49 protein-coding genes (2 of these 49 running past the window's edge) are annotated in these 57671 nt (G+C 67.8%); 23 read left to right on the forward strand and 26 right to left on the reverse strand.

All coding sequences use genetic code 11. From position 1 onward, the window contains the following. Together AC57B8_RS11395 and AC57B8_RS11400 are read left to right on the forward strand one after the other, a co-directional pair. On the forward strand, positions 1-1159 hold the 3' portion of the coding sequence (locus AC57B8_RS11395) for a M20 aminoacylase family protein (RefSeq protein WP_496479660.1). The gene continues 44 nt to the left of window position 1, outside the view; only the last 1159 of its 1203 coding nucleotides appear in the window; its start codon lies off the left edge, out of view; the stop codon is at positions 1157-1159. After that, the gene (locus AC57B8_RS11400; protein ID WP_496479661.1) at positions 1156-2256 is read left to right on the forward strand and encodes a M14 family metallopeptidase; all 1101 of its coding nucleotides are present in this window, start codon (positions 1156-1158) and stop codon (positions 2254-2256) included. The genes AC57B8_RS11395 and AC57B8_RS11400 overlap by 4 nt, the downstream gene beginning before the upstream one ends. 15 nt (positions 2257-2271) lie before the next feature. Here AC57B8_RS11400 and AC57B8_RS11405 read toward each other — a convergent pair whose 3' ends face one another. Next, entirely contained in the window at positions 2272-3405 is a 1134-nt protein-coding gene (locus tag AC57B8_RS11405) for an ABC transporter substrate-binding protein (RefSeq protein ID WP_082818036.1), read from the reverse strand. Positions 3406-3463: 58 nt separating this feature from the next. On the opposite strand from AC57B8_RS11405, the gene AC57B8_RS11410 reads away from it, so the two are divergent. The 3 genes from AC57B8_RS11410 to AC57B8_RS11420 are packed head-to-tail and all read left to right on the forward strand — an operon-like array spanning position 3464 to position 6970. Beyond that, positions 3464-5524: a molybdopterin-containing oxidoreductase family protein gene (locus AC57B8_RS11410; protein WP_496479662.1), complete on the forward strand. Its 2061-nt coding sequence runs from the start codon at positions 3464-3466 to the stop codon at positions 5522-5524. Continuing rightward, positions 5524-6663, forward strand: coding sequence for an aminopeptidase (locus AC57B8_RS11415; RefSeq protein WP_496479663.1), 1140 nt, complete (start codon positions 5524-5526; stop codon positions 6661-6663). Before AC57B8_RS11410 ends, AC57B8_RS11415 begins: the two co-directional genes overlap by 1 nt. Next, on the forward strand, positions 6656-6970 hold the full coding sequence (locus tag AC57B8_RS11420; protein ID WP_062476134.1) for a polyhydroxyalkanoic acid system family protein: 315 nt from the start codon (positions 6656-6658) through the stop codon (positions 6968-6970). Before AC57B8_RS11415 ends, AC57B8_RS11420 begins: the two co-directional genes overlap by 8 nt. A gap of 21 nt (positions 6971-6991) precedes the next feature. Here the strand turns inward: AC57B8_RS11420 and AC57B8_RS11425 are convergent, their stop codons facing one another. The 7 genes from AC57B8_RS11425 to AC57B8_RS11455 all read right to left on the reverse strand — a co-directional run bounded on the left by AC57B8_RS11425 (position 6992) and on the right by AC57B8_RS11455 (position 15204). Next, positions 6992-7729, reverse strand: a complete 738-nt coding sequence (locus tag AC57B8_RS11425; protein ID WP_496479664.1) for an SDR family oxidoreductase — start codon at positions 7727-7729, stop codon at positions 6992-6994. 290 nt (positions 7730-8019) lie between these two features. Further along, positions 8020-9546, reverse strand: coding sequence for an FGGY-family carbohydrate kinase (locus tag AC57B8_RS11430; RefSeq protein ID WP_496479665.1), 1527 nt, complete (start codon positions 9544-9546; stop codon positions 8020-8022). After that, on the reverse strand, positions 9543-10688 hold the full coding sequence (locus tag AC57B8_RS11435; protein WP_496479666.1) for an alcohol dehydrogenase catalytic domain-containing protein: 1146 nt from the start codon (positions 10686-10688) through the stop codon (positions 9543-9545). The genes AC57B8_RS11430 and AC57B8_RS11435 overlap by 4 nt, the downstream gene beginning before the upstream one ends. Before the next feature lie 47 nt (positions 10689-10735). Then, positions 10736-11716, reverse strand: a complete 981-nt coding sequence (locus tag AC57B8_RS11440) for an ABC transporter permease subunit (protein ID WP_495273052.1) — start codon at positions 11714-11716, stop codon at positions 10736-10738. Continuing rightward, positions 11713-13230: a sugar ABC transporter ATP-binding protein gene (locus tag AC57B8_RS11445; protein WP_496479861.1), complete on the reverse strand. Its 1518-nt coding sequence runs from the start codon at positions 13228-13230 to the stop codon at positions 11713-11715. Before AC57B8_RS11445 ends, AC57B8_RS11440 begins: the two co-directional genes overlap by 4 nt. Before the next feature lie 49 nt (positions 13231-13279). Next, positions 13280-14191 carry an ABC transporter substrate-binding protein gene (locus AC57B8_RS11450; protein WP_496479667.1) on the reverse strand — a complete coding sequence of 304 codons (912 nt, stop codon included), beginning with the start codon at positions 14189-14191 and terminating at the stop codon, positions 13280-13282. Between the two features lie 119 nt (positions 14192-14310). Next, complete coding sequence (locus tag AC57B8_RS11455; protein WP_493195486.1) at positions 14311-15204, reverse strand: helix-turn-helix domain-containing protein; 894 nt, start codon at positions 15202-15204, stop codon at positions 14311-14313. Positions 15205-15511: 307 nt separating this feature from the next. On the opposite strand from AC57B8_RS11455, the gene AC57B8_RS11460 reads away from it, so the two are divergent. Beyond that, positions 15512-16750 carry a CoA transferase gene (locus AC57B8_RS11460; RefSeq protein WP_492731545.1) on the forward strand — a complete coding sequence of 413 codons (1239 nt, stop codon included), beginning with the start codon at positions 15512-15514 and terminating at the stop codon, positions 16748-16750. 13 nt (positions 16751-16763) lie between these two features. On the opposite strand, the gene AC57B8_RS11465 is transcribed toward AC57B8_RS11460, so the two are convergent. Continuing rightward, on the reverse strand, positions 16764-17021 hold the full coding sequence (locus tag AC57B8_RS11465) for an acyl-CoA-binding protein (protein WP_062476104.1): 258 nt from the start codon (positions 17019-17021) through the stop codon (positions 16764-16766). A 208-nt stretch (positions 17022-17229) separates the two neighbouring features. Between AC57B8_RS11465 and tssI the strand changes: the two genes are divergently transcribed. The 4 genes from tssI (at position 17230) to AC57B8_RS11485 (ending at position 26253) form a co-directional block, all read left to right on the forward strand. After that, positions 17230-20385 carry a type VI secretion system tip protein TssI/VgrG gene (tssI, locus tag AC57B8_RS11470; protein ID WP_496479668.1) on the forward strand — a complete coding sequence of 1052 codons (3156 nt, stop codon included), beginning with the start codon at positions 17230-17232 and terminating at the stop codon, positions 20383-20385. A gap of 80 nt (positions 20386-20465) precedes the next feature. Next, positions 20466-25448, forward strand: coding sequence for an RHS repeat-associated core domain-containing protein (locus tag AC57B8_RS11475; protein WP_496479669.1), 4983 nt, complete (start codon positions 20466-20468; stop codon positions 25446-25448). A 9-nt stretch (positions 25449-25457) separates the two neighbouring features. Beyond that, positions 25458-25760, forward strand: coding sequence for a hypothetical protein (locus AC57B8_RS11480; RefSeq protein ID WP_496479670.1), 303 nt, complete (start codon positions 25458-25460; stop codon positions 25758-25760). 256 nt (positions 25761-26016) lie between these two features. Then, positions 26017-26253, forward strand: coding sequence for a hypothetical protein (locus AC57B8_RS11485; protein WP_496479671.1), 237 nt, complete (start codon positions 26017-26019; stop codon positions 26251-26253). A 286-nt stretch (positions 26254-26539) separates the two neighbouring features. On the opposite strand, the gene AC57B8_RS11490 is transcribed toward AC57B8_RS11485, so the two are convergent. From AC57B8_RS11490 to AC57B8_RS11510, 5 genes are all read right to left on the reverse strand, one after another. Beyond that, on the reverse strand, positions 26540-27388 hold the full coding sequence (locus AC57B8_RS11490; protein WP_172438466.1) for a tetratricopeptide repeat protein: 849 nt from the start codon (positions 27386-27388) through the stop codon (positions 26540-26542). Between the two features lie 7 nt (positions 27389-27395). Then, the gene (locus AC57B8_RS11495) at positions 27396-28103 is read right to left on the reverse strand and encodes a TetR/AcrR family transcriptional regulator (protein WP_496479672.1); all 708 of its coding nucleotides are present in this window, start codon (positions 28101-28103) and stop codon (positions 27396-27398) included. 126 nt (positions 28104-28229) lie between these two features. Continuing rightward, positions 28230-28706 (reverse strand): phasin family protein, encoded by a 477-nt coding sequence (locus AC57B8_RS11500; protein ID WP_159273549.1) that lies wholly within the window; start codon positions 28704-28706, stop codon positions 28230-28232. A gap of 88 nt (positions 28707-28794) precedes the next feature. Next, positions 28795-29244 carry an acyl-CoA thioesterase gene (locus AC57B8_RS11505; RefSeq protein WP_062476095.1) on the reverse strand — a complete coding sequence of 150 codons (450 nt, stop codon included), beginning with the start codon at positions 29242-29244 and terminating at the stop codon, positions 28795-28797. Between the two features lie 74 nt (positions 29245-29318). Next, positions 29319-30215, reverse strand: a complete 897-nt coding sequence (locus tag AC57B8_RS11510) for a LysR family transcriptional regulator (protein WP_062476092.1) — start codon at positions 30213-30215, stop codon at positions 29319-29321. Positions 30216-30346: 131 nt separating this feature from the next. Here AC57B8_RS11510 and gtdA point away from each other — a divergent pair, with 131 nt between their 5' ends. The 12 genes from gtdA (at position 30347) to AC57B8_RS11570 (ending at position 41310) form a co-directional block, all read left to right on the forward strand. Next, positions 30347-31429, forward strand: a complete 1083-nt coding sequence (gene gtdA, locus AC57B8_RS11515) for a gentisate 1,2-dioxygenase (RefSeq protein ID WP_496479673.1) — start codon at positions 30347-30349, stop codon at positions 31427-31429. A 70-nt stretch (positions 31430-31499) separates the two neighbouring features. Continuing rightward, complete coding sequence (locus tag AC57B8_RS11520; RefSeq protein ID WP_307696880.1) at positions 31500-32204, forward strand: fumarylacetoacetate hydrolase family protein; 705 nt, start codon at positions 31500-31502, stop codon at positions 32202-32204. Positions 32205-32220: 16 nt separating this feature from the next. After that, positions 32221-33435 (forward strand): 3-hydroxybenzoate 6-monooxygenase, encoded by a 1215-nt coding sequence (locus tag AC57B8_RS11525; RefSeq protein WP_496479674.1) that lies wholly within the window; start codon positions 32221-32223, stop codon positions 33433-33435. A 55-nt stretch (positions 33436-33490) separates the two neighbouring features. Further along, entirely contained in the window at positions 33491-34471 is a 981-nt protein-coding gene (locus AC57B8_RS11530; protein WP_070063438.1) for a Bug family tripartite tricarboxylate transporter substrate binding protein, read from the forward strand. An 86-nt stretch (positions 34472-34557) separates the two neighbouring features. After that, positions 34558-35535, forward strand: coding sequence for a tripartite tricarboxylate transporter substrate-binding protein (locus tag AC57B8_RS11535; protein WP_493195478.1), 978 nt, complete (start codon positions 34558-34560; stop codon positions 35533-35535). Then, the gene (locus AC57B8_RS11540; protein ID WP_496479675.1) at positions 35535-36896 is read left to right on the forward strand and encodes an FAD-dependent oxidoreductase; all 1362 of its coding nucleotides are present in this window, start codon (positions 35535-35537) and stop codon (positions 36894-36896) included. The genes AC57B8_RS11535 and AC57B8_RS11540 overlap by 1 nt, the downstream gene beginning before the upstream one ends. Positions 36897-36950: 54 nt before the next feature. After that, complete coding sequence (locus tag AC57B8_RS11545) at positions 36951-37646, forward strand: hypothetical protein (RefSeq protein WP_235944206.1); 696 nt, start codon at positions 36951-36953, stop codon at positions 37644-37646. 95 nt (positions 37647-37741) lie between these two features. After that, positions 37742-38656 (forward strand): acyl-CoA thioesterase, encoded by a 915-nt coding sequence (locus AC57B8_RS11550; RefSeq protein ID WP_496479676.1) that lies wholly within the window; start codon positions 37742-37744, stop codon positions 38654-38656. Positions 38657-38695: 39 nt separating this feature from the next. Continuing rightward, positions 38696-39304 carry a glutathione S-transferase N-terminal domain-containing protein gene (locus tag AC57B8_RS11555; protein ID WP_495306128.1) on the forward strand — a complete coding sequence of 203 codons (609 nt, stop codon included), beginning with the start codon at positions 38696-38698 and terminating at the stop codon, positions 39302-39304. A gap of 3 nt (positions 39305-39307) precedes the next feature. Continuing rightward, a complete protein-coding gene (locus tag AC57B8_RS11560; protein WP_496479677.1) occupies positions 39308-39946 on the forward strand; it encodes an SMI1/KNR4 family protein in 639 nt (212 codons plus the stop codon). 33 nt (positions 39947-39979) lie between these two features. Then, positions 39980-40684, forward strand: coding sequence for an SDR family oxidoreductase (locus AC57B8_RS11565; protein ID WP_369645009.1), 705 nt, complete (start codon positions 39980-39982; stop codon positions 40682-40684). 17 nt (positions 40685-40701) lie between these two features. After that, positions 40702-41310 carry a methyltransferase gene (locus AC57B8_RS11570; protein WP_496479678.1) on the forward strand — a complete coding sequence of 203 codons (609 nt, stop codon included), beginning with the start codon at positions 40702-40704 and terminating at the stop codon, positions 41308-41310. Positions 41311-41332: 22 nt separating this feature from the next. Here AC57B8_RS11570 and AC57B8_RS11575 read toward each other — a convergent pair whose 3' ends face one another. From AC57B8_RS11575 to AC57B8_RS11630, 12 genes are all read right to left on the reverse strand, one after another. After that, positions 41333-42061 carry an ABC transporter ATP-binding protein gene (locus AC57B8_RS11575; protein ID WP_062476058.1) on the reverse strand — a complete coding sequence of 243 codons (729 nt, stop codon included), beginning with the start codon at positions 42059-42061 and terminating at the stop codon, positions 41333-41335. Beyond that, positions 42058-42813, reverse strand: a complete 756-nt coding sequence (locus tag AC57B8_RS11580) for an ABC transporter ATP-binding protein (protein WP_159273561.1) — start codon at positions 42811-42813, stop codon at positions 42058-42060. Before AC57B8_RS11580 ends, AC57B8_RS11575 begins: the two co-directional genes overlap by 4 nt. Further along, the gene (locus AC57B8_RS11585; RefSeq protein WP_492733465.1) at positions 42810-43799 is read right to left on the reverse strand and encodes an ABC transporter permease subunit; all 990 of its coding nucleotides are present in this window, start codon (positions 43797-43799) and stop codon (positions 42810-42812) included. The genes AC57B8_RS11580 and AC57B8_RS11585 overlap by 4 nt, the downstream gene beginning before the upstream one ends. After that, the gene (locus tag AC57B8_RS11590) at positions 43796-44716 is read right to left on the reverse strand and encodes a branched-chain amino acid ABC transporter permease (protein WP_062476050.1); all 921 of its coding nucleotides are present in this window, start codon (positions 44714-44716) and stop codon (positions 43796-43798) included. The genes AC57B8_RS11585 and AC57B8_RS11590 overlap by 4 nt, the downstream gene beginning before the upstream one ends. A 16-nt stretch (positions 44717-44732) precedes the next feature. Then, positions 44733-45938 (reverse strand): ABC transporter substrate-binding protein, encoded by a 1206-nt coding sequence (locus AC57B8_RS11595; RefSeq protein WP_493195471.1) that lies wholly within the window; start codon positions 45936-45938, stop codon positions 44733-44735. A gap of 157 nt (positions 45939-46095) precedes the next feature. Continuing rightward, positions 46096-46335, reverse strand: coding sequence for a F0F1 ATP synthase subunit C (gene atpE, locus AC57B8_RS11600; RefSeq protein WP_062476044.1), 240 nt, complete (start codon positions 46333-46335; stop codon positions 46096-46098). A gap of 145 nt (positions 46336-46480) precedes the next feature. Continuing rightward, on the reverse strand, positions 46481-51202 hold the full coding sequence (locus AC57B8_RS11605) for an RICIN domain-containing protein (protein WP_496479679.1): 4722 nt from the start codon (positions 51200-51202) through the stop codon (positions 46481-46483). Between the two features lie 210 nt (positions 51203-51412). Continuing rightward, the gene (locus tag AC57B8_RS11610) at positions 51413-52264 is read right to left on the reverse strand and encodes a class I fructose-bisphosphate aldolase (protein WP_070063426.1); all 852 of its coding nucleotides are present in this window, start codon (positions 52262-52264) and stop codon (positions 51413-51415) included. 50 nt (positions 52265-52314) lie between these two features. Beyond that, positions 52315-53313, reverse strand: a complete 999-nt coding sequence (locus AC57B8_RS11615; protein WP_496479680.1) for an aldo/keto reductase — start codon at positions 53311-53313, stop codon at positions 52315-52317. After that, positions 53310-54350 carry an ABC transporter permease gene (locus AC57B8_RS11620; protein ID WP_070063424.1) on the reverse strand — a complete coding sequence of 347 codons (1041 nt, stop codon included), beginning with the start codon at positions 54348-54350 and terminating at the stop codon, positions 53310-53312. The genes AC57B8_RS11615 and AC57B8_RS11620 overlap by 4 nt, the downstream gene beginning before the upstream one ends. Further along, positions 54347-55882 (reverse strand): sugar ABC transporter ATP-binding protein, encoded by a 1536-nt coding sequence (locus AC57B8_RS11625; protein ID WP_496479681.1) that lies wholly within the window; start codon positions 55880-55882, stop codon positions 54347-54349. Before AC57B8_RS11625 ends, AC57B8_RS11620 begins: the two co-directional genes overlap by 4 nt. Then, entirely contained in the window at positions 55879-56925 is a 1047-nt protein-coding gene (locus tag AC57B8_RS11630; RefSeq protein ID WP_056584185.1) for a substrate-binding domain-containing protein, read from the reverse strand. Before AC57B8_RS11630 ends, AC57B8_RS11625 begins: the two co-directional genes overlap by 4 nt. A 180-nt stretch (positions 56926-57105) precedes the next feature. Between AC57B8_RS11630 and AC57B8_RS11635 the strand changes: the two genes are divergently transcribed. Then, positions 57106-57671, forward strand: partial view of an FGGY family carbohydrate kinase gene (locus AC57B8_RS11635; protein WP_496479682.1) — the start only. 928 nt of this gene lie beyond the right edge of the window; 566 of the gene's 1494 nt are visible here — the first part of the coding sequence; its start codon is at positions 57106-57108; its stop codon lies beyond the right edge, outside the window.

Genomic DNA, 57671 nt, shown 5'->3' on the forward strand with positions numbered 1-57671 from the left:
GGCCGTCCGGCGTGACCTTCATGCCCACCCTGAACTCTGTTTCGAAGAAGTCCGCACCGCCGACGTGGTGGCAGGCAAGCTCACCGAATGGGGCATCCCCATCCACCGCGGCCTGGGCACCACCGGCGTGGTCGGCATCGTCAAGAACGGCACCAGCACCCGCGCCGTCGGCCTGCGCGCCGACATGGACGCACTGCCCGTCACCGAGCTCAACACCTTCGCCCACGCCAGCCAGCACCACGGCAAGATGCACGCCTGCGGCCACGACGGCCACACGGCGATGCTGCTCGCGGCGGCCCAGCACCTGGCCAAGCACCGCAACTTCGACGGCACCGTCTACCTGATCTTCCAGCCGGCCGAAGAGGGCGGCGGCGGCGCGCGCGAGATGATCAAGGAAGGGCTGTTCGAGCAGTTCCCCATGGACGCCGTCTTCGGCATGCACAACTGGCCCGGCATGAAGGCCAGCCAGTTCGCCGTGAGCCCCGGCCCGGTCATGGCCTCGGGCAACAAGTTCCATGTGAACGTGGTCGGCAAGGGCGGCCACGCCGCGCTGCCGCAGACCGGCATCGACCCGGTGCCGATCGCCTGCGAGATCGTGCAGGCCTTCCAGACCATCCTCACGCGCAAGATGAAGCCGACCGATTCGGCGGTGATCTCGGTCACCACCATCCACGCCGGCGAGACCAACAACGTGATCCCCGACAACTGCGAGCTGTCGGGCACCGTGCGCACCTTCTCGCTCGAGGTGCTCGACATGATCGAGGCCAAGATGAAGCAGATCAGCGAGCACATCTGCGCCGCGCACGACGCCACCTGCGAGTTCCGCTTCGAGCGCTACTACCCGCCGACCATCAACACCGAGGCCGAGGCTGACTTCGCGCGCCGCGTGATGGGCGGGATCGTCGGCCCCGAGAACGTGCTCAAGCAGGAGGCCGCCATGACCTCGGAAGACTTCGCCTTCATGCTGCAGGCCAAGCCCGGCGCCTACGCCTTCATCGGCAACGGCGACGGCTCGCACCGCGACGTGCACCACGGCGAAGGCCCGTGCACGCTGCACAACGCCAGCTACGACTTCAACGACGACCTCATTCCGCTGGGCGCCACCTGCTGGGTGCAGATCGCCGAGCAGTTCCTCCAGCCCGGCGGCACCGCAGCATGATCGGCATCGGCGAGGCCTTTTCGCCGCGCTACGCCCAGGCGCGCCAGAAGTTCCTGCAGGGCTGCGTCAGCGCCGGCCTCACGGTCGAGCCGCACGCGCACCCGCTCAAGGGCCGCGACGGCGAAGAGCTGTCGATGGACGTGGCGCTCGACGGCGACGCCAACGCCAACGCCGAGCGGCTGCTTGTCGTCACCAGCGCCTGTCACGGCGTCGAGGGCCACTGCGGCAGCGGCGTGCAGGTGTTCGCGCTGCACGACGCCGAATGGCGCGAGAAGGCCAAGGCACAGGGCGTGGCGGTGCTGTACGTGCATGCGCTGAACCCGCACGGCTTTTCGTACGGCCGCCGCGTGACGCACGAGAACGTCGACCTGAACCGCAACTTCCTCGACTTCTCGAAGCCCGTGCCGGTGAACGAGCCCTACGCGAAGCTGCATCCGCTGCTGCTGCCCGACACCTGGCCGCCGACGCCGGACAACCAGGCCGCGATCGAGAAGTGGATCGACAAGCACGGCGCCACGGCCTACCAGGCGGCGGTGACCAGCGGCCAGTACCAGTTCGACGACGGTCTGTTCTTCGGCGGCAAGGCCCCGACCTGGAGCAACAAGACCATCCGCAGCGTGCTGCGCCGCCATGCAGGCCACGCGAAGCGCCTGGCCTGGATCGACCTGCACACGGGGCTCGGCCCCAACGGCCTGGGCGAACGCATCTTTGCCTGCCGCGACGACAAGGTGGCCTACGCCCGCGCCAACGCGTGGTGGGGCACGCCGGCGGCGCCCGTCACCTCGATCTACGACGGCTCCTCGACCTCGGCGCTGCTGCGCGGGCTGATGTGGGACGCCGTGTACGAAGAGTGCCCGCAGGCCGAGTACACCGGCATCGCGCTCGAATACGGCACGCTGCCGATGCTCGAAGTGACCGGCGCCCTGCGCGCCGACCACTGGCTGCACAAACACCCGGACGCACCGGCCGACCTGGCCGATGGCATCCGCGCGCGCATGGTGGAGGCGTTCTATACGGACTCCGACGCCTGGCGCGGCCAGATCGTGAGCCAGGCGCGGCAGGCGATGTTCCAGGCGGTGGACGGCCTTTCGGCCTGACCGCACCCCGAGAAACTAGGTCCGCACCCGCCCGTCCGCCGTCAGCATCGACAGCTCGACAAACTTCGAAGCCACGTGGCTCTTCGAAGAGAACGACACCTCGAAGCCGCCGAACTGCTGCCGCTCGATGCTTTCCAGCCCCGCGATCAGCCCGTCGCGCGTGCCCTTGCCGCCCGGTGCGCGGCGCAGGCCCTCGGTCAGCACCTTGGCGGCCAGGTAGCCTTCCATGCTCGAGAAATTGGCGCTCGCGCCGCCGCCCGCCTTGCGCACCGCCTCGGTGAACTCGCGCGCCAGCGCATTCGCCTGGTTGTAGGGCGAGGGCACCACCTGCGTGACCATCACGCCCGCGGCTTCCTTGCCCAGCTCGTCCGCCAGCGCCTGCGTGCCCACGAACGAGAGGTTGAAGAACACGCCGCCGTAGCCCGCCTTGCGCATCTCGCGAATGAACGCCGCGCAGGCCTTGTAGGCACCGACCTGCACCACCGCCGCCGGCTGGCTCGCCATGATCGTCTTCACGGCGGCGGCCACGTCGGCCGAGTTGCGCTCCACCGTGGCCAGCGCCACCGGCTTGAGTTCCTGCTGGGCCAGCGCCAGCGTCACGCCGTCGAGGCCGGCCTTGCCGTAGGCGTCGTTCTGGTAGAAGACCGCGATCTTCTTCATGCCCAGGTGGGTGAGCTGTTTCACCATCAATGCCGTCTCGTCGTTGTACGAAGCGCGCAGATGGAACACGTTGCGGTGAAAAGGCTCGCGCAGCGACATCGCGCCCGTGAACGGCGCGATGAACGGCACCTTGTCCTTCACCGCCAGCGGCAGCGCGGCCAGGCTGGTCGGCGTGCCGATGTAGCCGAACAGCGCGAACACGTCCTCGCCGATCAGCTTCTGCGTGTTGGCCGCGCAGCGGTCGGGCTCGTAGCCGTCGTCCAGGTTCTTGATGACCACGTCGCGCTGGCCCGGCTGGGCGTTGTACTGGTCCAGGAACAGCTTGGCGCCCTGGTGGAACTGGATGCCCAGCTGCGCGGCCGGCCCGGTGAATGGCGCCGACTGGCCCAGCACCAGCGGCGTGTCGCCCTGCGCCCGGGCGATGCCGAAGCCGCCCAGCGTGGCGGCGGCCGCCGTGGCGATCGAAAAATGCCTGCGATTCAATTGCATCGTCATGGTGAAATCCTCCCTCTGCCCTGTGTGTTGATACTCAAATTAGACTTGTCTGATGGCCCACGCAACGGATTCCCTCCTCGACACGCCCGACGCCTCCGCACCCTCCACGGTGCTGGGCGCCTGCCCGCACGATTGCCCCGACACCTGTGCGCTCGTCACCACCGTCAAGGACGGCGTGGCGGTGAAGCTGCAAGGCAACCCCGCCCACTCGCACACCGGCGGCGTGCTGTGCACCAAGGTGTCCCGGTACATCGAACGCAATGACCATGCCGAGCGGCTCGTGCAGCCCCTGAAACGCGTCGGTCCCAAGGGCAGCGGCCACTTCGAGCCCGTCTCGTGGGAGACGGCATTGGACGACATCGCCGCGCATCTTCGGGGATTGCAGTCGGAACCGGAAGCAATTCTCCCTTACAGCTATGCGGGCACCATGGGCCTGGTGCAGGGCGAATCAATGGACCGGCGCTTCTTCCACAAGCTGGGCGCCTCGCTGCTGGACCGCACTATCTGCTCGATGGCGGGCGGCGAGGCCATGGTCTACACGCTGGGCGCCAAGGTCGGCATGCGCATCGAGTTCTTTGCCGAAGCCAAGCTGATCCTCATCTGGGGCAGCAACTCCATCGCCAGCAACCTGCATTTCTGGCGCCACGCCCAGGCCGCCAAGCGCGCCGGCGCACGGCTGGTGTGCATCGACCCGCGCAAGACCGAAACCGCCGACAAGTGCGACGAGCACATCGCGCTGCTGCCCGGCACCGACGCCGCGCTGGCGCTGGCGCTCATGCACGAGCTCATCGTGCACGACTGGCTCGACCACGACTACATCGCCAACCACACGCTGGGCTGGGAGCAGCTGCGCGAGCGCGCGCTGCAATGGCCGCCGTCGCGCGCGGCCGAGGTCTGCGGCATTCCCGAGGCACAGATCGTGGCGCTGGCCCAGGCCTACGGCACGACCAAGCCGGCCGCGATCCGCCTGAACTACGGCATGCAGCGCGTGCGCGGCGGCGGCAACGCGGCGCGCGCCATCGCCTGCCTGCCGTCGCTGGTCGGCGCCTGGCGCGACCGCGCGGGCGGCCTGCTGCTCAGCAGCTCGGGCCACTACCCGGTCGACCGCGCCGCGCTGCAGCGCCCCGACCTGCTGGCCGGGCGCAAGCCGCGCACCATCAACATGAGCACCATCGGCGACGCGCTGCTCGACACCGCCAAGCCGGTGAAGGCCGTCGTGGTCTACAACAGCAACCCGGTCGCGGTGGCGCCCGAGTCGGCCAAGGTGGTGGCGGGCTTCGCGCGTGAAGACCTCTTCACCGTGGTGCTCGAGCAGTTCCGCACCGACACCGCCGACTACGCCGATTACCTGCTGCCCGCCACCACGCAGCTCGAGCACTGGGACATCCACTGCAGCTACGGCCACACCGACGTGCTGCTGAACCGCCCGGCCGTGGCGCGGCGCGGCGAGGCCCGCAGCAACGCCTGGGTGTTCCGCGAACTGGCGCGCCGCCTGGGCTTCGACGAGCCCTGCTTTTCGGAGAGCGACGAGTCGCTGTGCCGCACCGCCTTCGCCGAGAAAACGATCGACTTCGAGCAGCTGCGCGCGCAAGGCTTCACCAGCCTGAAGCTGGCCGAGGCGCCGTTCGCCGAAGGCACGTTCCCCACGCCTTCGGGCCGCTGCGAGTTCTTCAGCGAGCGCCTGCAGGCCATGGGCATGGACGGCCTGCCCGACCACGTGCCCAACTGGGAGCCGGCCGGCAGCTCGACCGAATTTCCGCTGGCCATGATCTCGCCGCCGGCGCGCAACTTCCTCAATTCGACCTTCGTCAACGTGACCAGCCTGCGCGCCATCGAGGTCGAGCCGCTGCTCGAGATCCACGCCGACGATGCCGCCGCGCGCGGCATCGAGGACGGCGCCACGGTGCGCGTGTTCAACCAGCGCGGCGAGCACCGCTGCCGCGCCGAGGTGTCGCGCCGCGCGCGCCAGGGCGTGGTGCACGGCATGGGCATCTGGTGGCGCAAGCTCGGCATGGACGGCACCAACGTCAACGAGCTGACCAGCCAGCGCCTGACCGACATCGGCCGGGGCCCGACCTTCTACGACTGCCTGGTGCAGGTCGAAAAGGCGTGATGCGACGGCTGCGCGCGCCCGCGCTGGCATTGGCCGGCGCGCTTTTCCTGACGGGCTGCGCCGACCTCGGCTACTACTGGCAATCGGCCAACGGCCACCTCGACATCCTGCGCGCGGCCAAGCCCGTGCCCGAATGGCTGGCCGATCCGGCCGTGGGCGCGCCGCTCAAGGCCAAGCTTGAGCTTGCCCAGCGCATCCGCCGTTTCGCATCGAGCGAACTCGGCCTGCCCGACAACGCGAGCTACACCTCGTATGCCGACCTGCATCGCCCCGCCGCCGTGTGGAACGTGGTGGCCGCGCCGCCGTACTCGCTCACGCTCAAGAGCTGGTGCTTCCCGGTCGCGGGCTGCGTGGGCTACCGCGGCTACTACGACGAGGCCGCCGCGAAAACCGAGGCCGAGGCGCAGAAGACGAATGGCCTCGAAGTGGCCGTGTACCCCGTGCCGGCCTACTCCACACTGGGCTGGATGAACTGGGCCGGCGGCGATCCGCTGCTGTCCACCTTCATCGGCTACCCCGAGGGCGAGCTGGCGCGCATCGTGTTCCACGAGCTGGCGCACCAGGTGCTCTATGTGCCGGGCGACACCGTGTTCAACGAGTCGTACGCTACGGCCGTCGAGCGCATCGGCGGCGCGATGTGGCTGCAGCGCGAAGCCGGCGAGGCGGCGCGCGCCGAGTACGCGCAGTTCAATGCGCAGCGGCAGGACTTCCGTGCGCTCGCGCTCAACACGCGCCGCGCGCTCACGCAGGTGTACGAATCGCCCGAAGCCAAGGCGAAGGACTGGGCGAAGGTCGAGGCGCAGAAGCAGGCCGCCATGGCCGACTTTCGCGAGCGCTACACCGCGCTGAAGGCCGCATGGACCGGCCCGCGCCAGAACGCCTACGACGGCTGGGTGGCGCGCGCCAACAACGCGGCCTTCGGTGCGCAGGGCGCCTACGACGACCTGGTGCCGGGCTTCGAAGCCCTGTTCGAACGCGAGGGCCGCGACTGGCCGCGCTTTTACACTGCGGTGCGGCGCATTGCCGCGCTGGCCACGACGGAGGAGCGCCGCAGCGCTCTGCAGGCCGTCACGGGTATCCTGCACACCCATGCGCGCCACGGCCGCACACACGACAACAACGGAGACGACGGTGCCTGACATCCAAATCGAACGCAACCACACGCTGGGCATTGCCGGCGCCCGCGAAGTCGCGCGCCAATGGGTGCATCAGGTCGAGCAGGACTACGGTCTGGAATGCACCTACACCGAGGGCACCGACTGCGACCGGGCCCAGTTCAGCCGCGCGGGCATCGACGGCACGGTGGAGGTCACAGCCGACACCTTCCGGCTCGAGGCGACGCTGGGTTTCCTGTTCAGCAGCTTCAGCGACCAGATCGAGCAGAAGATTTCGCGCAACCTCGACGCGCTGCTCGACGCGCCGCAGGGTGGCACCCGCTTCGCCTGAAGCGGAGGTTTTTCTTTTTCTTCAGGCGATGGTGTAGCCGCCATCGACCGGCAGCGCCACGCCGCTGACCATCGCCGCGCCGTCGGACAGCAGGAACAGGATCGGCGCGACCACTTCATCGACCTGCGCGAAACGTCCCAATGGAATGTTCTTGAGCGCCGCCGCGCTCTTGGCCGGGTCGGCCCATGCCTGCTCGGCCATGGGCGTGAGCGTGACGGTCGGGTTCACGCTGTTCACGCGGATGCCGTGCGGCCCGAACTCGAGGCACAGCGCGCGCGTGACGGCGTCCATGGCCGCCTTCGAGGCGCTGTAGCAAAGGTGCGCGTCGAGCGCGACCAGCGAGGCCTGGCTCGACACGTTGACGATGCTGCCGCGCACGCCGGCCGCGATCATGGCCCGGCCGCAGCGCGCGGCCACGAGCGCGGCGGCGCGTGCGTTGACGGCCATCACGGCGTCGAAGCTCCCGGCCTGCAGGTCGATGGCGCGCTCGATGCGCGTGGTGCCGGCGCAGTTCACTACGAGGTCGAAGGCGGGCAGCGGGGCGAGCGCCTCTTCCAATGCGGTGACGTCGGCCACGTCGAGTGCCAAGGGCGAGCAGCCGGACTCGGCCTGCAATGCCTTCAGCGCGTCGGCGTTGCGACCTACGGCTGTGACTTGTGCGCCTGAGTGGGCGAGCTGCGCTGCGACTGCGCGGCCGATGCCGCTGCTGGCGCCGGTCACGAGGGCGCGCTTGCCTGAGAAGTCGTAGGTGGGTGTCATGGTGTTCTGCTCATCAAAGGTTGTGGTTCAGGGCGCGTGCCCAGGCCACCGGGTACTTCCCTCCGCGAATGTCCCCCGGCCTGCGGCCTCCTCCTTGATTTCGCTGCGGGAAGCACCCAGTGTCCTGCGCACGGGACGTGCTGCTGGTGCCCGCCGATCAACAACCGCTGCTGACAACGATCACGCTGATGGGGTGCCTTGCGCAGCGAAATCAAGGAGGAGGGCGAGGCCCGGGGGACATTCGCGGAGCAAGGTGCCCCGTCGGCGGGATCGTGCCCCGGACAGGTGCGTCATCCCAACCGATGCATCGCATCACGCAACGCCGGGTACAGCGAGGTGTAGATCTCGAAGCGCTCCCGGTAGACCGCCTGCGCCGCAGGCTCGGGCCGCGCGCGTTCCACGAGCGTGACCCAGCCGCGTTCGGCGGTGGCCGCATCGACCAGCCCGGCACCGAGCGCTGCGAGCATCGCCGCGCCGAGGGCGGCCTCGACCTCTTCCTCGATCGTGAACACGCGGTAGCCCGTGACGTCCGCCACGATCTGCATCCACAGGTCCGAATGCGCGGCGCCGCCGACCACGATCAGGCGGTCGTCCAGCGGCTGGCCGCTGCGCCGGCCGGCCTCGATGTTGTGCTGCAGCGCGAAGCTCACGCCTTCGAGCACCGCGCGGTACAGGTGCGCGCGGCTGTGGGCGAGCGAGAGGCCGAGGAAGGCGCCCTTGGCCTGCGCGTCCCAGATCGGGCTGCGCTCACCCATCAGGTAGGGCAGGAAGACGAGGCCGTCGGCGCCGGGCGGCACGTCGACCGCGCGGCGTTCGATGAGGGCGTGCGCGTCTTCGCCGGTGCGCGCGGCCTCGGCCACTTCGGCCTGGCAGAAGGCTTCGCGAAACCAGGTGACGGCCGCGCCGGCCGTGATCGCACCGCCGAACACGTAGCTGCGGTCCGCGCCGCGGTACACGTGCGGCATGGTGATGAGCTGGTGGCGCGCGTCCACCGTCGGGCTCACGAAACCCCAGCACATGCTGGTGCCGATCATCGCGACATGGTCGCCGCTGCCGGTGACGCCCGCGCAGAAGGTGGCCACCGCCGCATCGACACCGCCGGCCATCAGTGGCATGCCTTCGCGCAGGCCCAGCTGCGCGGCCCACTCGGCGCTCAGGTGGCCCACCACCTCGCTCGATTCGACGAGCCGCGGCGGCATCATGCGCGCCGGGATGCCGAGCATGTCGAGCGCCTGCGTCGACCAGCGCCGCCGCGCCGCGTCGTACACGCCGCCGATGTTGCCGGCCGAGCTGTGATCGACCGCGAGTTGGCCCGTCAGCCGCCAGTTGATGTAGCTGTTGGGCGGCAGGAAGTGGTGCGTCTTCGCCCACACCTCGGGCCGGTGCTCGCGCAGCCACAGCATCTTCGTGAAGCCGTAGTAGCTGTCGACGCCGTTGCCCGTGATGGCCTGCAGCCGGGCCACGTCGCCCGTCGCGTTCACCGCGTCGACCTCGGCGGTGGCGCGGCGGTCCATCCAGATGAGGCAGGGGTGCAGCGGGCGCATGGCCTCGTCGACCGGGATGCCCGCGCCGCCGTAGAGGCTGCTCACGCACAGCGCGGCGATGTCTGTCGCGGCGATGCCGCTTTGCGCCACGCAGGCGCGCACGCTCTCGCACACGGCGTCGAACCAGACCTCGCAGTCCTGCTGCGCCCACAGCGGCTTCGGCGTCTCGGGCTGGTAGGCCACGCTGGCTTGCGCGTGGACCGTGCCGTCGATGCCGACCAACAGGCACTTGGTGCTTTGCGTGCCGATGTCGACGCCGATCACGTATTTCATGACGCAGCGCCCGGCGTGCGGGGCTCGGGCTTGAGCAGCACCTTGATCGAGTCGAGCGAGTTGGCCAGCGCGAAGGCGTGCTCCCACTCGGTCAGCGGAAAGTCGTGCGTCACGATGCCCTTCGACGTGACGAGCCCGCGTGCCAGCAGGTCGATGGCGACCGGGTAGCAGTACGGGCCCAGGTGCGCGCCGCGCACGTCGAGTTCCTTGCGGTCGCCGATGATCGACCAGTCGGCGCTCGTCTCCGAACCGAACACGCTGAACTCGACGAAGCGGCCGAGCTTGCGGATCATGTCCAGGCCCTGCGTCACGCCGATGGGCGCGCCGGTGGTCTCGATGTACACGTCGCAGCCGTAGCCTTCGGTGAGGCCCTTGACGAGGGCGTCGGCGTTTTCGGTCTTCGGGTTGATGACGACGTCGGCGCCGTACTGCTTCGCGAGTGCCAGGCGCTCGGGCACGAGGTCGATCACGATCAGCTTCTTGGGCGTCTTGAGTGCTGCCACCTGCGTCATCATCAGTCCCAGCGGGCCGGCGCCGGCGATCACCACCACGTCGTCGAGCTGGAGTTCGCCGCGGTTCACCGTGTGGATCGCGCACGCCAGCGGCTCGATGATGGCCGCGTCTTCCAGCGAGATGCCGTCGGGGATCTTGTGCACGCGCGAGGTCGGCGGCAGGCGCATGTAGTCGGCCATGCCGCCATCGGCCACGACGCGCTGGAAGCCGAAGATGTGGTGCACCTCGCACATCCAGTACTTGCCGCTGGTGCAGAAGCGGCACTTGCCGCAGGGCACGATCTGCTCGGCGATCACGCGGTCGCCTTTCTCCACGCCGAAGTGCTCGGCCGCGCCTTCGCCCAGCGCCTCGACGTAGCCGAAGAACTCATGGCCGGGAATGACCGGCGCCTTGACCCACGAGGGCTGGCCGTCGCCGCCCCAGAACATCTTCGCGCCTGAGTGGCACTTGCAGTCGGAGGCGCAGATGCCGCAGGCCGCGATGGAAATGAGCAGTTCGTTCGGGCCGATGACGGGCATCGCGACGGTCTCGAGCCGGTAGTCCTTCGGGCCGTGGCACACGACGGCCTGCATGGCGGCGAGTTCGCCGATGGCGCCCGTGGCGCCGGGTTGGAGCTTTTGATACGACATGGATTCCTTGAGATCAGGAGGGGTGCGAAGAAGCGGAGGAGAAGAGGTCAGCGGCGGGCTTCGCGGCTGATGAAGATCGCAAGGAGCACGATGCCGCCCTTGATGATCAGTTGCAGGTACGGCGAGACGCCGATCATGTTGAGACCGTTGTTGAGCACGGCCAGCAGCAGCGCGCCGACCAGCGTGCCCACGATGGCGCCGCGGCCGCCCGCGATGGACGTGCCGCCCATCACCACCGCCGCGATGGCGTCGAGCTCGAAGCCCACGCCCACGCCGGGCTGGCCGCTGGTGACGCGCGCGGCCTGCACGATGCCTGCGACAGCGGCCGTGAGGCCGCTGAGCACATACACCAGCAGCTTGTAGCGCGACACGCGCACGCCCGACAGCCGCGTGGCTTCCTCGTTGCCGCCGATGGCGTACACGTAGCGGCCGAAGGGCGCCATGTTGAGCAGCACGTAGGCCACGAGGTAGGTGGCCAGCATGATGAGGATCGGCACCTTCAGGCCCGCGAGCGTGCCGCTGCCCAGGAAGGCGAACGACTCGGGCAGCCCGTCGATCGGGTAGCCGCCGGTGTAGATCAGGGCGATGCCGCGCGCGATGCCCATGGTGGCCAGCGTCACGATGATCGGCGGCATGCGCAGGTAGGCCACGCAGTAGCCGTTGAACAGGCCGATCACCGCGCCCACGCCGAGACCGAGCGGCACGGCGAGCACGGGCGGCAGGCCGAAGTGCACCATCAGCCCCGAGGCCAGCGTGCCCGACAGCGCCACCACCGCGCCCACCGAGAGGTCGATGCCGCCCGTGAGGATCGCGGCCGTCATGCCCACCGCGATGATCGCGTTGATGGACGACTGCAGCGCGATGTTCTGCAGGTTGCTCACCGAAAGGAAGTTGTCGGTCGCCACGATCATGAAGACCGAGATGGCGATGAGCCCGACCAGCGGCAGGAAGGCCGTGGAGCGGCGCAGCTGCGTGAAGAACCCGCCCGCGGGCACGGGCGGCGTGGGATGGGTGGCGGTGGCAGTCATGAGGGGCTTCCGGAGGAAGAGGGAAGGGAGGGAGAAGACGACGTCGCGTGGCGCATGATTTCGCCCGCGTTGATCGCGTCGCCCGTGAGCGTGGCCACGATGGCGCCGCCCGAGAAAACGGCGACGCGATCGCACAGGCCGACGATCTCGGGCAGCTCGCTGGAGATCATCAGGATCGACTTTCCCTGGCGCGTGAGTTCGCGCATCAGCTGGTAGATCTCGGCCTTGGCGCCCACGTCGATGCCGCGCGTGGGCTCGTCGAAGATCAGCACATCGCAGTCGTGGCCGAGCCAGCGCGCGATCACCACCTTCTGCTGGTTGCCGCCCGACAGCGTGGCCACGCGGGTGTCGATGCCCGGCGCCTTCACGCCCACGCGGCGCGAGAGTTCATCGGCCGCGCGTTTCTCGGAAGTCGTGTCGACCACGCCCGCGCGGCGGTGTCGCCCGAGGTTGTTCAGCGAGATGTTGAAGCGGATCGTGAAGTCGGTGATCAGCCCTTCGACCTTGCGGCTTTCGGGCAGCAGGCCGATGCCGTGCGCGAGCGCCTGCGTCGGGTCGTCCAGGCGCACGGGCTGGCCGTTGCGCAGCACCGTCTTGCGGTGCGCGCGGTCGGCGCCCATCATGCCCAGCGCGAGTTCGGTGCGTCCCGAGCCCACCAGCCCCGCGAAGCCGAGGATCTCGCCCGCGTGCAGGTCGAAGCGGTTGACCGGGCCGTCCTTCACGAGCTGGATCTCGGGCACCTCAAGCACCTTGCGGCCGTTCGGCGCGGGCTGCGGCTTGGGCGGAAAGCTCTGTTCGATGCGTCGGCCCACCATCATCTCGACCAGCGCGTCCACGGTCGTGGCGGCCACGTCGGCATGCCCGGCGTTGGCGCCGTCGCGCAGCACGCTGATGCGGTCGCAGACCTCGAAGATTTCATCGAGGTGGTGCGAGATGAAGATCATCGCCACGCCCTTGGCGCGCAGCGCGCGCATCACCTTGAACAGGTGCTCCGCCTCATTGGGCGTGAGCGTGGCGGTGGGTTCGTCGAGCACCAGCAGCCGCGCCTTCAACGACAGCGCCTTGCCGATCTCGACGAACTGCTGCTGCGCCACCGAGAGCTGGCAGATCGGCACGCGGAGGTCGATCTGCACGCCCAGCTCGTCGAACACGGCGCGGGCCTCGCGCTGCATCGCCGCCTGGTCCATGAGGCCGAAGCGGTTCGTGAGGTAGCGGCCCAGGAAGATGTTCTCCACCGCGTTCAGGTACGGCACCAGGCTGAACTCCTGGAAGATGATGCCGATGCCCGCCGCGATGGCGTCGCCGTAGCCGGCGAAGTGGCACTCGGTGCCATCGATGACGATGCGGCCTTCGTCGGCCCGGTGGATGCCGCCGAGGATCTTCATCAGCGTCGACTTGCCCGCGCCGTTCTCGCCGAGCAGCGCGTGCACCTCGCCGTGGCGCACCGAGAGGTCGATGTTCGACAGGGCCTTCACGCCCGGAAAGCGCTTGGACACGCCCTCGAGCCGGAGCATCTCCCGGGGTGGTTCGTACGTGACGGTCACGGGCGGCGCGTCCGGCAACTTACCAGCTGAAGGTCTTGGCGCCTTCGGCGTCGATGAGCTTCACGTCGACCGGCACGGCCGCGGGCACGTTGGCGCCCCACTTCTTGGCCAGCGCGATGCCGATGGCCAGGCGGATCTGGTCGCGCGGGTACTGCGCGGTGGTGGCGATGAACTTCGAGCCCGCCTTCTGCATCGCCTTGATGGCTTCGGGCGCGCCGTCGACGCTGGTGAGCTTCACGTCCTTGCCGCTGGCCTCGATGGCGGCGAGCGCGCCCATCGAGCCGCCGTCGTTCACGCTGAACACGCCCTTGAGGTTCTTGTTGGCCTGCAGGATGTTCTCGGTCACGGTGAGCGCGGTGGCGCGCTCCTGCTTGCCGCTCACGACCTTGATGCCGGGGTACTTGGCCAGCGCCTCGCGGCAGCCCTTCACGCGCTCCAGGATCGGCACGACCGGGATGCCGTCGAGGATGGCCACGTCGCCCTTCTCGCCGATGTTCTTCGCCAGGTACTCGCAGGCCAGGCGGCCGGCGTCGAGGTTCTTGGAGCCCACGAACGAATCGACCGGGCCCTGCGCGTTGGCATCGACCGCCACCACGATCACGCCGGCCTTCTTGGCCGAGCGCACCGCCGACTGCACGCCGGCCGAGTCGGTCGGGTTCAGCAGCAGGATGTCGATCTTCTTCTGGATCATGTCTTCCACGTCGCCGATCTGCTTGGCCACGTCGTGGCGCGCATCGGTGGTGACCACGGTGGCGCCGATGCTGGCGGCGGCTTCTTCCAGGGCCTGCTTCATGGTCACGAAGTAGGGGTTGTTCAGTTCCTGGAAAGTCATGCCGATGCGCAGCGGCTGCTTGGGCGCCTGTGCCAGCGCGGCGGTGGTGCCGCAGGCCAGGGCGGCGACGAGGGCGGTGGCTTTGAGAAGGCTCTTCATTGGGTTGTCTCCTTGAGGTTGGTTGTGTGACGGTCTGCAAAAAACGCGGGCAAAGGGGCGCCCTGCGCGGCGCGAAGTGCGCCGCGCCAGGAACGACGCGGGGAACACGGGGCGGCGCGCTACGGCGGGCTGTTGGCGGCGCGCGATGCAGCGAGCTGCATGCGATGGAAATGGCGGAATTTGGTCGGCGGCATGCGCTTGTGCAGCAGGAACTGCCGGTTGAAGTTCGACACGTTGTTGAAGCCCACGTCCATGCAGACGTCGAGCACGGGCTTGTCGCTGTTGGCGAGCAGTTCGCAGGCGCGGCCGATGCGCAGCCGGTTCACGTAGCGCACGAACGACTGCCCCGTGTGCTTGCGAAACGACCGCGAGAACGCGCTCGGGCTCTGGCCCACCAGCTCGGCCAGCATCGGCTCGCGCAGTTCGTCGCCCAGGTTGGCGGCGATGTGGGCCAGCACGTTGTTGATCGCGTGCGACATGAAGGCCTTGGGGTCGGGCGTGAACGCGGGGCTGGCCAGCCGCTGGCGGTCGTCGCTGGTCACCAGCAGCTCGAACAGCGACAGCAGCAGCACCACGCGGCGCAGCCCGCGCGCCTCGAGCAGCGCTTCCATGATCGGCTTGGCCGCGGCGGCGGTGGCGGCCGAGAAGAGCAGGCCCGAGGCCGACTCGGCCAGCAGCGGCTCGATGCGCCGGAACTCGGGGAAGGTGGCCGCCATGTTGCGTACCAGCGCGGCCGGAAACTGGATCACGATGCCGCGGCGCTCGACGCTCTGGCCGGCGGGCACGTCGCTGATCCAGTTGTGCGGCAGGTCGGGGCCCATGAACACGAGGTTGCCCGGCTCGAAGTGGCCGACGTGGTCGCCCACGAAGTACACGCCCTGGGTCTCGACGATCAGCTGGATCTCGTACTCGGGGTGGAAGTGCCAGCGCACCGTGCGATACGGATAGCCGTGCGCCCAGGCGGTGAACGATTCGTCACCTTGGACTTCGACGATTTCCAGATCGGGTTGCATGGCCGGGTGTCTTTCCTCTGTGCGTGGCCCCCGGGTTGGGGGTGAGGCGGACTGTACGAATCGCTCCGGATGCCAACAACCAGCGTTGGTGTTCGCAACTGATACTTTTTTGAGTCTCGGCCCTGCTCGGTGGCGAGGGGTGCGGCGACTCGCTGCGCTGCAGCAAACCCCTTTCTCCTCGGGGCGTGGCGCATGCCGGAGCGCAATTGCTGCGGTGCAAAAGAGCCGCTTCGCGCCGTGTCAAGATTTCATAGGTGTTTTCCCGGCCCGATCCGGCATCCGGGGCGGCACGGCACACTCGCAAGCCATGACGCAAAGCTCTCTTTCCCCTCCGGCCGCGGGTCCGCTGGCCGGCCTCAAGGTCGTCGAACTCGGGCAACTGATCGCCGGCCCGTTCGCGGCGCGCACGCTGGCCGACTTCGGCGCCGACGTGGTCAAGATCGAACCGCCCGGCGCGGGCGACCCGTTGCGCACCTGGCGGCTGCTGAAGGACGGCACCTCCGTCTGGTGGCAGGTGCAGTCGCGCAACAAGCGCTCGCTGGCGCTGGACCTGCGCCAGCCCGAGGCGCAGGCCATCGTGCGCCAGCTCGCGGCCGAGGCCGACGTGCTGGTCGAGAACTTCCGCCCCGGTGCGATGGAAGGCTGGGGCCTGGGGCCCGACGAACTGCTGGCCGCCAACCCCGCACTCGTGATGCTGCGCATCAGCGGCTACGGCCAGACCGGCCCCTATCGCGACCGCCCCGGCTTCGGCGTGGTGGCCGAAGCCATGGGCGGGCTGCGCCACCTCACGGGCGAACCGGGTCGCGTGCCGGTGCGCGTGGGCGTGTCGATCGGCGACACGCTGGCCTCGCTGCACGGCGTGATCGGCGTGCTGATGGCGATGCAGCACCGCCACGCCACCGTGAGCGCCGAATTCCCGAAGGGCCGGGGCCAGGTGGTCGACGTCGCGCTGTACGAGGCGGTCTTCAACTGCATGGAAAGCCTGCTGCCCGAGTACGCCGAATTCGGCGCGGTGCGCGAGGCCGCCGGCAGCGCGCTGCCGGGCATTGCGCCCACCAACGCCTACCGCTGCGCGGACGGCGGCTACGCCATCGTCGCGGGCAACGGCGACAGCATCTTCAAGCGGCTCATGGCCTGCATCGGCCGGCCGGACCTCGCAGCCGACCCGGCGCTGGCTGGCAACACGGGGCGCGTGGCGCAGGTCGGGATGCTCGATGCCGCCATCGGCGACTGGGCCGCGCAGCGCACGGTGACCGAGGTGCTGGCCGCGCTCGATGCGGCGCATGTGCCGGCCGGGCGCATCTACACCATCGCCGACATCGCGGCCGACCCGCACTACGCCGCGCGCGGCATGCTGCAGGAGGTGAAGATGCCCGACGGCAGCGCGCTCGCGGTGCCCGGCTTCGTGCCCAAGCTGTCGCTCACGCCGGCCGGCCACCGGCGCAATGCGCCGGCGCTGGGGGCGGACACGCAGGCGGTGCTGGAGGAGATCGGGTTGAGCGCCGGGCAGATCGCCGCGTTGCAGGAACGCGGGATCGTCGGTTGATCGACGCGGAGGATCAGCCCCGGAGGGACTCGATCAGGTCGATGTACTTCTGCTTGGCTTCGTCGGCGGTGGCGCCCTTCTGGGCGGTCCACGCGTCCCACTTGGCGCGCGCGACGATGTCGCTGAAGCTGGGCTTCTTGGCGGTGTTGTCGCCTTCGGTCGCCTGCTTGAACAGGGCGTAGATCTTCAGCAGGGTCGGGTTGTCGGGGCGCTCGGCCAGCAGCTTGGAGTTGGCCTGGGCGGCTTCGAATTGGGCGTTGAGGTCGGACATGGCAGTCGGGAAGAAGGTCAGAAAGCGCGCATCTTAAATGGATTGGTACCAAGTGGTACCAATCGTGAGCTTGCAGGCCCTTCAGTCCGTCAGGCCTGCGCGCGCCAGCTCCACATCCAGCCGCTCGCGAGCGTCTTTCGCTTCGACGTCGTGAATTTTTCGCGCTCCTTTGAGTTGCTTGGTGTGCCGACGTCGGATTGACCATTGTTTGCAACGGTGCGGCGCGGGCGTGCCACAGACTTTTTGGATCCCTGTTTTGCCAGAGGTCCACCACGTGTCTCACACCCTTGCGGTCACAAGCCCTGCACTGCCCGATGCCCTCGAACCCGTGCGCCTGTCGGGCCACGAAGGCCTCAATGCCTTGTTCGAATACGAGCTGCTGCTCAAGACCCCCGATGCGCTCAACTTCAGTTTCAGCCAGGCGGCAGACATCGACCTGGACGCCCTCATCGGCTGCGAGATCAGTTGCTCGATCGAGCTCGATGGCGCAGGAGAGTTTGCGGCAGGCGCCGTGGGCGGCAATACAGGTGGGCTGGGCGCCGGCACACGGCAGATCAATGCGCTCATTGCCGGCGCGCAGCTGTGGGGCGAAGAAGGCCGCCACATTCAATACAAGCTCACGCTGCGTCCCTGGCTGCATCTGGCGACCCTGAGCACCGACTGCAAGATCTACCAGAACAAGACCGTCGTCGACATCCTGGACGAACTGTTCGCCGACTACTCCTTTCCCGTCGACAAGCACTTCGTCGAGACCTACCCGGCTCGGGACTACCAGACGCAGTTCAACGAGAGCGACTTCGCATTCTTCGAACGCTTGTGTCAAGAGTGGGGAATTTCTTATCACTTCCGCCACAGCGACGGCAAGCACCGCCTCGTACTCACCGACAACATGGGCGCGCACCCGCCCATGGACAGCGCTGTCTATCAGCAGGTGGAGTACCACCCCCCGGGCTGGAAAGTCGATGCCGAATACATCAGCAGCTTCGTTCCGCATCACCAACTCACCAGCGGCCGCTACGTCAGCCGCGACTACGACTACACCCGGCCCAAAGCCGATCTGAGCACCGAACAGGCCGCACCTCGCCCGACCGGGCAAGCGGACCTGGAGGTCTACCAGTGGCACGACAGCCGGGCCGGCAGCCACTACGTGCAACCGCGCGCAGGCACGGGCACCAACGAACCCCTTGCAGAAGGCAATCGCATCGCCCTGCTGCGCATGCAGGCCCTGCGCACCCACCGTGCGAGGGCCAAGGCCAGCGGTCAACTGCGCGGCATGGTTCCCGGCGGGACGTTCCAGTTGCTCAAGCATCCGCGCGAAGCCGCCAACGTCCAGTACCTGGTGCTCGACAGCCAGTTCCTCATCGAGAACGTCGCGCAAGAAAGCCAGGGCATCGAAGCGGCCTCCCACCGCAAGCAGCAATGGCGTGTCGAAGTCGACTTCACGGCCCACCCGATCACAGAACCCCTGCGTCCGGCGCTGCTGCGGCACAAGCCGCACACGCAGGGCCCGCAGGTCGCGGTGGTGGTCGGGCCCGAGGGAGAGAACCTGTGGACCGACGACCTGGGCCGCATCAAGGTCCAGTTTCCGTGGGACCGCCTGGGGCAGAAGAACCAGCACTCCACCTGCTGGCTGCGCGTGAGCTCTCCATGGGCCGGCAACCAACTGGGCGGCGTGCAGGTGCCGCGCATCGGCCAGGAGCTGATTGTCGATTTCATCGGCGGCGACCCCGACCTGCCCATCTGCACCGGCCGGGTCCACAACCAGATGAACCTGCCGCCCTGGGAGCTGCCCGGCCAGGCCGCGCTGTCGGGGTTCAGGAGCCGCGAACTCGTCAAGGAAGGCGGCAACAGCCCGGGCGGACGCTCCAATCACCTGGTCCTTGACGACACCGACCAGAAGATCCAGGCGCAGCTCAAGAGCGATCACCAAAGCAGTTCACTGAGCTTGGGCCATGTCACGCGCATCGACAGTAATGCAGGCCGGCTGGACGCACGCGGCGAAGGTTTTGAACTGCGAACTGACGCCCATGGCGCCATCCGGGCGACACAGGGCCTTCTCATCACGACTGAAGCACGCCCCAATGCAAAGGCCCATCTGCTCGACAGTGGCGAGACCCGTCAGCGTTTGGTCGAAGCCCGCGATCTGCACGATGCCGGCGCGCAAGAAGCGCAGAAGAACAAAGCCCAGGAGGGCAATGACCAGGCCGAGGTCGCCAAGTCGTTGCAGGAGCAGAACGATGCGGTCAAGGGCGATGGTGCCGCCGATGTCGAAGCCGGTCGGTTCCCCGAGCTGGCACAGCCGCACCTGGTGCTGGCCAGCCCCGCCGGCATCGAAACCACCAGCCAGTTCAGCACCCACATCGCCAGTGTCGAGCACACGGCGATCACGAGCGGCAAGCACACGAGCATCACCAGCGGCGACAGCCTGCTGGGCGTGGCCCTGCAGGCCATCAAGCTCTTTGCAGCGCAAAAGGGCATCAAGGTCGTCGCGGCGCAGGCCGACATCGACATCCAGGCGTTGAAGACCTGCATCAATCTCCTGGCCAAGGACGAGATCACCCTGCGGGCCGACAAGATCACAATCGAGGCCAAGACGCAGCTGCTGGTCAGCGGGGGCGGCAGCTACACCCGCTACAAGGGCGGCAGCATCGAAAGCGGCACCACCGGCCCGCACGTGCAGCGCGCCAGCGTGCACAGCATGGTCGGCCCCAGCAGCACAAGCCGGCCGAGCCTGCCCGAGGGGCTGAAGCCCGGCAAGGGGCAGCTCGAACTCACGCACCGCTATGCAAACGGCGAAGGCTTGAAGGGCGCCGACTACAAGGTCACGGACTCGGCTGGGCAGGTCAAGACGGGCACGCTCGACGCCAAGGGCTTTGCGGCCGTCTCGGGGCTGGCGCCGGGTGGTGCGCGCATCGAGTTGGGCAAGGATCCTGCGGATCCGTGGGACGAGGCTAGCTACATCGGGAAACCGAGTTGGCCCGCGCGCGAAGGCTCGGCCACCGACATGGGCGTGGCGCCCCCGAACGACATGCTCGATGGGCTGATGGCCCAAGCCGCAGATGCGGCGAAGGGCAAGGATGCGTTGGCAGCGACGCTCAAGGCAGGCCTTGCGGGTGGGGCCACTTCGGCAATCGCAAAGGCCCTGGGGGGACCGATGGGCAGTGCCGTCGCCGGACTCGCCTCAACGGCTCTCGGGGTCAACGCGCTCCGCGCGGCGAACGTGGCCACGAGCATGCGAGATCAAGCCTCAGGCGCAGCCACCACTGCATTGAGCGGCATCGCCCAAGGCGTGCCAGGGCTTGGTGCGCCTGCCGCGCCGTCGCGCCTGCCACCGGGCATCTTGCCCATGCACACCACCGTCTGACCCGCAGATCGCACGCCGATCTGCGTCCCCATTGCAACGACATCAAAAAAGGAGCGAACAGCTCCAGGGAGTCTAGTCACATGAGCATTTCGCAAACGGAGATCGAGAAGAGATCCGAAGAAAAAGTCCCGGTCGTCAAGCCGCTGGCGGACGTTCAGCCATCGGAGGTCGCGCAGGCGGCCGGCGAAGTGGACCAGTGGCTGCGCAGCATCAGCGACGGTTACGTCAATCTGGAGCGCATCAGGACCGTTGCCGGGGCACTGCCGGTCATCGGCAACATCATGTCGCTGGTCGATGCGTTGTGCGACATCATTGCCATCATCACCAAGAAGGCCAGCAACGAGGTCGAGGCCTTCTTCAACTGGGTCAGCCTGGCGATCAATCTGATCGGTATCGTGCCGGGCGCGGGTGGTCCCGTGCGCATGGGCTTGCGGCCTTTGATGCAAGTGCTGCGCCAGAAGCTTAAGACATCGACGCACGACATTGGCGTAACTGTGCTCGTGCTGTTGCAGGAGCATGTGAATTCCCAAGTGAAAGGTGAACTTGAGAAGTTCGTCACTACCGCACAGGACGAGCTCAATGGTCTGCTGGCCAAAGCTGGAATCCTGGGGCGGGGAATCACCGCAAGCTGGAGCGAAGGGCTGCGCAGGCTTTCGCAGGGAAAGCTCTTTGTCATCGACCCGCCGCCCGAGAAGTCGCGCTACGACCCAGGCGAGAAGTCCGAATACAGCAACTTCTTTGCCGCAGCCCTTGGCGCACTCTCGAACAGCGCAGAGGCAGTAAGTCAGAAGGCAAAGCAAGTCGCCAAGGAGCAGGCCAACGCTGTGTTCAAGCAGTTCGTCGTCGGGACCGCCATTGGCAAGGCGCTCGAGCGCAACGCAGACCTCCTCGACGTCCTCGGCACGCAGATCGAGCAGAAACTCAAGGAGCAAGGCGACAAGGCCGCCGAGCGTTCCGTCGGCTGGCTGCTGTTCACGCTCAAGGAGATACTGAAAAAAGGCGGCTCCCAAAAACTGGCGGCTGCACTGAACGGCAAAACCACCGCGCGGCGCGATGCGCAGAAGGCAGAGAGGCCGCTCGGTGTCGTCAGCCACGAGAACACCCAGGTCAAGAAAGACGGCAACTGCTGCACGGCCACGGGCGCAAAGGCGCCTGCAGCGCGTGGCAGGTCACGCCGCTCGATCAACTATGCCACCGGCAGCGAGACCTTCGTGCACACCGACTTCGTGCTGCCCGGTCTCATGCCCATCGTGTGGAGCCGCACCTACCACTCGCGCCTGGGCGCCTATGACAGCCCTGTTCTGCAAGGCAGCCATGCGGCGCCGGCCTACCTTGGCGCGCGCTGGACCACCGCGTACACCACACGCATCGAACAAGCCCAGGACGGAAGCCTGCGCTACTTCGGTGCCGACGGTCGCACGCACGAATTCCCCCGGCTCGCGGGGCCGTCCGAAGATGAGGCGGGCCAGACCCACCACGATCCCATCGAGGACCTGACCTTGGGGCGTGGCAACGATGGCCTCCTGATCCTCAGCCACGGGCGCGACTACATCGAGACCTTCGAGCTGGCCCCCGTGTTCTGGCGCGACGGCAAAGCCCGCACCCGAAACAAAGCCGTCTGCTACCGGCTGGCCTCGCAGCGCACACGCGAAGGCCACACCACCGAACTGGCCTACCGCCATGAAAGCGGCCAGCTCTCGGACATCGTCAGCGGCCAGACGCATGTCAGCACCGCCCTTGATGAACAAGGCCGTATCCAGAGCCTGTGGCTGGTGCAGGAGGCCCAGGCCGTGCGCCAACTGGCCACCTACGTCTACCAGGACCACGCCGACGGCAGCAGCGACCTCGTCGCCGCGCACGACGAGAACCAGGACATCTGGCGCTACGACTATCTGCACCACGCGGACAACAGCAGCACCCATCTCATCAGCCGCTACACCGACCGCACCGGTCGCGGCACGCACCTGCAGTGGATGCATGAGGACGGATTTTCAGTTGACTTGGACAGCACCAACAGCGAGCGAGCCAAGGCGTGGCACGAGCGTGCCGACGATCGCAGCTTCGAAACTACCCTCATCTGGAACAAGCACGTCCGCCTGACCACCGTCGTTGACGCGCTGGGGGGAGAAACCCTCTACCACTACGACGAGCTCGGCTACGTCTACCGCATCGTCTACCCCGGCATCACAGGCGCCGACGGCAAGATCATCGAGCACGAGGAGTGGTTCTTCCGCGATGCGCGCCGCAACATCACCTCCCACCTGCATCCCGACGGCACACAGGACAACTACAGCTACGACACGCATGGCAATCTCGCAAGCCACACCCAGGCCGACGGCAGCATCATCCATTTCGCCTATGACGAGATGGACAACCTCACTGGCATCCGGGATGCCGAAGGGCATGCGTGGAAGCGCACCTACGACGGCACCCATCTGGTCGAAGAGATCGATCCGCTGGGTCACAAGACCGCGTACGCCTACAACGAGGCCGGTCTGCCGGTGGAAATCACCGACGCCAAGGGCGGCAAGAAGCAACTGGCCTATGACGCGGCCGGCCAGCTGACGGCCTACACCGATTGCTCCGGCAAGACCAGCAGTTGGGCCTATGACGAGCGCGGCCGCCTGGTCAAAGAGAGCAATGCGGCAGGCGAGGCCACCCAGTACCACTATGCGCGCGGCCAGCTGGCAGGTGTCACCCATCCCGATGGTGCCCAGGAGCACTTCGATCACGATGCCGAAGGCCGCTTGCTCGCGCACCGCGATGCCTTGCAACGCGAGACCCGCTACCAGTACACCGTGGCCGGCCAGATCGCCCAGCGCATCGACGCCAACCACCACACGCTCGACTACCAGTGGGATCGCCTGGGCCGGCTGGTCACGCTGCGCAATGAGAACGGCAGAACCCACAGCTTGCGCTATGACCCCCTCGGCAAGCTGTTGGCCGAAGTTCACTTCGACAACGTCAAGACCAGCTACGGCTACACGGCATCGACGGGCGTGCTGCACCAGGTCAATGAAGGCGATGCGGTCACGCAGCTCGAATTCGACCCGATGGGGCGGCTCCTGCGGCGCAGCGCGGCGCTGTACATCGAGCCCATGGACAGCCAGGGCCAGCCGACCGGGCGCACCCTGGACCGCGAGCATGCCCAGGCCGACCACTACGCCTACGATGGCAACGGCCGGCTCGTCGATGCGAGGAACGCCGGCATCCAGTTGCAGTGGTTCTACGATGCCGCCGGCAACACGAGGACCGAACACCATCACTACCTGATCGACGACCAGGGCAAGCCGAGCAGCCAGCCGATGACGGCCGTCTGGCAGCACCGCTACGACGAGCTGGGCAACCGCATCCAGACCACGCGCCCAGACGGTCACGCCAGCACCTGGTTGACCTACGGCTCAGGCCATGTGCACGGCCTGATGCTCGATGACATGGAGGCCCTGCAGATCGAGCGGGACGACCTGCACCGCGAGGTCAAGCGCACGCAAGCCAACGAGGTGGCGCAGGAGCAGCAATACGACCCCGCGGGGCGGCTGAAGGCCCAGACTCTCAGCCGCGCCGAGCGATTGGGGCAGAGTCGTGGCGCGCCTGCCTCCAACACCTCGGCGCTCGGCATCCGGCGCCAGTACAGCTACGACCGGGCTGGCCAGCTCACCGACATCGGTGACAGCCGCCGCGACGGCCTGAGCTATCGCTACGACCCTGTGGGCCGGTTGCTGCAGGCGCAAAGCCGACTGGGCACCGAGACCTTCGCCTTCGATCCGGCCAGCAATATCCTGGACCCGATGACGCCGGTGGCCAAGGAGGCTGGGACGATCCACAACATCCCCGCCATCCTGAACAACCTGGTGAAGGACTACGCCGGCACGCATTTCACGTACGACGTCAGGGGCAACATGGTCGAGCGCCTGCACCAAGGCCAGCGCACGCGCTTCGCATGGGATGCGCTGGGACGCCTGAGAGAGGCGCGCACGCAGGACACCCGCACCTCATTCCTGTACGACCCGCTGGGTCGGCGCATTGCCAAGCGCAGCGAGCCGATCGTCATGAGCTCCGGGATGGACGGCAGCCACTACCACGCAGCCGAATACCAGCGCCAGATGCACGAACGTGGGCTGGGCACGGTGCTCTTCGGGTGGGATGGCAATCAGATGGCTTGGGAGTCGGACTCGGCACGGAACCGAACCGTGCACTACGTCTTCGAGCCCGATAGCTTCGTACCGGTGTTGCAGGCCAGCGTGCAGGGGCCCATCACGCAGAGCTTCCTGAAGCGACCCGCCAAGGCGACGAGCGCGTACACCAACCAGGAAGGCAACTACGACCTGGGTCTGGACCCGCTCTACAACGGCGACTACGCGCCGGGCATCGGCGATGACGGGGAGCCGCCGAAGCCGCTGGCGAACATTCACTACTACCAGTGTGACCACCTGGGCACGCCGATGGAGCTGACCGACGAGGGCGGCAACATCGCGTGGGAGGCGAACTACAAGGCGTGGGGTGAGGCCAGGCTCACGATCAGTGAGGCGGCCAGGAAGGCAGGGCTGAAGAATCCGATCCGGTTCCAGGGGCAGTATCTGGACGAGGAAACTGGGCTGCACTACAACCGATTTAGGTATTACGACCCCATGATGGGGCGGTTTGTGTCGAAAGATCCGATTGGGTTACTAGGGGGATCAAATGCTCATCGGTACGCCCCGAATCCGGTCGAATGGCTCGACCCGTTGGGGCTCTTGCAACTTTATCGAGGAGGCGCATCCTTGACAAATGGCGTAGAAAAGTCAGTGAAGATCAACAAAGACACCGGAATGCTAAAGGCGAAATCCGATTTCGAAGATTTAAGCAGAGGAATGTCGGTTAATACAGACCCGTGCGATAAATATGTTCAATCAAATGGTGGCGCTTATGCGGTCGGCCATCTTCCTGCTACTCTCATTGCAGAGCCAAGAGGGAGGGTGGGGCATTATGAAATTATTCCCCGAGAGCCCATGACATTAGAGAGTTATAAGGAGGAGTTGAAGAAAATTAAATTGACTCCTGTGGCGAAAAAATGCGGAAATTGAATTTTCAAAATGAATAACTTCCCAAAAATTAATCTAGATGCCAATTCTCTGTTGGATGGATTTAACAGAGGGTATCTTCAGGATGTTGAAATAGTTTTTGAAGATGGAGGGCGATATTTGTTGTATTTCATAAGCCCACTGACAATTTCCATGTATTTTTCTCCTCGACAAGTCCAAGGAGGTTACACTATTTTCTATACCGAAAAAAACTTGGTAATAATTCCTGAAATCACGATGTCGTGCATAGAGTCTGCTGTGAGGAAAATGACGGAAGAATGCCGTTTTGAGGAATTGCGTATCGAAATCGATTGATTTGAAAAGGGGTTTAATCTCATGAGTTGTGAAGATTTCCCGGCCAATCCGATGTCAGTTGCGCATTCGAGTTTTAAAGGTTTTCTAGCTCTGCTAACTTGCCGACAGCGAGTTCAAGGACTTGATGTTTACCAATTTGCGAATCAATCGAAGAGTTTCTAGGTACAGATAGACTGGTGATGCGATCAGATCGCAAAGGTGGAAGGCTGGGAGATCGTCTGACAAACACGAAGTCATTCTGAAAAAGGATTTCTCCATGAATCGTGCTATTTTCAGAGAAATAGAAAAGGCGCTGCCGCAAGATTTTTCAGTAGAAGCGTTGAGGCAGCTTGCAATTGATCTGCGAGAAAATGGAGTAAGCAAGGCGGAAATTTTGGAAAATTTCCGTGAATTCGATCTTGCCCTAAAAAACAATGAAAGAAATGAGGCGAGCGACTATGTGGAAGAGGTAATGGACATGATGGCTGGTTACTATGTCGGGCGGAAATCTTGATTTGAAGTGAAAATAGATGTGATTCAACGAGCAATTTCAAAAGATGCTGCTTGTGAACGGGATGTGGTGACAGTTGACGTGGGGCGGGGCATTGAATGCGGAGCCCGGCAAAAAAGCGACGGCTGTTTGGCGACAACCTCAAAAGCCACTGTGTTTGGAGGACCAAACGGGACCATCACTGCATGCCCAGGACTTGAGCATTGATGCCAACAAGATCTCAGCCGATGAACGGCGTCGATATCGTCCGCGAAGGGTGACGAGTCGAGAGCTACCCAGAAAGAACCCCTCAGTCCGTCAGTCCCGCCCGCGCCAGCTCCACATCCAACCGCTCCCGCGCATCCGCCGGCGTCAGCGCCGCCGCCTTCTCGTACAGCCCGTTCGCCTCACCGAGGCGCGACTCGCCGTGCAGCATCAGCAGCGCACGCGCGTACTCCATCATCCCGGCCGCCGACTGCGGGTGCAGCGCCAGCCCGCGCTCGAACAGCTCGATCGAGGTTTCGGCGCGCACGCCGTACGTCATGCGCCCGACCAGCGCGCCGACCTTGTCGATCACCTCGGCGTGGAAGGCGGCCAGGGCGAGGTGCGCGTCGCCGTGCTCCGGCTGCAGTTCGATCACGTGCTCCAGCGCGCCCTTGAGCTTGGTGCCCAGGCCCTGCGCCAGGGCGCGGGCCACGCTGATGCCCTGGCTGTAACGGCCCAGCGCGTAGGCCTGCCAGTACAGCGCCTGGCAGTTGTCGGGCTCGGCGGCGACCTGCGCGCCGGCGCGTTCGATCACCTGGCGGAACATGGCGAGCCGCACGGCCTCGCGCGGCTCCAGGTAGTTGGCGTAGATGGCGGTCGCCTGGTTGGCGAGCGCCAAGCCGTCGGGGCCGTGCCGCAGGCCGAGGGCGGCGGCGCGTTCGAACTCGCCGCTGTGGTACAGCGCCCAGCCTTCGGCCAGCGGCGCGTCGGGCGCGGGCGGCGGCAGTGCGTGGCCGGCGTGCAGGCGCTGCCAGTGCGCGAGCAGGCTGCGCGCGTCGTAGCGGGGCACGTCGGGGTAGGGAAGGGGCGTCCAGGGTTCGGTGCCGGCGGTGGCCGTGGCCGCGGCAGGGCCGGCGGACAGCAGCGAGAGCGGTTTGAAATCGGAGTGGGGCATGGATGTTCTAGGCCGCCATATCGACCGTGGGTGGCACGGGGCTGGGGTTGCTGACGGCGCTTTCGCCGTTGTAGGCATTGCTCAGCGCCAGCAGGTGGCGACGCTGGTCGCGTGCGAGGTAGGGCGCGAGCAGGTGCAGCGTGTGGTGGCCGCCGCGCATCAGCGCACCCTGCGCGTGCGCGGGCTCCAGCGCCTGGCGCGGGTTGCGCACGTACTCGTAGCTGAGCCAGTAGGTCAGCACGACGACCATGCTCTGGGCCAGCGTGTCGACCTCGTGCGCGTCGATGTCCAGGTGGCCGGCGCGGCTCAGGCCGGCGATCAGCTGGCGGATGGCGCGCGCCTTGTTCTTGAGCACGAGCTGGAACTGGGTCTCCAGGTGCCGGTTCTTGCTCAGCAGGTCGTTGAGGTCGCGGTACAGGAAGCGGTAGCGCCAGATCAGCTCGAACAGGCTGTGCATGAAGAACCAGGCGTCCTCCACGTCGTGCACGCCTTCGCTGGCGTGCAGCAGCTCGTTGAGCTCGGCTTCGTAGCCTTCGTAGAGCTTGTTGATCAGCTCTTCCTTGGCGGGGTAGTGGTAGTAGAGATTGCCGGGGCTGATGTTCAGCTCGCCGGCCACCAGCGTGGTCGACACGTTCGGTTCCCCGAAGCGGTTGAACAAATCCAATGCGGCTTCGAGGATGCGTTGCGCAGTGCGGCGTGGCGCCTTCTTTGCCATGTCGGTGCCCCCGTGGTTTCTCTTGGTCTTGGGGGCACTCTAGCGCATGTGCGCTGCACCATGAACGGTGCGGGGCATGTTTTGCGGCGCTGAATTTTTGTGCAGTGCCGCAATTACAGAACGATGTCAGCCGGCCTTGGTACGGCGCAGGGTCTTCTTGGCGGCGGGGGCCGGTGCGGCCTTGCGCGAGGCGCGCACGGGCGAGGTCTTTGCGTCGCGCTGCTTGAGCTGGGCTTCGAGCGCCTCGACGCGCGCCTGCAGCGCGGCCACGTCGGCGGCCGAGGGCACGCCGAGTTTTTCGAGCGCGCGCGCCACGCGGTCTTCGAAGATGTTCTCGAGCTTGCCCCACTGGCCGGCGGCCTTGGTGCCGAACTCGCTGGCGAAGCCGGCCATGCGCTGCTGGGCCTGGGCCAGGGTTTCCTCGGCGGCCTGCTGGGTTTTCTTCTGCATGCCGGCGCCGTCCTTGACCAGCGCCTCGAAGGCCTTGCTGCCTTCCTGCTGCATCTTGGCGAAGGCGCCGAGGCCGGCCAGCCAGATCTGCTGGGCCGAGTCCTTGATGCGGTCGGTCTTGTCGTTGCTGTCGTCGTCTCGGGAGGTGGCCATGCGGTGTGTTCCTTGGGATGCAATCGCACGACTCTAGCCGCCCGGGCGCCCCGTGGTTAGGGCGCGCCGCCTATCCCCGCGCCGGGGATCAGGGCGTGCCGCCGGCGGCGCGGCTGGCGTCCAGGTGCGCCTTGGCGCGCTCGGCCAGCGCCATTTCGCCGGGCGTGCCGGGCACGAAGGCTTCCACCGGCAGCGGCCGGCCGTGCGAGTCGACCGAGACGAACACGATCAGGCATTCGGTGGTCTTTTCCATCACGCCGCCTTTCATGTCGCCGCTGCGCACCTCGACCGAGATGTTCATGCTGGTCTTGCCGGTGTAGGCCAGGCGGGCCTCGACCTCGACCAGGTCGCCGATCATGATCGGCCGGTGAAAGCGGATGCTGCCGATGAAGGCGGTGACGCAGTAGCGCTTGGCCCAGCTGGTGGCGCAGGCGTAGCCGGCCTCGTCGATCCACTTCATGACCGTGCCGCCGTGGACCTTGCCGCCGAAGTTGACGGTGCTGGGTTCGGCCAGGAATCGGAGGGTGATGGAAGACATGGGGCGCCTTTTTTCTGTGGGCTGTGGGTGGGGAGCCGCGATTATGCGAGCGCCCGGGCGCCCTTTGGCGCCGTTCAGCTGCCGCTGAACAGCTGCGCCAGCGTGCGGCGCAGCCAGGCGTTGCCCGGGTCGGCATGAAAGCGCTCGTGCCAGTGCTGCTTGACCGCATAGGCCGGCAGCGTGAAGGGCGGCGCCAGCACCTTCACCGGCTCCTGCGTGGCCAGCACGTTGCCCAGGATGCGCGGCACCACCACGATCAGCTCGGTGTGGGCCACGATGCGCGCCACGCTCAGGAAGCTCGACAGCCGCACCACCACGTTGCGCTTGAGGCCCAGGCGCGCGATGGTGGTGTCGACGATGGCGTGCCCCGTGCCCGAGCTGGACACCACCGCGTGCGCTTCTTCCTCGAAGCGCTTGCGCGTGAGCTTGGCGCCGATGCGCGGATGGTTCTGCGCCGCCAGGCAGACGAAGTTCTGCATGAACAGCACCTGCTGGTAGAAGCCCGCGTCCAGCTGCGGCATGAAGCCCACGGCCAGGTCGACGTCGCCGTCCTGCAGGCGGCGGCCGCTGTGGGTGGAGATGATCTCGGTCTCGATGTGCACGCCCGGCGCCGCATGGCGCAGGTGGTCGAGCAGGCCGGGCAGCAGCACCACCTCGCTGATGTCGGTCATGCAGATGCGAAAGCGCCGCTGCGCGCGCGCCGGCTCGAAGCTGCTGCGGTTGCCCTGCGCCTGCGCCAGCTGCGCCAGCGCCTCGCGCAGGTTCGGGTAGATGCGCTCGGCGTGCGGCGTGGGCTGCATGCCCTGCGCGGTGCGGGTGAACAGGCGGTCGTCGAAGTGCGCGCGCAGCTTGTTCAGCGCCGTGCTGGCCGCGGCCTGCGCCATGCCCAGGCGCTCGGCCGCCTTGGTGACGTTGCCGGTCTTGTAGACCTCGTCGAACACGGCGAGCCATTCGAGATCGAGCTTGGACATGGGGTGAGGCGGGACGGAGCCCTGAAGGCGAAAGGCACCATTATCGAAATTTCGAATTCCGTGTATTGGCATGCGGTCTTGAGGAAATAGTGGTGCGGGTCAACAATGCCGCCAACGGAGACACCGACCCCATGAACCCCGCTTCTTCCCATGCCGCCAGCGCACCGGCCAACGCCGCCGAGCGCCGCGACTACTACGCCCGCATCCGCCCGCTGAACCTCTCGCCGCTGTGGGAGTCGCTGCACGTGCTGGTGCCGCGCGAACCCGCGAGCCCGTGCGTGCCCGCGCTATGGCGCTACGACGAGATCCGCCCGCTGCTCATGGAATCGGCCGACCTCATCACCGCCGAAGAGGCCGTGCGCCGCGTGCTGGTGCTCGAGAACCCGGCGCTGCCCGGCAACGCGTCGATCACGCAGTCGATCTACGCCGGCCTGCAGCTCATCATGCCGGGCGAGGTGGCACCGTCGCACCGCCATGTGCAGTCGGCGCTGCGCTTCATCGTCGACGGCAAGGGTGCCTACACCACCGTGGGCGGCGAGCGCACGACGATGCACCCCGGCGACTTCATCATCACGCCCTCGTGGGCCTGGCACGACCACGGCAACGAAGGCATCGAAGGCGTGACCGAGCCGGTGGTCTGGCTCGACGGCCTCGACATTCCCATGCTGCGCTTCTTCGACGCCGGCTTCGCCGAGAACGACGACGCCAAGGTGCAGCACGTGGCGCGCCCCGAAGGCCACAGCCTGGCGCGCTTCGGCCACAACATGGTGCCGGTGCGGCACGACCACACCTCGGCCACCTCGCCGATCTTCAACTACCCCTACCCGCGCAGCCGCGAGGCGCTGGCCCAGTTGCAGAAGCAGGAGGCGCCCGACGCCTGGCTCGGCCACAAGCTGCGCTACATCAACCCGCTGACGGGCGGCTCGCCGATGCCGACCATCTCGACCCAGCTGCAGCTGCTGCCCCAGGGCTTCGCAGGCCAGGCGCACCGCGCCACCGACGGCACCGTCTACAGCGTGGTCGAAGGCCACGGCACGGCCGAAATCGCCGGCCAGCGTTTCGACTTCGGCCCGCGCGACACCTTCGTCGTGCCCTCGTGGGCGCCGCTGCGCCTGTCGTCGCCGAGCGAAGACACCGTGCTCTTCAGCTTTTCCGACCGCCCCGTGCAGCAGGCCATGGGCATCCTGCGCGAAGCCTTTCTCGAAGACGCCTGAAAGCGCGGCGACCTTCTTTCCTTCTTTTTCTTGTTTGTCTGATGTGCCGTCCCCCGCGGCAGGAGCTTCCATGTCCTTCGTCTTCACTCCCCCTTCCATCGTCGGCCTGCCCATCGTGGGCTCCGACAAGCAGTTCCCCGTGCGCCGCGTCTACTGCGTGGGCCGCAACTACGCGGCGCATGCGCGCGAGATGGGCTTCGATCCCGACCGCGAACCGCCGTTCTTCTTCTGCAAGCCCAACGACGACGCCTCGGTCGTGCCCGTGGCCGAAGGCGCCACCGCAGCCATTCCCTACCCGCCGCTCACGAGCAACTACCACTACGAAGCCGAGCTGGTGGTCGCCATCGGCAAGGGCGGCAAGGACATCCCGGTCGACCAGGCCGCCAGCCACATCCACAGCTACGCCGTGGGCCTGGACATGACGCGCCGCGACCTGCAGATGAAGATGCGCGAAGCCGGCCGCCCCTGGGAGATCGGCAAGGCCTTCGACTTCTCGGCCCCCATCGCGCCGCTGCGCACGCTGGCCGACGTGGGCGAGATCAACGCCGGCGCCATCACGCTCGAGGTCGACGGCCAGGTGCGCCAGAACAGCGACATCACGCACCTGATCTGGTCGGTGAACGAAGTCATCGCCAACCTCTCGACGCTGTTCGCGCTGCAGCCTGGCGACCTGATCTTCACCGGCACGCCCGAAGGCGTGGGCGCGGTGAAGCCGGGCCAGACGATCAAGGTCAGCATCGAGCGTCTGCCGTCCCTGACTGTTCGCATCGACTGAGCGCCCCGGCCCGCGCATGACCCTCTCGAAGCATCCTCCCTCCGTGCTGCTCGTCGGCGGCGGCATCGGCGGCATGGCCGCCGCGCTCGCGCTCGCACGCCTGGGCGTGGCGATCGACCTGCTCGAACAGAGCGCTGTCATCGGCGAGATCGGCGCCGGCCTGCAGCTCGGCCCCAACGCCTTCGCGGCGCTCGACGCGCTCGGCGTGGGCGAGGCCGTGCGCCGCAGCGCGGTGTTCACCGACCGGCTCGTGATGATGGACGCGGTCGACTGCAGCGAAGTGGCTTCGGTGCCCGTCGGCGAGGCCTTCCGCGCGCGCTTCGGCAATCCGTACGCCGTGAGCCACCGCGCCGACCTGCACGGCGCGATCCATAAGGCCGTGAAGCAGCATCCACTGATCCGCTTCCACACCTCGGCGCAGGTCGAGGCGATCGACATCGGCGCGCACGGCGTCACGGCCGTCACGCGCGACGGCCGCCGTTTCCAGGCCGACGCCATCGTCGGCTGCGACGGCGTGAAGTCGGTGGTGCGCGCCAAGCTCATCGGCGACGCGCCGCGCGTGTCGGGCCATGTGGTCTACCGCGCCGTCGTGCCCGCGGCCGACATGCCCGCCGACCTGCAATGGAACGCACCCGTGGTCTGGGCCGGGCCCAACTGCCACCTGGTGCACTACCCGCTGCGCCACGGCGAGCAGTACAACCTGGTCGTCACCTTCCACAGCCGCGATGCCGAAGAATGGGGCGTCACCGACGGCAGCAAGGACGAGGTGCTGTCGTACTTCGAAGGCGTGCATGCGCGCCCGCGCCAGCTGCTCGATCGCCCGACCTCGTGGCGCCGCTGGAGCACCGCCGACCGCGACCCGGTCGAGCGCTGGAGCGACGGCCCGGCCACGCTGCTGGGCGACGCGGCGCATCCCATGATGCAGTACCTCGCGCAGGGCGCCTGCATGGCGCTCGAAGACGCCGTGACGCTCGGCGAGGCCGTGAAGGCCTGCGACTTCGACATGACCGCCGCCTTCCAGCGCTACGAACAGGCCCGCATCGCACGCTGCGCGCGCGTCGTGCTGTCGGTGCGCGAGATGGGGCGCCTGTACCACGCCCAGGGCGTGGAGCGCCTCGTGCGCAACAGCCTGTGGACCGGGCGCACGCCCGAACGCTTCTACGATGCGGTCGAATGGCTCTACGCCTGGCGACCTGAGCACTGCCTGGGCGATGCGCCCGCGCCGCGCTGACACGGTTTTTCTGCGATACCCCCACCCACGAGGCCGAAGGCCCAGGAGACAACCCATGAACTTTCCACGCGCATTGCTGACGACCGCTGTCCTGGCCCTGACCGCCGCCTCCGGCGCCTGGGCGCAGGGCAGCGACTACCCGAGCAAGCCGGTGACGCTGATCACCCCGTTCGCGGCCGGCAGCGGCCCCGACGCGGTGCTGCGCCTGGTGTCCGACAAGCTCTCGCGGCTGTGGAACCAGCGCGTGGTGGTCGACAACCGGCCCGGTGGCGGGGGCTTCATCGCCATCGACCAGGCGCGCCGCGCCGCGCCCGACGGCTACACGCTGCTGCAGTTGGACAGCGAGCACATCGCCGCGCTGCCGCACCTGTACAAGTCGCGCAACTTCGTGACCTTGCAGCACTTCGACCCGGTTGCCTCGCTGTTCCGCACGCCCTTCTTCGTGGCCGTGGCCACCGAGTCGAAGTGGAAGACCATGGGCGACCTGATCGCCGCCGCCAAGGCCAACCCCGAGGGCGTGGTCTACGGCTCGTGGGGCGTCGGCAGCCCGGGCCACCTGGGCGCGCAGCAGCTCGAGGCGCTCACGGGCATCCGCATGCGGCACGCGCCGTACCGCGAGGTGTCGCAGCTGTATTCCAACGTGGGCACCGGCGAGGTGCCGTGGGCCTTCGCGAGCATCCCGTCGAGCCAGGGCATCTACAAGGCCGGCAAGCTGCGCTACATCGCCGTGGCCGCGCCCAAGCGCATCCCGCAGATGCCCGACGTGCCCACCATGGCCGAGGCCGGCGGCCCGGCCTCGCTGGAGGTCAACTCCTTCGTGTCGCTGCTGGCGCCCAAGGGCGTGTCGGCGGCCGTCAAGGCCAAGATCAACGCCGACGTGGCCAAGGTCATCGCCGACCCCGACATCCGCGCCCGCTTCGACACCTTCGCCTTCGAGCCGCTGGCCTGGTCGCCCGAGGAGATCGAGCGCAATGCCGAGGCCAAGTCGAAGGTGTACGGCGAGCTGGTGCGCCGGGGCAACATCAGCCTCGACTGACGAGGGTGCGCCTTGCCCAGGGCTCGGCGCGCCAGTTAAGCTGGCTCTCTTTGCATTTTTGTTTACCTTTTAACTGTCTTTTTTCCATGCAAGCCACCAAGAGAGCCCTCCTGATCGCCTGCGGCCTGGCCGCCACCGCGGCGCTGCCGCTGTCCGCCAGCGCCGACACCCCCGCGTGGCCGACCAAGCCGATCCGCCTGCTGGTGGGTTTCCCGGGCGGCTCCACGCCCGACATCGCGGCGCGCACCATCGCCGAGCCGCTGTCCCGCGCGCTGGGCCAGCCGGTCGTGGTGGACAACAAGGCCGGCGCCTCGGGCAACATCGCGGCCGACCAGGTGGCCAAGGCCACCGACGACCACACGCTGGGCATCGTCATCAACGGCAACCTCACGTCGTCGAAGATGCTGTACCCCAAGCTGCCGTACGACCCGGCGAAGGACTTCACGTACCTCTCGCTCATCGCCACCGCGCCGCTGGTGCTCGTGGCGCAGAACAGCCTGCCCTCGGGCACCGCCTTCTTCGACGCCGCGCGCCAGGCCGGCGACAAGTGGAACTACGGCTCGGTGGGCGTGGGCTCGGTCGGCCACCTGGGCATGGAACTGCTCAAGAGCCGCGTGAACGGCTTCAAGCCCGAGCACGTGCCCTATCAGGGCAACCCGCAGGTCGTCACCGGCATGCTGGGCGACCAGGTGCAGATGGGCCTGATCCCGCCGGGCGTGGCCATGCCGCAGATCCGCGCCGGCAAGCTCAAGGCCGTGGGCCTCACGGGTGGGCGCAGCGCGCTGGTGCCCGAGATCGCCCCGCTGGCCGAAGCCGGCGTGAAAGACTTCAACCTCGAGGTGTGGGTGGCGCTGCTCGGCCCGGCCAACCTGTCGAAGACCGCGCAGGCCCGCATCAGCCGCGAGATCGAGATCGTCATGAAAGACCCCGACGTGCGCCGCAAGCTCTTCGAGCAAGGCTGGCAGGCCGTGGGCACCTCGCCGGACGGCATGCGCACGCGCGTGAAGGAAGAGGCGGCGATCATGAGCAAGATCATCGCCACCCGCGGCATCAAGATCCAGTGATGACAACGACGACGCAGCAACCCACCCTGACCGAACCGGCGCGCGCGCTGCCGGTGTTCGGCGACTTCGACGTGGTCGTGGTCGGCGGCGGCCCCGCCGGCATTGCCGCCGCCGTGAGCGCCGCGCGCCACGGCGCGCGCACGCTGCTGGTGGAGCGCTACGGTTTTCTCGGCGGCATGGGCACCGCGGGCGGCGTGACCAACTTCGCGGGCCTGTACGGCAAGCGCCGCGGCGAGATGACGCAGCTGGTGCGCGGCGTGGTCGACGACCTCATCGACCGCATCGCCGGCTTCAACGGCATGAACGCGCCGCAGAACGGCATGGGCGGGCGCATCTGCGTGCGCTCGTACGACACCTCGGCCTACAAGCTGGCCGCCGACCAGCTGCTCGAAGCGGCCGGCGTGCAGATGCTGTTCCACGCGTATGCCGCGGCCGTGCTGCACGACGGCGCGCGCATTGCCGCGCTGGTGGTCGAAACGAAATCGGGCCGCCAGGCGATCCGCGCCAATGCCTTCATCGATGCCAGCGGCGACGCCGACGTGGCCGCCTTCGCGGGCGTGCCCTTCGAAGTGGGCGACGGCCACGGCAGCGGGCTGTTCCCGACCACCATGTTTCGCATCGGCCAGGTCGACGCGCCGGCCGCGCTGGAAGCGGTGGGCGAGTTCTCGGCCATCAACGGCTTCATGGCGCGCGCCGAGCAGCAGCATCCGGGCAAGTACAGCTTTCCGCGCGAGGGCGCGATCCTGCGGCCCAACAAGGACCCGCGCGAGTGGCGCGCCAACGTCACGCAGATCCGCAACGCCGAAGGCCGCGCGATGAACGGCGTCGATGCGCGCGAGCTCAGCGACGGCGAGCTCGAGGGCCGGCGCCAGATCGCGGCGTACTTCAAGTTCCTGCAGGCCGAGGTGCCGGGCTTCGCGCCGTCGGCCATCGTGGAGATCGCACCGCAGGTCGGCATCCGCGAGACGCGGCGCATCCAGGGCCTGTATGCGCTCGGGCGCGAGGACATCCTCGGCTCGGCCACCTTCGACGACACCATCGGCCTGAACGCCTGGCCGATGGAAATGCACGCCGACGGCCGCATCGAGTGGGCCTTCCCGCGCGACGAAGCCAACGCCTACAACCACCTGCCGTGGCGCATGCTGGTGCCGCAGACGCTCGACAACCTGCTGGTGGCCGGGCGCTGCGCCTCGATGACGCACGAAGGCCAGTCGGCCGCGCGCGCCAGCGGCGGCTGCTTCGTCATGGGGCAGGCGGCGGGCACCGCGGCGGCCTCGCTGGGCAGCGGGCGCTTCGCGGCGATCGACGTGGCGGTGCTGCAGAAAAAGCTGGCGGCCGACGGCGTCGACCTGGACCGCTGAGGGCGGCGCGGCGCTAGAGTCCGGGGCTGGATGAACTCGAACCCCGGACACACCGTGCCTCTTTCTTCTTCGCTGTCGACCCCCGCGCGTCGATTCTTCCTGGCGCTGGCCTGCGCCACCCTCGGCCTGCTGCAGGTGGGCTGTGCCAGCACCCCCGAGGGCGACCCCGTCCACGGCAAGGACCGCGTGCTGAGCTTCGTCGCGGCCAAGGACGGCCGCAAGGTCGCCATCGCCGGCGACAAGTACCACTACGTGTTCGACGGCGACCCGTCCGTGGCCGCGCTGCTGCGCTGGGACGGCCGCACCAAGGTCACGCCCGCGCTCATCGGCGAACTGAAGGTGGCGCGCAACCAGAGCTTCGAAGGCCAGTACGTGCTGATGGCCTTCGACGCCGACCTGACCCCGGAAGACCGCAACTTCCTCGTCCAGACCGGCTTCGCGAAGGCCGAGGTGAAGTACGGCGACCGCACCGGGCCGGTGCTGCGCTACTTCGGCACGGTCTACGGCAAGCGCTACGCGGCGGTGGCGCTGAAGTCGGCCGACACGGTCGATTTTTCGCGGCGCCAGTACCTGAAGTACGTCGAGCAGGAAACGCTCAGCGGCCCCTTCACCCAGGCCGCGCGTTCGCCGCTGGCGTACGGCGCCGACGGCGCGATGCTGCTGGGCGGCGTGCCGGTGCGCATGGTGGACGGCGGCACCGACCACGGCTGCAGCCTGCGCCTGATGCTGGACATCTGCTTCTTCAAGTAGGTCCACCGGGCGCCGCTGACCGGGCCGCGACAGCGCGCGGGCCCGGCCTTTGCTATCGTCGTGGATTGCTTTTCTGCGCCGAATCCCTTCCCCCGATGACCCCCGAACCCGTCCTTGCCGCCCGCCTCGTTGCCGACCTCGTCGCCCTCATGCAGCTCGAACCGCTGGGCGGCGACCGCTTCCTGGCCCAGAGCGAGGACATCGGCACGCCCGCCGTCTTCGGCGGCCAGGTGCTCGGCCAGTCGCTCATGGCCGCCAGCCTCACGGTGGGCGCCGAGCGCCCGGTGCATTCGATGCACGCCTACTTCCTGCTGCCCGGCGAGCACGCGCCCATCGAGTACAGCGTCGACCGCGTGCGCGACGGCCGCAGCTTCACCACGCGCCATGTGGTGGCGCGCCAGCAGGACCGCATCATTTTCGAGATGTCGGCCTCGTTCCAGACCGTGGACGAGGGCGTCGAGCACCAGTTCCCCATGCCCGCCGTCGAAGGCCCCGAGGGCCTGACCAGCGAACTCGACCAGCGCATCGCGCTCGGCGACCGCTTGCCCGAACCCTGGCGCTCCAAGGCCATCCAGCCGCACGGCATTGAGTACCGGCGCGTCGACCCCGAAGACCTGCTGCGGCCCGAGGTGCGCCCCACCGAGAACCAGAGCGCCATCTGGATGCGAGCCATCGCGCCGCTGCCCGACGACCTGACGGTGCACCGCGCGCTGCTGGCCTACGCCTCCGACCACGGCCTGTTGCGCGCCGCGATGCTGCCGCACGGCCTGAGCTTCATGAGCGGCCAGGTGCGCCCCGCCAGCCTGGACCACGCGATGTGGTTCCACCGCAATTTCCGCTTCGACGACTGGCTGCTCTACGTGGTCGATTCGCCCAGCGCGGGCGGCGCGCGCGGCCTGTGCCGCGGCAGCCTCTACACGCGCGACGGCCGCCTCGTGGCCTCGGCGGCGCAGGAGGGCATGCTGCGCATCCGCAAGCCGGGATCGCCGCGCACGCCGATCACGGGCTGAACCGCCTGTTTTTTCAACACTCACTCGCTCACTCCGGCCATGAAGATCTTCTTCTCTCCCGCGTCTCCTTTCGTGCGCAAGTGCATGGTCGTGGCCCACGAGCTGGGCGTGGCCGACCGCATCGAGAAGCTGCCCAGCGCGGCCGGCCCGGTGAAGCGCGACGCCCGCATCCTGCCGACCAACCCGCTGGGCCAGGTGCCGACCTTCCTCACCGACGACGGCCAGGCGCTGTTCGACAGCCGCGTGATCTGCGAGTACCTCGACACCGCGTACGCCGGCGGCCTGTTCCCGGCCACCGGGCCCGCGCGCTGGGCGCGCCTGACCGAGCTGTCGCTGGCCGACGGCATGACCGGCGCCGCGTTGCTCGCGCGCTACGAGACCATGCTGCGCCCCGAAGCGCTGCGCTGGAGCGACTGGACCGACGGCCAGCTCGACAAGGTGCGCACCGGCCTCGAATGGCTGGAAGCGGCGGCGCCGTCGTTCGGCGATCGCGTCGACATCGGCACCATCGCCTTCGGCTGCGCGCTGGGCTACATGGACTTCCGCTTTCCCTCGGTGGACTGGCGCGCCCAGGCGCCGAACAGCGCGAAGTGGTTCGCGGCGTTCAACCACCGGCCGTCGATGCAGGCCACGTTGCCGACGGCCTGAGCGATGACGTTCGACGATCTCTCGCGCCGCACCGGCATCGAAATTCCCCCGCTGCTGCAACAGCTCCTTGCCAGCGGGCCGCCTGATCTGGTCGGCTTCCCCGACTTCGAGTGGCTGGACGCCGAGCAGGCGGCCAACGACCTCGATGAGTGGCTCGACGCCAAGTGGCAGGACGGCCGCCGCTTCCTGCCCTTTGCGCAATCGGGCGCGGGCGACGCCTACTGCCTCGTGCCGCTGGATGGCGGCGCCGTGGGCGTGGCCTTCGTGTGGCACGACGACGAGGAAAGCAGCGTCGGCCATGGCTCGTTCGCCGATTTCGTCTGCGCGAAGTTCCTGGAAGCCTTCGTCGACCTGAGCTACCTCAGCGACTGGGACCTGTCCGAGCCCGAGATGGCCGAGCGCATCGCGGCCGACGTGGCCACCGTCACGGCTTTCATGGACGACACGGAAACCGCCGCCTACCTGCGGGCGCTGAGCCGGCAGCCGCTGGTCTCGCGGCCTTTCAAGACGGGCCCGCGCGCCAGGCCCGAGCAGGTGCCCTCGCTGATGCCGCAGGCCGGGTTCGAGGAAGACCTGAAGCGCTTCACCCTGCAGGACAGCGCGCCTTTCCCCGTGAAAGCGCGCTGGGACATCGAGGGGTAGGCTACGGGGTTTCATCCGAAGGAGGAACCCACCATGTCAGATCAGAAAGTAGCCATCGTCACCGCCGGCGGCAGCGGCATGGGCGCCGCGGCGGCGCGCAAGCTTGCGGACGACGGCTTTCGCGTGGCCATCCTGTCCTCGTCGGGCAAGGGCGAGGCGCTGGCGCAGGAACTCGGCGGCCTCGGCGTCACCGGCTCCAACCAGTCGAACGACGACATCCAGCGCCTCGTGGACAAGGTCATGGCCGAATGGGGCCGCATCGACGTGCTCGTGAACAGCGCCGGCCACGGCCCGCGCGCGCCGATCCTGGAGATCAGCGACGACGACTGGCACCGCGGCATGGACGTCTACTTCCTGAGCGCCGTGCGCCCCGCGCGCCTCGTGGCGCCGCACATGGTGAAGCAGGGCGGCGGCGCGATCATCAACATCTCGACCTTCGCGGCCTTCGAGCCTGACCCGGTGTTCCCGACCTCGGGCGTGTTCCGCGCCGGCCTCGCGGCCTTCACCAAGCTCTTCGCCGACCAGTACGCCAAGCACAACGTGCGCATGAACAACGTGCTGCCGGGCTTCATCGACAGCCTGCCCGAGAAGGACGTGTTCCGCGAGCGCATCCCGATGGGCCGCTACGGCCGCAGCGCCGAGATCGCCGCCACCATCGGCTTCCTGGCCTCCGAGGGTGCGGGCTACATCACCGGGCAGAACCTGCGCGTGGACGGCGGCATCACGCGCTCGGTCTGAACCCGGCAAAGGCGCCCATGACCGCCCCCACCCCGGTGCACGAGCACATGGACCGCACCATCGCGTCCTACGAAGCGTCCGCGCGCGACTACAACGCGATCGTGGCGGGCCACCGGCCGCCCGAGATCGAGGACGCGGTGCGCCGCATGATGCAGCGCGTGCCCGCCGGCGGCACCGTGCTCGAGATCGGCTCCGGGTCGGGGCAGGACGCCGACTTCGTCGAATCCCTGGGCGGGGTCGTGAGGCGCACCGATGCGGTCCAGGCGTTTCTCGACCTGCAGGCCGAGCGCGGCAAGAAGGGCGAGCTGCTCAATGTCGTCACGGATGCGCTGGGCGGGCCCTACGACGCGGTCCTTGCGATGTGCGTGCTGATCCATGTCGATCGCGCGCAGATCGCGCCGGTGCTGCGCAAGGTGCTCGATGCGCTCGCGCCCGGCGGGGTTTTCCTCGCGGCCATGCGCATCGGCGAAGGCGAGACCCTCGGCGACTACCAGACCGTGTACTGGGCGAAAGACGCGTTCGCCGACGCGCTGGCGACGGCGGGCCTTGACCTGCAATGGGGCAGTCAGTGGATCGGCCGCGACGACGTGACCTGGGCCAACTTCCTGGCGTGCCGTCCGCGCTAGCAGCGAACGGACGAACGCCGGCTCACACGCCCAGGTAGCGCGTCCACAGCGACCGGTCGGCGTCGAGCGCGGCCGAGTCGCCCTGCCACACCACGCGTCCGCGCTCGAGGATCACGTGGCGGTCGGCCAACGGCAGCAGGCGCTGCACGTACTTGTCGACCACCAGGATCGCCTCGCCCTCCGACTTCAGCGTGGCGATGCAGTGCCAGATCTCCTCGCGGATCACCGGCGCCAGGCCTTCGGTGGCTTCGTCGAGGATCAGCAGGCGCGGGTGCGTCGACAGCGCGCGCGCAATGGCCAGCATCTGCTGCTCGCCGCCCGAGAGCTGGTTGCCCGCGTTGGCCTTGCGCTCCGACAGGCGCGGAAAGAGCTTGTAGAGCGCCTCCACGGTCCAGCGCGGCGCGCTGCCGGGCCGGGGCCGTGCGAAGGCGCGCAGGTGCTCGTCCACGCTGAGGTTGGGGAACACGTGGCGCCCCTCGGGCACGATGGCCATGCCGCGCCGCGCGATGGCGTCGGGCCGGTGGCCGCCGATGGCCGCGCCGCAGAACTGCACGCCGCCGCGCATCGGCGCGATCGTGCCGGTCAGCACCTTCAGCAGCGTGCTCTTGCCCATGCCGTTGCGGCCCAGCAGCGCCATCACTTCGCCCGCGCCGACGCGCACGTCGATGCCGAACAGCACCTGGCTGGCGCCGTAGCCGGCTTCGATGGCGGTGGCCTCGAGCAGGGTGGATGTCGTGGTCGTCGTGCTCATGCGTGTCCTTCCGCTTCGGTGCCGAGGTACACGGCTTGCACATCGGGGTGGCCCCGCACTTCGTCGGCCGTGCCGCTCATCAGCACCTTGCCCTGCACCAGCACCGTGAGCCGGTTGGCGAGGCGGAACACGGCGTCCATGTCGTGCTCGATGAGCAGGATGGCCATCGAGGCGCGCAGCGATTCGATCAGATCGACCATGCGCGCCGACTCGTCGGGGCCCATGCCGGCCATCGGCTCGTCGAGCAGCAGCAGCTTGGGTTCGGCGGCCAGCGCCAATGCCACGTCGAGCGCGCGCTGCGCGCCGTGCGGCAGCGTGCCCGCGATGCGGTGGCGCTCGCTGCCCAGGCCCACGCGGTCGGCCAGCGCGTGGGCGCGGTCGACCAGGTCGCGTTCGTTCGCACGCGGTGCCAGGAAACGCAGGCTGCTCCCTGCATGGGCCTGCGCCGCGAGCATCAGGTTGTCGTGCACCGTTTCCTTGGCGAACACGCGCGTCACCTGGAAGCAGCGCGACATGCCGGCGGCCACGCGCTGGTGGTCCTTGTAGGCCGTGATGTCCTGCCCGTCGAGCATCAGCCGGCCCGCGTCGGCCTCCAGCAGGCCGGTGATGAGGTTCACCAGCGTGGTCTTGCCCGCGCCATTGGGGCCGATGAGCGCATGCACTTCGCCGCGCTCCACCGTGAGGCTCACGTGGTCGGTCGCCAGCAGGCCGCCGAAGCGCTTGACCAACCCTTCGATTCTGAAAAGGCTCATGGCTTGGCGCTCCCTGCGGCAGTTGCAGCGGAAGCCGCTGCTGCTGCGACCGTGCGGCGTTTCGTCGACAGCGCGGCCAGGCCGCGCGGGGCCCAGAGGGCGACGGCGATCAGCAGCAGGCCCAGCGGCATGTGCCAGTGTTCGGTGTGCTGCTTGAGCGCTTCCTCGAGCACCAGCCAGACCACGGCGCCCACCGGCCCGCCCCAGCTGCGGCCCAGGCCGCCGATGACGACCATCACCACCAGCGTGGCCGACTGCGTCCAGTGCATGGTCGCGGGGCTCACGAAGCCGTTGCCGCCGGCCAGCAGCGCGCCGGCCAGCCCGGCGATCGCGCCCGCGATGGCAAAGGCGACGAGTTGCAGTCGGAACACCGGGTAGCCCAGTGCGCGCATGCGCGTCTCGTTGTCGCGGATGCCCATCAGCGCATGGCCGAAGCGCGCCTGCGTGGCGCGGTGCAGCCACCACAGCGCGAGCGCCACCACCACGAGCACCACCCAGTAGAAGGTCGATTCGTTGCCCAGGTCCAGGCCCGGCAGCAGCGTGGGGCGCGACATCAGCGTGTAGCCGTCGTCGCCGCCGTACTTGCGCAGCGACACGACGACGAAGTACAGCATCTGCGCGAAGGCCAGCGTGGTCATGATGAAGTACACGCCGCGCGTGCGCAGCGCCACCGTGCCGATCAGCGCGGCCACCAGGCCGGCCACCAGCGCGGCCATGGGCCACAGGATCCAGGCCGACATCACGCCGGCGTCGCTGAGCGCCACCACCGTGTAGGCGCCCATGCCGATGAAGCCCGCGTGCCCGAGCGCCACCATGCCGCCGAAGCCGAGGATGAAGTTCAGGCTCGCGGCGGCCAGCGCGACGACGAGCACGCGCCGCACGAAGCCGATGTAGAAGTCGAGCCCGAACAGCGGCGCGACCAGCGGAAAGGCCGCGAGCGCCACGAGGAGCAGCCCGAGGCCGAAGGTGCGTGACGAGGGTTTCATGCGCGGGCGGAGAAGAGGCCCGAGGGCCGGAAGATCAGGACGACGACCATGAGCGCGTACATCGCCACCTCGGCGAACAGCGGCCCCAGGTCGGCCGCCGTGGCGGGCGGCAGCGTGGCGCGCAGCAGCATCGGCACGAAGGCGCGGCCGATGGTGTCGACCACGCCGACCAGCAGCGCGGCCACGAAGGCGCCGCGCACCGAGCCGATGCCGCCGATCACCAGCACCACCAGCGCCGGGATCAGGATGGCTTCGCCCATGCCCACCTGCACCGCGACGATCGGGCCCATGAGCGCGCCGGCCAGCGCGGCCAGCGCCGCGCCGAGCAGGAACACGCCGTTGAAGATGCGGCCCACGCGCACGCCCATCAGCTCGGCCATCGGTCGGTCGGACGCGCCTGCGCGCACCCGCATGCCGATGCGCGTGTGGTTCACGAGCACGTACAGCGCCAGCGCCATCAGCAGGCCGCCCGCGAGCACCACGAGGCGGTACGAGGGGTAGGGCAGGCCGTCCATCAGCTCGACCGGGCCCGAGAGCGCGGCCGGCGTGGGGGCCATCACGGGCGAGGGGCCCCAGATCATCTTGACGATGTCGTCGGCCACCAGGATCACGCCGAAGGTGGCGAGCACCTGCGCCAGGTGGTCGCGCTTGTAGAGGCGACGCATCAGCAGCACCTCGATGAGCAGCGCCACCACCACGGTGACGAGCACCGCGACCACGATGGCGGCGGCGAAGGAGCCGGTGCGCGTGTGCGCCTCGGCGGCCACGTAGGCGCCGGCCATGAACAGCGAGCCGTGCGCCAGGTTCAGCACGTCCATGATGCCGAACACCAGCGTGAGGCCCGCCGCCAGAAGAAAGAGCATCAGGCCGTAGCCGATGCCGTTGAGCAATTGCTCGAGGACGAGGATGCCGCTCATGGAAAGACGAGCCGCATCACTTCATTGCGCACTTGCTGGCGTAGCTGTCGCCGTAGCTTGTCAGCACGGTGTTGATCAGCTTGTTCGTCACCTTGCCTTGCGCGTCCTTGCCGATCACGCGCAGGTAGAAGTTCTCGATGGGGAAGTGGTTGTTCGCGTACTTGAAGGTGCCGCGCGTCGAGGCGTAGCTGGCCTTCTTCAGGGCAGCGACCACGGCCTCGCGGTTCTGCGCGTTGCCGCCCGATTGCTTCACGGCGGCGTCCATCGCGAGGATCGCGTCATAGGCCTGCGCGGCGTACACCGACGGGTAGCGGCCGTTGTATTCCTTGCGGAAGGCGGCCACGAAGGCCTTGTTGGCGGCGTTGTCCAGGTCGTGCGCCCAGTGCGAGGTGTTGAACAGGCCGAGCATGGGCTCGCCCACTGCGCCGATCACGTCCTCGTCGGCCGAGAAGCCGCTGGTCACGAGCGTGATGTCCTTGGACAGGCCCGCGCCCACGAACTGCTTGATGAAGTTGATGCCCATCGCGCCGGGCAGGAAGAAGTAGATCGAGTCGGGCTTGGCCGCGCGCAGCTGCGCGAGTTCGGCGGCGTAGTCGATCTGGCCCAGCTTGGTGTACAGCTCGTCGGCCACCTGGCCCTTGAACTGACGCTTGAAGCCGCCCAGCGCATCCTTGCCGGCCGGGTAGTTGGGGGCGATGAGCACGATCTTCTTGAACGCGCGGTCCTGTGCGAACTTGCCGGCGGCCTCGTGGAACTGGTCGTTCTGGTAGGCGGTGCCGAAGAAGTAGGGGCTGCACTGCGCACCGGCGAACTGGCTCGGGCCGGCGTTGGCCGACAGGTAGGGCACCTTGGCGTTGAACAGCGTCGGGCCCACGGCCAGCGCCACGTTGGAGCCGATGGGGCCGCTGAAGATGTCGATCTTGTCGCGCTGGATCATGCGGTCGACCAGCTGCTTGGCCTGGTCGGGGCTGCCGGCCATGTCGGCCTGCACGAACTCCACGTCCTGCCCGCCGAGCTTGCCGTTCAGCTGCTTGATGCCCAGCGCGAAGCCGTCACGCGCCTCGGCGCCCAGGGCCGCGAAAGGCCCCGAGATGTCAAGGGCCAAACCCACCTTGACCGGCGCGGCCACGGCCGACACCGAGGCCCCGAGGGCGGCGCCGCACAGCAGCAGCGAGATCAGGGTGCGCGGCAGCGCGGGCGATTTCAGGAACGTGGGGCGCATCGGGTTCTCCGGCTAGGGAAGGGTTGAGACAACTGAACTGTTGATAGTTAAATACTTTAGCCGTAAACAATTCGGTGTCAACGGTACTAGCACGAATGGTGCCAGTGAACCGTGTCGCCTTCGCCGCGCCGGACCCTCGCGAAAGGTTACGCAAACGTCAACCGAACGGACTTGCGGTGGCGAACCAGAGGCCGATGCCGGTCGCGATGATGAAGGCGCCGTCGGTCACGCCCGCGACCAGGAAGAACTTGGTCTGCAGCGTGTCGACCAGCTCGGGCTGGCGCGTCGTGCCTTCGAGGAACTTCTGGCCCACCAGCGCGATGCCGATGCACGAACCCAGTGCGGCAATGCCGATCAGCAGGGCAACGGCGAGCGGGAGGATGTTGAAGCCGGTCATGGTTTTTTCTCCTGGTTGGTGAATCGATGGACCCACTGTTCCAGAACGGGTGCATCGAATCCATGACGCGGGAGGTCATGCGCCAGACGAAAAAAAGGCCGGCCGTCGAAACGGCCGGCCTGGGGTCAGGCGCGAAGCGCGGGGCTTAGGGCAGCTGCGTCCAGTTCTGGTTGTTGCCGCCGTTGCAGGTCCAGGTGATCAGCGCCGTGTCCTGCGTGGTCGAGCCGTTCGGCACGTCCAGGCAGGAGCCCGAGGCGCGGTTGCGCACCGTGCCGCCCACCAGGCTCCACTGCGCCGTGTTGCCCGACGAGCAGGTCACCTGCACCACGGCCGCGTTCGTGGTCGCCGTGCCGTTCTGCGCCAGGCACAGGCCGCTGTGCTCGGCGATGAACTGCACGTAGCCGCCGGTGACGGGCGTCATCGTGAACTTCTCGTTGCCCGCGTTGCCGCACGGCCATTGCACCGCCGTCGCGCCGCTGGTGGTCGAGGCGCCCTTGATGTTCACGCACATCGTCGGGTTGAGGTCGGAGCGCAGCCGCGTGACCACCGCCGGGGCGGTGTCCTGCGAGCGCACGTACTCGCGCAGCGCCACCACGTCGTTCGCCGGCAGGCTGGAGGCGTTGCCGTGGCCGCCCGCGAGCAGGTCCTGCAGCGTGGCCGCCTGGCCGTTGTGGAAGAACGCGGTGGTGTTCCAGGTGCCCGACAGGGTCGGCGTGTCGAAGCCCACGCCCGCCAGCGGCTGGTTGCTGCCCTTGCCCGACGAGGCCTGGATGGTGCCCACGTCGTGCCGCAGGCCGTCGCGGAAGGTGGCGCCCGTGTGGCAGGTGGCGCACTGGGCCGTGTTGAACACGGTCTGTCCGCGCACCGCGTCCACGCTCAGGCTGCCGTCCGCGGCGCGCGCCGGGCTGCGCATGTACTTGTTGAGCGAACCCAGGTACACGGCCAGGTCGTCCAGCTGCGCGTTCTTGCCGGCCTTCGGGGCGCCCAGCGGGGCCTGCGTGGCGGCCCAGTCGGCATTGCTCAGGAAGCCGGTGCCGCCGAACTCGTTGCGGATGTCGTTCTCGAAGTCCTGCACCTCGTCGAAGTTGGCCGTCCAGTGCAGCTTGCCGTGGCTGGTGCCGCGCCGCCCCTGCAGGCTGATGGTGCGGCGTAGGCCTTCGCCGCGCTGGGTGAAGTCCCACACCATGCCGTCGTCGCCGCCGTCCGCGTGGCAGCTGGCGCAGGAGATGTAGTTGTCCTTGCTCATGCGCCGGTCGGCCGCGTTGTAGAACACCTGCTTGCCGCGCAGCGCCGCGGCCGCCATCGGCTCCTGCGCCACGGTGGCCACGTTCTGCAGGAAGATCGCCGCGTTGGTCTCGGCCGACAGCACCTTCGCCACGTCGTGCACCGACACCGAGCGCGCCAGGAAGTTGTTCACGAACAACCGCTTGCGCGCCGCGTCCAGGTACAGGCCGTGCGGGGCGCTGCTGGCGTTGATCTCGCCGCGAATCGCGCGGGTGTAACTGTCGACGATGGCGACGCGGTTGCCTTCCATCTGCGCCACGAACAGGTAGTCGCCGGCGGGCGAATACAGCGCGGCGCGCGCGGGGGCGCGGTCGTCGAAGTCGATCTGCTCGGAGAACACCTCGGCGGCGCTTTGCAGGTTCACCTGCGACAGGATGGAGCGCACCGTCTGGTCGTGTGGCAGGTCCTTGCCGTCGCGGAAGCGGCCGCGCACGATGTTGTCCTTCTTCGAAGGCAGCACGGCGCGCGAGCCGTCGGGCGAGATCACCACCTGGCTCAGGTAGTTGGCCACGCCGCGCGCGCGGCTCTCGGTGTCGACGGTCGTGGTGTCCACCGGCAGCGGGATGGTCTGCAGCGCGGTCAGCGACTGCAGGTTGACCTTGTGCAGCTGGCCGCCCGTCATCTTCGACTTGAAGCGCGTGACGTAGGCCACCTGCGAGTCGGCGCTCACGGCGATGCCGCGCACGCCGCCCTCGAGCGCCAGCGCACCGGTGGTGGCGCCGTTGCTCGGGTCGAAGCTCATGAGCACCGACTTGCTTTCCAGCGTGAGCAGGCCCTTGGCGCCGTTGGGCGTGAAGGCCACGCCGTAGGGGCCGCTGCCGTAGGCCAGCGGGATCGACACCGACTGCGAGCCGTCGGCGGCGTTGAGTGCCACCAGCTTGTCCTCGCCCTGCACCGCGACCCAGATGCGGCCGTCCGGGCCCACGGCCAGCGTCTTGGCTTCATCGCCGACGCGCACTTCCCACAGCTTGGCGAGGGTCTGCGCGTCGATGGCGGCCACCGTGCCGCTGTCGGGGTTCACCGAGTACACCCGGCTCGCATCGCCCGCGATGTTGGTCGTGTGCGTGGGCGCGGTCGCGGTGACCGGCGCGATCACGGTCACGTTGTAGGTGTAGTAGGTCTCGCGGCCGCTGCTGTCCTTCACCGTCAGGGTCACCGTGTAGTGGCCGGGGGTGGTGTAGGTGTAGCTCGTGTTCGGCTGGTTCGAGAAGGCCGTCTGCGTGCCGTTGCCGAAGTTCCAGCGGAACTGCACGCCGCTGGCGCCGAGCGTCGCGGGGTTGAAGCTCAGCTGGCCGTTGACCAGCTTGGGCCCGCCGCCCAGGCCCGGGTCGCCGATGATGGCCTGGCCGCGCAGCGTGTCCACCTCGGCCTGGCCGAGCACGCGGCCGTACACGCGCACCTCGGCCAGCGTGCCCTTGAAGAGCGCCGTGTTGCCCTGGATCTGGCCCATGACCTGGAACTTGGTCGACAGGCCCTTGGTGCCGGTCGGCCCGGTCGACGTGGTCTTCACGCCGTCGACGTACACCGCCTGCGCGCCCGAGGCCGCGTCGCGCGTGAGCACGACGTGGTGCCAGTTGCCGTCGTTCACGGCCGCGGTGGAGGTGGTGCCGCCGTCATTGCCCACCGAGAGCTTGATGCGACCGCCGGTGTCCAGCCAGCCCCAGAACACGTCGTCGGTGCCGCCCGACTGGTCGCGACCGAAGATGCCGGGCGCGGTCCACGAGTTGGCGCCGCCGGCCTGCGTGGTCTTCATGTAGAAGCTCAGCGTGGCGGTGCCGCCCAGCGCGCTGGCCACGGTGTCGTTCTTCAGCGGCACGCCGGCGGTGCGGTTCGCGAAGTTCAGGCCGATGCTCTCGAACGCGTCGCCGGTGGCGGGGGTGCCGTTGTTGGCGCCGATCTGGTCGCCCAGGTTGCCCGTCAGCGGCCAGTGGTGCATCAGGTTGATGTCGCTGGCGTTGCCGGTGTTGAAGGTGGAGCGGTAGTCGGCGCCGATGGCGTTGCCCGCATAGTCCTTCACGCCGTTGGCCGGCAGGAACACCTCATAGCTGGTGCCCGGCAGCAGCGGCTGCGCGGGATGGAAGTTGACGATGCCCAGCTGCACGCTGTAGGTGCCCGCCAGCGTGTTGCCGCCCACCGGACGCACGATGAAGGTGTTGCTGTTCACGCTCTCCGGCAGGATGTTGTCGGTCATGCCCAGGCCGATGCGCGAGCTGAGGGCCTGCTGCTTCGCACCGTTGGCGGGCGAGACCTGCTTCACTTCGGGCTTGGTGGTGTCGGGGTCCACCGCGTGCACGACGAAGCCGCTGCCCGAGCCGTGGTCGTTGCCCACGAAGACGAGGTTGCCGAACATCGCGACCTGGCCGTTGTCCGAGTGCGAGAAGTTCGGGTCGTCCTCGCGCAGGATGCTGCCGCGGCCCACTTCCACGTGGTTGAGCGGGTTGCTCACGTCGACCTTGTGGATGCGCGTCTGCGCGCCCTGGATCACGTAGTTGTCCTGCGTGGCGCAATACAGCTGCTCGTCGATGACGAGCCGGTTGTCCTCGGCCACGAAGCGCGAGCGGTCGCTCAGGTCGTAGCTGTACATCTTGGCGCCGCTGCCGCGCGCGGAGGCGTGCACGCTCTTGCCGTCGAAGCAGGTCGCGTAATAGAACGGCGTGGCGCCGGCGATGGAATCGAGCACCTTGGGGTTGAGCGGGTCGGAGATGTCCAGGCTCGCGAAACCGCCGTTGCTTTCCATTGCGGTCAGCACCATGTGGTTGCCCATCGTGAAGATCGGGCCGAGCCGGAAGCCACCGAGCTCGCCGGTGGGCACCGGGTTGGGCTTGCCGGCGCCGCGGTTGGCGACCACCGCGTTCGCGGGGTCCGTCGCGTCGACGATGAACATGCCCCGGCCGGCCGAGGCCACGTACAGGTAGGGCGCCTGCCACCACAGCTGCCAGGACACGTTCTCGTAGTCGCCCGAGTTGACGCCGGGCAGCACCAGCTTCTTCACCTGCTTGATGTCGTTGATGTCGGTGAAGTCCCAGAACTCGACGCCGTTGATGCTGGGCAGCACCACGTAGGTCTTGCCGCCGATCTTCGCGGTGCCGAAGGAATGCGTCTCGCGGAATTCCTTGGTGCGGCCGCCTGTCGCGTCATCGGGCTCGTAGATCTTCTTGACGAGCCTGATCTGGCGCGGGTTCGACACGTCGTACAGCAGGAAGCCGCCGGGGCCGAGGCCGCTGTCCGGCGCGAAGGAGGTGAGGAAGTAGCCGTTGACCATGATGCCGGCGTTCATGCCGTAGTCCTTGCGGCCCGGGTACGTGGCGGGCACGTCGCGCGCCTCGTAGGCGTCGCTGTGCGCCGGATCGAGCGGGTGCGCGGCGCTGGTGATCATCGACACCGGCTTGAACAGTTCCGCCGAGGTGTAGGTGAGGTTGCCCAGGCCCGGCCCCTGCAGCGGGAGCGGGTCGGCCACGACAGCGGCAGCCGCCGTGGCCATCTTGTTGAGGGTCGTCATCGGACTGACCCCGGTGATTGCCGCATGCGTCAGCAATGTGACGCACGGCACCAGGAACGCCATCAGGAAATACCGGATCTTCATCGTCGCCTCCAGGTTGTTTGAAGTTCGCAGGGAACCCTCTTGTCCTTGGTTCTCTCGAGTCACTCGGTCGCTTGCAGGGAAAGCGCACGCGCAGGCGCGCCCCCGGCGGGCAACGCATGCGTTGTCCGCCGTCCACTTCTTCTTCTGTCTTGCTCTCCCGCTGGTTGGCGCCGGCGCCTTCCGGGGGAAGGCACCGGCGCCTGGGCGCTCTTATTTCACGCCGCCCGATTCGTAGAGGTTCCAGGCCGCTTCGGCGCTGGCACCGTCGTGGATCATGGCCATCAGTGCGCTCACCACCGCCGAGGGGTTGGCGTGCTGGTAGACGTTGCGGCCGTACACCATGCCGACCGCGCCCTGGTCCAGGAGCACGCGCGAACGCGCGAACACCTGCTGCAGGTCTTCGCGCCCGCCGCCGCGCACGAGCACGGGGCAGCGCGCGGCCTGCACCACGCGGTGGAAGTCGGTGGCGTCGGTGGTGGGATCGGCCTTGACGATGTCGGCGCCCATCTCGCGCGCCAGGCGCGTGAGCGTGACGATCTTCTCGGCGTCGCCGTCCACCATGTAGCGGCTGGTGGCGGTGGGTGCCTGCATCACCAGCGGCTCGATCATCAGTGGCATGCCGTAGCGGTCGCAGTCGGCGCGCACGCGGGCGATGTTCTGCACGCACTGGCGGAACAGGTCGGGCTCGTCGGGCAGCATGAACAGGTTGACGACCACGCAGGCCGCGTCCCGCTGCACGGCGGGCAGCACGGGGTCGTCCTGGTTCTGCAGCACGGCCCACATCACGCGGTGGTGCACGGCGTTGTAGGGGTTGCCCATGTCCAGGCGCATCACCAGCGCGGGGCGATCGCGCCCGGGCCGGTCCTGCAGCAGGTCGGACTGCCCGTAGTTCAGCTGGATCGCGTCGGGCTTCGCAGCCACGAGCTTGTCGATCACGCCGGGCATGTCCTCCAGGCCGTCCAGGAAGGTGGGTTCGTTGCACACGCCGTGGTCCAGGGCGATGTCCAGGCAGCGGCCGTTGTGCAGCAGGCGGTTGAGCCGCGCGGTCTTGTCTTTCGACATGAAGGAAGAACTCCGTGTTGAGGAAAAAGGAAGGGAGGAAAAAGGCGCGCTCAGGCGAGCGCGTCCAGGTGGCGCTTGGCCGCGGCGTCGATGAGCTGCAGGGCTTCGCCGTCGAGCACGACCGCGCCGGCGCCGGCGTTCTCGATCGCCTGCTGGCGCACGCGCGCACCGCACAGCGCCACCGAGACGGTGCCGCGGGCCACGGTCCAGGCGATCATCATCTGGCCGAACGAGCAGCCCAGGTGCGTGCGCAGCGGCTCCAGCGTGTCGAAGAAGGCCTTTAGCTTGGCGCGGTTGGCTTCGCTGAAGCGCGGGTTGGTGGCGCGCTGGTCGTCGCCCTTGAACTCGCGCGCGGGGTCGATGGGCCCGGCCAAGAGGCCCAGCGCCAGCGAGGAGTAGCCCAGCACCGCCACGTTGTGCTCGGCGCACAGCGGCGCCAGCGTGGTCTCGATGCCGCGGTCGATGAGGCTGTAGAGCTCCTGCGCCGCATCGACCGGGCCGTGCTTCAGGTACTCCGAAAGAATCTCGGGCGTCGCGTTGCTCACGCCGATGGCGCGGATCTTTCCCTGCTTCTTGAGCGCCAGCAGCGCGTCCATGGTCTCGGCCACGGGCGTCGTGTGGTCCTGCCAGTGCGTGATGTACAGGTCGATGTAGTCGGTCTGCAGGCGCTTCAGGCTCTCTTCGCATTCGTGGAAGATCGAGTCGCGTCCGAGGTAGCGGTACACCGGGTGGCCGTCTTCCTCGAAGAAATGCGTGCCCTGCTGCGTGTGCCACACCAGGCCGCACTTGGTGGCGATCACGGCCTCGTGGCGGCGGCCCTTGAGCGCGGTGCCGACGATGCTCTCGGAGCGGCCCAGGCCGTAGGCCGGCGCGGTGTCGATCAGGTTCACGCCCGCATCGAGCGAGGCCTGGATGGCGATCACGGCGGCTGCGTTGTCGCCGCCGCCCCACATCCATCCGCCCATGGCCCAGGTGCCCAGGCCGATGGCCGAGCTTTCGATGCCCGAGGGGCCCAGGGTGGTTTTCTTCATCTGCGTTGCGCTGCTCATCGCTTGGTCTTTCGGGTGTTCAGGATGTGGTCGATGGTCACGGCCGCGAGCAGGATCAGGCCCTTGATCACGTCCTGCCAGTAAGGCGACACGTCGAGCAGGATCAGCGAGCTGGTCACCACCGACAGCAGCGCCAGGCCGAGCACGGCGCCGAGCACGGTGCCCGAGCCGCCCTTGAGGCTGGCGCCGCCGATCACGGCCGCGGCAATCACGTTGAGTTCCATGCCCATGCCGAAGGTCGGCGTGGCGGCGCCGAAGCGCGCGGTGTAGATCACGCCGGCCAGGCCCGCCGAGGCGGAGCACAGCACCGTGACCCAGAACTTCACGCGGCCCACGCGGATGCCGGCGTACAGCGCGGCCTTCTCGTTGCTGCCGGTGTAGAACACGCGGCGCAGCAGGGTGGAGCGGCGCAGCACGAAGTCGCTCACGATCACGATCGCCAGGAAGATCAGGATCACGGCCGGCACGCCGAACAGCGTGCCCTGGCCGATGAACTTGAACTCGGCCGGCAGCGAGAACAGCGACTGCGGCGTGCCCTGCGTGAGCGCCAGGCACAGGCCGCGCACGATCACCATGAAGGCCAGCGAGGCGATGAAGTGGTTCAGCCCGATGCGCGTGACGCAGCCGCCGATCATGGCGCCGATGAGGCCGCTCGCGCCGATGGCCACCAGGCTCGCGAGCCACGGGTCCATGCCCATGAGAAAGAGCTTGCCGGTCACCACCATCGCGAAGCACACCACCGAGCCCACCGACAGGTCGATGCCGCCGACGATGAGCAGGATGGTCATGCCCACCACCACGATGCCTTCGATGGAGAAGGACAGCAGCATCGCGCGCACGTTGTCCCAGGTGAGGAAGTAGGGCGATGCGAAGCTCATCGCGACGCACAGCGCCACGATGATCAGCACCAGCCCGGCCTCGCGCATGCTCGTGAGCTTGTTGGCCTGCTTCACGGGGTCTCCTGTTCGGCGGGGTTGCAGGGAGCCGGCCGTGGCCGTGGCCGCGGCGCCTGCGTCGATTCTGGTCGGAAAGTTCATGCCATTGCCTCTTCGGGTTCGCAAAGTCCGGAGGCCAGCCGCAGCAGGGCTTCCTCCGTCATCTCGTCATGGGCCAGTTCGCCCGCCAATCGCCCTTCGCGGATCACCAGTGCGCGGTCGCACAGGCCGATGATCTCGGGCAGTTCGGAAGAGATCACCACCACGCCCACGCCCTGGTCGGCCAGGTCGCGCAGGATGTGGTGGATCTCGGATTTCGCGCCCACGTCCACGCCGCGCGTGGGCTCGTCCATCAGCAGCACCGCGGGCTGCGTGGCCAGCAGCTTGGCGATGGCCACCTTCTGCTGGTTGCCGCCCGAGAGGCTCGACACCTCGATCGCCACGCCGTCCGACTTCAGGTTGAGCTTGGCGCCCAGCTGCACCGCGAGCCGGTGCTCGGTGGCGCGCTGCAGCAGGCCCAGGGCCGAGCTCACGCGGCGCAGCGCCATCGACGAGATGTTCTGCGCAATCGGCAGGTCGAGGAACACGCCGGCCGCCTTGCGGTCTTCGCTCAAGTAGGCGATGCCTTCGCGCAGCGCGTCGCTGTACTTGCGGATGGCCAGCGTCTTGCCGTTCAGGCGCACGGCGCCGCGCCGCGCGGGGCGCAGGCCGCACACGGTCTCGGCCAGCTCGCTGCGCCCGGCGCCCATCAGGCCGGCGATGCCGAGGATCTCGCCGCGCTGGAGCGTGAAGGAGATGCCGTGCACGCGCTCGTCGTCGGCGATGCCGTCGACTTCGAGCACGGGGCCGGCGTTCGCATCGGCGGCAGCGCCGGCTTGCTTGGGCGGGTAGTAGTTGCCCAGGTCGCGCCCGACCATGCGGCGCACCAGCTCGTCGGGCGTCATGCCTTCGAGCGGGCCGCTGTGCACGTTGCGCCCGTCGCGCAGCACGGTGGCGCGGTCGCAGTGCGTGAAGATCTCGGCCATGCGATGGCTGATGTAGATGATGCCGATGCCCTGCGCCTTGAGGTCGTGCAGCACCCGGAAGAGCGCGGCCGATTCGTTGTCGGTGAGGGCGGCGGTGGGCTCGTCGAGGATGAGCACCTTGCAGTCCAGCGTGAGCGCCTTGGCGATCTCCACCAGCTGCTGGCTCGAAATGCTCAGGTCGCGCACCAGCGCGGCCGGGTCGATGTCCTGGCCCAGGCGTGCCAGCACTGTCGCGGCGCGCGTGTTCAGCGCGGAGAAGTTCATCCACGCCTGCTTGCCGGCGTTGATCTCCGGCATGAAGATGTTCTCGGCCACGGTGGCGTCGGCGCACAGGGCGATTTCCTGGTGCACCAGGCCGATGCCCAGGCGCATGGCGTGGGCGGGGCCGTCGATGACGACCTTCTGGCCGCACAGCACGATCTCGCCTTCGTCGGGCTGGTGGATGCCGTCGATGATGTTCATCAGCGTCGACTTCCCCGCGCCGTTCTCGCCGCACAGGGCGTGGATCTCGCCGGCCTGCAGCGAGAAGTCCACGCCCGAGAGCGCGCGCGAAGCGCCGAAGCGCTTCGCGATGCCGCGCAGTTCAAGCAATGCGGCAGGGGTGCTCACTCGCCGATTCCCTTGGTGCCACGACGGGCGAGGTACTTGTCCCAGTAGAAGTCGTCGGCGTTGGCCTTGCTCACCACGGCCAGGCCGTTGTCCAGGAAGGGCACCGACATCGGGTTGGTGCCGTTGCGCTTGGCGTCGTTCATCGGGTCGATGAGGCCCGGGTTCTTGGCCAGGAACAGCATCATCATGCCCATGTAGCCCTGCATGCCCTGGTTCGGGTTGATGGCGCCGAACACGTCGCCCGACTTGATCATGTCCAGGATCTTGGCGTTGACGTCGCAGCACATCACCTTGATGTTCTTCTTGGTCTCGACCTTGGCCTGCGCCGCGCCGAGCGCCGAGTTGGCCTCGGGCATGAACAGCGCGCCCAGGTTCGGGTTGGCCTGCGCCAGGCTCAGCACGGCCTGGTAGGCCTTGTTCGGGTCCTGGTTGCTGGCGGCGCGGCCGACCAGCTTCATGCCCGGGTGCTTGGCCTTCATGCGGTTCACGAACGCGGCGATGCGGCGGTCGTGGTTGTCCTGGCCCGGGTTCTCGAGCACGGCGTACTCGCCCTTGCCGTTCAGCGAAGCGGCGATGGCGTCGGCCGCCTGGTTGCCTTCGCGGTCGTTGTCGGAGGTGATGAACGAGGTGCGCTTGGAGTTGGGCGAATCGGCCGCGAAGGTCACGACCGGGATGCCCATCGCGGCGGCGCGGTTGATGGGTTCGATGAACGGGTCGGGGTTCATCGGGTGCAGCAGGATGCCGGCGGGCTTGCGCGCCAGTTCCTGCTCGAACGATGCGAGCTGCTTGTTCACGTCGTACTCCGGCGTGCCGGTGTAGCGGGTGCGAACGCCCAGCGTGCGGCCGAGCTGCTTCATCATTTCGTAGACCGGGAACCAGTACTCGACGCCCGAGACCATCACGTTCATCACGTAGACGTCGCTGGCATTGCCGCGCAGGCCGGCACCCGCCGCGGGGGCTGCGGCTTGCTGTTGCGCGAACGCGCTCGCACCGGCCAGGCCGATACCGGCGGCGGCCGCGGACTTCAGGAAATTACGCCTCATTCTTTGTCTCCTCACGTTGACTGGCAGAGCTTTCGGCCCGCCGTTGCGTGGCGGACCTGTGGACCGTGGTGTCACGACAGTTGTTATGACAGGCTAGAATGTAATGGCGGGCCGTTTCTCCCGATAACTAGGGGAAACGCTACTGGTGACAGCCTTTTTTTCCGCCGAAGCTGTTATGACATGAAGACCAAAATACTGATCGGCATCGACATGGGCTCGAGCAGCCTGAAGGCGCTGGCGCTGGCCCTGGACGCGGGGAGCGGGCGCAGCCTGGCCGTGTCGCGCCTGCCCCTGCGGCATGCGCGGCTGCCCGGCGGCGGGTGCGAGGTGGGCGCGGCGGCGATCCGCGCGGGGCTGACCCACGTGCTCGGCGACGTGGCGCGCCAGCTCGGCCCGCGCGCGGCGGACGTGTGCGCCATCGGCTGCACCGGCCACGGCGCGGGCCTGTACGCCCTCGATGCACACAACGAACTCGTGGGCGGCCGCGCCGTCGCCTCCACCGACCAGCGCGCCGATGCGCGCGCACTCGCCCTCTCGGCACGCCACGGCGACCGGCTGTTCGCGGACGTGGGCTGCCGCCCCTGGCCCGGCCAGCCCACGGTGATCGCGGCCGAGTTGCTGGGCGCCGACGCCGTGCAGCGCGGCGACCTGCACCGCCTGCTGTTCGCCAAGGACTACCTCGGCTTCCTGCTGACCGGCGAGATCGCCACCGACGCGAGCGACGCCAGCACCGCCGGCCTGCTCTC

This window comes from Variovorax sp. BGA-UO-ETr-C22 (assembly GCF_059567965.1).

Coding starts and splice junctions, on each gene's coding strand:
- AC57B8_RS11490 (WP_172438466.1), bottom strand. CDS start 27,388: ATGCCCCACTCCGATTTCAAACCGCTCTCGCTGCTGTCCGCCGGCCCT.
- AC57B8_RS11430 (WP_496479665.1), bottom strand. CDS start 9,546: ATGAAATACGTGATCGGCGTCGACATCGGCACGCAAAGCACCAAGTGC.
- AC57B8_RS11480 (WP_496479670.1), top strand. CDS start 25,458: ATGAATAACTTCCCAAAAATTAATCTAGATGCCAATTCTCTGTTGGAT.
- AC57B8_RS11630 (WP_056584185.1), bottom strand. CDS start 56,925: ATGAGGCGTAATTTCCTGAAGTCCGCGGCCGCCGCCGGTATCGGCCTG.
- AC57B8_RS11520 (WP_307696880.1), top strand. CDS start 31,500: ATGTCCTTCGTCTTCACTCCCCCTTCCATCGTCGGCCTGCCCATCGTG.
- AC57B8_RS11445 (WP_496479861.1), bottom strand. CDS start 13,230: ATGCTCCGGCTCGAGGGCGTGTCCAAGCGCTTTCCGGGCGTGAAGGCC.
- AC57B8_RS11415 (WP_496479663.1), top strand. CDS start 5,524: ATGCGACGGCTGCGCGCGCCCGCGCTGGCATTGGCCGGCGCGCTTTTC.
- AC57B8_RS11610 (WP_070063426.1), bottom strand. CDS start 52,264: ATGTCGAAAGACAAGACCGCGCGGCTCAACCGCCTGCTGCACAACGGC.
- AC57B8_RS11530 (WP_070063438.1), top strand. CDS start 33,491: ATGAACTTTCCACGCGCATTGCTGACGACCGCTGTCCTGGCCCTGACC.
- AC57B8_RS11425 (WP_496479664.1), bottom strand. CDS start 7,729: ATGACACCCACCTACGACTTCTCAGGCAAGCGCGCCCTCGTGACCGGC.
- AC57B8_RS11575 (WP_062476058.1), bottom strand. CDS start 42,061: ATGAGCACGACGACCACGACATCCACCCTGCTCGAGGCCACCGCCATC.
- AC57B8_RS11585 (WP_492733465.1), bottom strand. CDS start 43,799: ATGAAACCCTCGTCACGCACCTTCGGCCTCGGGCTGCTCCTCGTGGCG.
- AC57B8_RS11620 (WP_070063424.1), bottom strand. CDS start 54,350: ATGAACTTTCCGACCAGAATCGACGCAGGCGCCGCGGCCACGGCCACG.
- AC57B8_RS11465 (WP_062476104.1), bottom strand. CDS start 17,021: ATGTCCGACCTCAACGCCCAATTCGAAGCCGCCCAGGCCAACTCCAAG.
- AC57B8_RS11455 (WP_493195486.1), bottom strand. CDS start 15,204: ATGCAACCCGATCTGGAAATCGTCGAAGTCCAAGGTGACGAATCGTTC.
- gtdA (WP_496479673.1), top strand. CDS start 30,347: ATGAACCCCGCTTCTTCCCATGCCGCCAGCGCACCGGCCAACGCCGCC.
- AC57B8_RS11460 (WP_492731545.1), top strand. CDS start 15,512: ATGACGCAAAGCTCTCTTTCCCCTCCGGCCGCGGGTCCGCTGGCCGGC.
- AC57B8_RS11540 (WP_496479675.1), top strand. CDS start 35,535: ATGACAACGACGACGCAGCAACCCACCCTGACCGAACCGGCGCGCGCG.
- AC57B8_RS11495 (WP_496479672.1), bottom strand. CDS start 28,103: ATGGCAAAGAAGGCGCCACGCCGCACTGCGCAACGCATCCTCGAAGCC.
- AC57B8_RS11550 (WP_496479676.1), top strand. CDS start 37,742: ATGACCCCCGAACCCGTCCTTGCCGCCCGCCTCGTTGCCGACCTCGTC.
- AC57B8_RS11525 (WP_496479674.1), top strand. CDS start 32,221: ATGACCCTCTCGAAGCATCCTCCCTCCGTGCTGCTCGTCGGCGGCGGC.
- AC57B8_RS11505 (WP_062476095.1), bottom strand. CDS start 29,244: ATGTCTTCCATCACCCTCCGATTCCTGGCCGAACCCAGCACCGTCAAC.
- AC57B8_RS11595 (WP_493195471.1), bottom strand. CDS start 45,938: ATGCGCCCCACGTTCCTGAAATCGCCCGCGCTGCCGCGCACCCTGATC.
- AC57B8_RS11580 (WP_159273561.1), bottom strand. CDS start 42,813: ATGAGCCTTTTCAGAATCGAAGGGTTGGTCAAGCGCTTCGGCGGCCTG.
- AC57B8_RS11510 (WP_062476092.1), bottom strand. CDS start 30,215: ATGTCCAAGCTCGATCTCGAATGGCTCGCCGTGTTCGACGAGGTCTAC.
- AC57B8_RS11555 (WP_495306128.1), top strand. CDS start 38,696: ATGAAGATCTTCTTCTCTCCCGCGTCTCCTTTCGTGCGCAAGTGCATG.
- AC57B8_RS11485 (WP_496479671.1), top strand. CDS start 26,017: ATGAATCGTGCTATTTTCAGAGAAATAGAAAAGGCGCTGCCGCAAGAT.
- AC57B8_RS11440 (WP_495273052.1), bottom strand. CDS start 11,716: ATGACTGCCACCGCCACCCATCCCACGCCGCCCGTGCCCGCGGGCGGG.
- AC57B8_RS11570 (WP_496479678.1), top strand. CDS start 40,702: ATGACCGCCCCCACCCCGGTGCACGAGCACATGGACCGCACCATCGCG.
- AC57B8_RS11560 (WP_496479677.1), top strand. CDS start 39,308: ATGACGTTCGACGATCTCTCGCGCCGCACCGGCATCGAAATTCCCCCG.
- AC57B8_RS11605 (WP_496479679.1), bottom strand. CDS start 51,202: ATGAAGATCCGGTATTTCCTGATGGCGTTCCTGGTGCCGTGCGTCACA.
- atpE (WP_062476044.1), bottom strand. CDS start 46,335: ATGACCGGCTTCAACATCCTCCCGCTCGCCGTTGCCCTGCTGATCGGC.
- AC57B8_RS11435 (WP_496479666.1), bottom strand. CDS start 10,688: ATGTCGTATCAAAAGCTCCAACCCGGCGCCACGGGCGCCATCGGCGAA.
- AC57B8_RS11405 (WP_082818036.1), bottom strand. CDS start 3,405: ATGCAATTGAATCGCAGGCATTTTTCGATCGCCACGGCGGCCGCCGCC.
- AC57B8_RS11535 (WP_493195478.1), top strand. CDS start 34,558: ATGCAAGCCACCAAGAGAGCCCTCCTGATCGCCTGCGGCCTGGCCGCC.
- AC57B8_RS11590 (WP_062476050.1), bottom strand. CDS start 44,716: ATGAGCGGCATCCTCGTCCTCGAGCAATTGCTCAACGGCATCGGCTAC.
- AC57B8_RS11410 (WP_496479662.1), top strand. CDS start 3,464: ATGGCCCACGCAACGGATTCCCTCCTCGACACGCCCGACGCCTCCGCA.
- AC57B8_RS11565 (WP_369645009.1), top strand. CDS start 39,980: ATGTCAGATCAGAAAGTAGCCATCGTCACCGCCGGCGGCAGCGGCATG.
- AC57B8_RS11400 (WP_496479661.1), top strand. CDS start 1,156: ATGATCGGCATCGGCGAGGCCTTTTCGCCGCGCTACGCCCAGGCGCGC.
- AC57B8_RS11450 (WP_496479667.1), bottom strand. CDS start 14,191: ATGAAGAGCCTTCTCAAAGCCACCGCCCTCGTCGCCGCCCTGGCCTGC.
- AC57B8_RS11615 (WP_496479680.1), bottom strand. CDS start 53,313: ATGAGCAGCGCAACGCAGATGAAGAAAACCACCCTGGGCCCCTCGGGC.
- AC57B8_RS11500 (WP_159273549.1), bottom strand. CDS start 28,706: ATGGCCACCTCCCGAGACGACGACAGCAACGACAAGACCGACCGCATC.
- AC57B8_RS11475 (WP_496479669.1), top strand. CDS start 20,466: ATGAGCATTTCGCAAACGGAGATCGAGAAGAGATCCGAAGAAAAAGTC.